Origin of the sequence: Pseudoalteromonas sp. SR43-3, assembly GCF_014163875.1 — a bacterium.
GTDB lineage: Bacteria > Pseudomonadota > Gammaproteobacteria > Enterobacterales > Alteromonadaceae > Pseudoalteromonas > Pseudoalteromonas distincta.
Window position 1 is genome coordinate 284,950 of record NZ_JACJEC010000003.1, and the last position, 57,671, is coordinate 342,620.

56 protein-coding genes (2 of these 56 only partly in view) are annotated in these 57,671 nt (G+C 40.0%); 35 read left to right on the top strand and 21 right to left on the bottom strand.

Translation table 11 applies throughout. The features are described from left to right. A protein-coding gene (locus tag H5088_RS05800; RefSeq protein ID WP_182752421.1) for a glutathione S-transferase family protein crosses the window boundary here: on the top strand, positions 1-828 show its 3' portion. The gene continues 147 nt to the left of window position 1, outside the view; only the last 828 of its 975 coding nucleotides appear in the window; the start codon falls outside the window, past its left edge; the stop codon is at positions 826-828. Positions 829-831: 3 nt separating this feature from the next. Here H5088_RS05800 and H5088_RS05805 read toward each other — a convergent pair whose 3' ends face one another. From H5088_RS05805 to H5088_RS05815, 3 genes are read right to left on the bottom strand one after another with little or no spacing between them, the layout of a single operon-like run. Beyond that, positions 832-1,074 (bottom strand): hypothetical protein, encoded by a 243-nt coding sequence (locus tag H5088_RS05805; protein ID WP_024596383.1) that lies wholly within the window; start codon positions 1,072-1,074, stop codon positions 832-834. Between the two features lies 1 nt (position 1,075). Continuing rightward, positions 1,076-1,531 carry a hypothetical protein gene (locus H5088_RS05810; RefSeq protein ID WP_024596382.1) on the bottom strand — a complete coding sequence of 152 codons (456 nt, stop codon included), beginning with the start codon at positions 1,529-1,531 and terminating at the stop codon, positions 1,076-1,078. A gap of 6 nt (positions 1,532-1,537) precedes the next feature. Further along, positions 1,538-1,876 carry a DUF883 domain-containing protein gene (locus H5088_RS05815; RefSeq protein ID WP_182752422.1) on the bottom strand — a complete coding sequence of 113 codons (339 nt, stop codon included), beginning with the start codon at positions 1,874-1,876 and terminating at the stop codon, positions 1,538-1,540. Between the two features lie 495 nt (positions 1,877-2,371). Between H5088_RS05815 and mraZ the strand changes: the two genes are divergently transcribed. The 16 genes from mraZ (at position 2,372) to lpxC (ending at position 20,115) form a co-directional block, all read left to right on the top strand. After that, a complete protein-coding gene (gene mraZ / locus H5088_RS05820; protein ID WP_007582904.1) occupies positions 2,372-2,830 on the top strand; it encodes a division/cell wall cluster transcriptional repressor MraZ in 459 nt (152 codons plus the stop codon). Positions 2,831-2,858: 28 nt separating this feature from the next. Then, complete coding sequence (gene rsmH, locus H5088_RS05825; protein ID WP_024606338.1) at positions 2,859-3,797, top strand: 16S rRNA (cytosine(1402)-N(4))-methyltransferase RsmH; 939 nt, start codon at positions 2,859-2,861, stop codon at positions 3,795-3,797. Then, entirely contained in the window at positions 3,794-4,120 is a 327-nt protein-coding gene (ftsL, locus tag H5088_RS05830) for a cell division protein FtsL (RefSeq protein ID WP_002957986.1), read from the top strand. The genes rsmH and ftsL overlap by 4 nt, the downstream gene beginning before the upstream one ends. Next, complete coding sequence (locus tag H5088_RS05835; protein ID WP_002957987.1) at positions 4,117-5,934, top strand: peptidoglycan glycosyltransferase FtsI; 1,818 nt, start codon at positions 4,117-4,119, stop codon at positions 5,932-5,934. Before ftsL ends, H5088_RS05835 begins: the two co-directional genes overlap by 4 nt. Further along, positions 5,927-7,405, top strand: a complete 1,479-nt coding sequence (murE, locus tag H5088_RS05840; protein ID WP_182752423.1) for a UDP-N-acetylmuramoyl-L-alanyl-D-glutamate--2,6-diaminopimelate ligase — start codon at positions 5,927-5,929, stop codon at positions 7,403-7,405. The genes H5088_RS05835 and murE overlap by 8 nt, the downstream gene beginning before the upstream one ends. Further along, a complete protein-coding gene (gene murF / locus H5088_RS05845; protein ID WP_182711435.1) occupies positions 7,402-8,784 on the top strand; it encodes a UDP-N-acetylmuramoyl-tripeptide--D-alanyl-D-alanine ligase in 1,383 nt (460 codons plus the stop codon). The genes murE and murF overlap by 4 nt, the downstream gene beginning before the upstream one ends. Further along, positions 8,784-9,866 (top strand): phospho-N-acetylmuramoyl-pentapeptide-transferase, encoded by a 1,083-nt coding sequence (gene mraY, locus H5088_RS05850; RefSeq protein WP_154903862.1) that lies wholly within the window; start codon positions 8,784-8,786, stop codon positions 9,864-9,866. Before murF ends, mraY begins: the two co-directional genes overlap by 1 nt. Then, entirely contained in the window at positions 9,867-11,201 is a 1,335-nt protein-coding gene (gene murD, locus H5088_RS05855; protein ID WP_182752424.1) for a UDP-N-acetylmuramoyl-L-alanine--D-glutamate ligase, read from the top strand. Further along, positions 11,198-12,373 (top strand): cell division protein FtsW, encoded by a 1,176-nt coding sequence (gene ftsW / locus H5088_RS05860; protein WP_182752425.1) that lies wholly within the window; start codon positions 11,198-11,200, stop codon positions 12,371-12,373. The genes murD and ftsW overlap by 4 nt, the downstream gene beginning before the upstream one ends. Then, entirely contained in the window at positions 12,370-13,446 is a 1,077-nt protein-coding gene (gene murG, locus H5088_RS05865) for an undecaprenyldiphospho-muramoylpentapeptide beta-N-acetylglucosaminyltransferase (RefSeq protein ID WP_165743108.1), read from the top strand. Before ftsW ends, murG begins: the two co-directional genes overlap by 4 nt. Beyond that, the gene (gene murC / locus H5088_RS05870; protein WP_039485322.1) at positions 13,447-14,898 is read left to right on the top strand and encodes a UDP-N-acetylmuramate--L-alanine ligase; all 1,452 of its coding nucleotides are present in this window, start codon (positions 13,447-13,449) and stop codon (positions 14,896-14,898) included. Beyond that, positions 14,895-15,815 carry a D-alanine--D-alanine ligase gene (locus H5088_RS05875; protein WP_058154153.1) on the top strand — a complete coding sequence of 307 codons (921 nt, stop codon included), beginning with the start codon at positions 14,895-14,897 and terminating at the stop codon, positions 15,813-15,815. The genes murC and H5088_RS05875 overlap by 4 nt, the downstream gene beginning before the upstream one ends. A gap of 1 nt (position 15,816) precedes the next feature. Further along, the gene (locus tag H5088_RS05880; protein WP_182723920.1) at positions 15,817-16,602 is read left to right on the top strand and encodes a cell division protein FtsQ/DivIB; all 786 of its coding nucleotides are present in this window, start codon (positions 15,817-15,819) and stop codon (positions 16,600-16,602) included. Beyond that, positions 16,599-17,831, top strand: a complete 1,233-nt coding sequence (ftsA, locus tag H5088_RS05885; protein ID WP_007582937.1) for a cell division protein FtsA — start codon at positions 16,599-16,601, stop codon at positions 17,829-17,831. The genes H5088_RS05880 and ftsA overlap by 4 nt, the downstream gene beginning before the upstream one ends. 21 nt (positions 17,832-17,852) lie before the next feature. Then, the gene (gene ftsZ, locus H5088_RS05890) at positions 17,853-19,097 is read left to right on the top strand and encodes a cell division protein FtsZ (protein ID WP_058154155.1); all 1,245 of its coding nucleotides are present in this window, start codon (positions 17,853-17,855) and stop codon (positions 19,095-19,097) included. A gap of 106 nt (positions 19,098-19,203) precedes the next feature. After that, positions 19,204-20,115 (top strand): UDP-3-O-acyl-N-acetylglucosamine deacetylase, encoded by a 912-nt coding sequence (gene lpxC, locus H5088_RS05895; protein WP_002957999.1) that lies wholly within the window; start codon positions 19,204-19,206, stop codon positions 20,113-20,115. Between the two features lie 81 nt (positions 20,116-20,196). Here the strand turns inward: lpxC and yjjG are convergent, their stop codons facing one another. The 3 genes from yjjG to H5088_RS05910 all read right to left on the bottom strand — a co-directional run bounded on the left by yjjG (position 20,197) and on the right by H5088_RS05910 (position 22,393). Beyond that, positions 20,197-20,871 (bottom strand): pyrimidine 5'-nucleotidase, encoded by a 675-nt coding sequence (yjjG, locus tag H5088_RS05900; RefSeq protein ID WP_182711439.1) that lies wholly within the window; start codon positions 20,869-20,871, stop codon positions 20,197-20,199. 13 nt (positions 20,872-20,884) lie between these two features. Beyond that, a complete protein-coding gene (gene yjjX / locus H5088_RS05905) occupies positions 20,885-21,430 on the bottom strand; it encodes an inosine/xanthosine triphosphatase (RefSeq protein WP_100218333.1) in 546 nt (181 codons plus the stop codon). A 63-nt stretch (positions 21,431-21,493) separates the two neighbouring features. Further along, positions 21,494-22,393, bottom strand: a complete 900-nt coding sequence (locus tag H5088_RS05910; protein WP_182752426.1) for a phosphoribulokinase — start codon at positions 22,391-22,393, stop codon at positions 21,494-21,496. A gap of 157 nt (positions 22,394-22,550) precedes the next feature. Between H5088_RS05910 and H5088_RS05915 the strand changes: the two genes are divergently transcribed. Further along, entirely contained in the window at positions 22,551-23,426 is an 876-nt protein-coding gene (locus H5088_RS05915) for a hypothetical protein (RefSeq protein ID WP_058154159.1), read from the top strand. Between the two features lie 75 nt (positions 23,427-23,501). Continuing rightward, a complete protein-coding gene (locus H5088_RS05920) occupies positions 23,502-23,867 on the top strand; it encodes a hypothetical protein (protein WP_007376965.1) in 366 nt (121 codons plus the stop codon). An 82-nt stretch (positions 23,868-23,949) separates the two neighbouring features. On the opposite strand, the gene H5088_RS05925 is transcribed toward H5088_RS05920, so the two are convergent. The 6 genes from H5088_RS05925 to H5088_RS05950 form a co-directional block, all read right to left on the bottom strand. Further along, positions 23,950-26,523 (bottom strand): M1 family metallopeptidase, encoded by a 2,574-nt coding sequence (locus tag H5088_RS05925; RefSeq protein ID WP_058154160.1) that lies wholly within the window; start codon positions 26,521-26,523, stop codon positions 23,950-23,952. Between the two features lie 148 nt (positions 26,524-26,671). Next, positions 26,672-27,352, bottom strand: a complete 681-nt coding sequence (locus H5088_RS05930; RefSeq protein WP_182752427.1) for a hypothetical protein — start codon at positions 27,350-27,352, stop codon at positions 26,672-26,674. Between the two features lie 99 nt (positions 27,353-27,451). Next, positions 27,452-27,802, bottom strand: coding sequence for a DUF2750 domain-containing protein (locus H5088_RS05935; protein ID WP_002958007.1), 351 nt, complete (start codon positions 27,800-27,802; stop codon positions 27,452-27,454). Positions 27,803-27,819: 17 nt separating this feature from the next. Continuing rightward, complete coding sequence (locus tag H5088_RS05940; RefSeq protein ID WP_024605976.1) at positions 27,820-28,398, bottom strand: glutathione S-transferase family protein; 579 nt, start codon at positions 28,396-28,398, stop codon at positions 27,820-27,822. 64 nt (positions 28,399-28,462) lie between these two features. Then, positions 28,463-28,744 carry a peptidylprolyl isomerase gene (locus H5088_RS05945; protein WP_002958009.1) on the bottom strand — a complete coding sequence of 94 codons (282 nt, stop codon included), beginning with the start codon at positions 28,742-28,744 and terminating at the stop codon, positions 28,463-28,465. 86 nt (positions 28,745-28,830) lie between these two features. Beyond that, positions 28,831-29,406 (bottom strand): glutathione peroxidase, encoded by a 576-nt coding sequence (locus H5088_RS05950; protein WP_182752428.1) that lies wholly within the window; start codon positions 29,404-29,406, stop codon positions 28,831-28,833. Between the two features lie 81 nt (positions 29,407-29,487). Here H5088_RS05950 and H5088_RS05955 point away from each other — a divergent pair, with 81 nt between their 5' ends. From H5088_RS05955 to H5088_RS05965, 3 genes are all read left to right on the top strand, one after another. After that, entirely contained in the window at positions 29,488-29,976 is a 489-nt protein-coding gene (locus H5088_RS05955; RefSeq protein ID WP_182752429.1) for a GNAT family N-acetyltransferase, read from the top strand. Positions 29,977-30,095: 119 nt separating this feature from the next. Continuing rightward, positions 30,096-32,090, top strand: coding sequence for an ATP-binding protein (locus H5088_RS05960; protein WP_182752430.1), 1,995 nt, complete (start codon positions 30,096-30,098; stop codon positions 32,088-32,090). Positions 32,091-32,144: 54 nt separating this feature from the next. Continuing rightward, a complete protein-coding gene (locus H5088_RS05965) occupies positions 32,145-33,272 on the top strand; it encodes a PleD family two-component system response regulator (protein WP_058154163.1) in 1,128 nt (375 codons plus the stop codon). A 34-nt stretch (positions 33,273-33,306) separates the two neighbouring features. Here the strand turns inward: H5088_RS05965 and queG are convergent, their stop codons facing one another. The 4 genes from queG to H5088_RS05985 all read right to left on the bottom strand — a co-directional run bounded on the left by queG (position 33,307) and on the right by H5088_RS05985 (position 37,340). Further along, positions 33,307-34,440: a tRNA epoxyqueuosine(34) reductase QueG gene (gene queG, locus H5088_RS05970; RefSeq protein ID WP_182752431.1), complete on the bottom strand. Its 1,134-nt coding sequence runs from the start codon at positions 34,438-34,440 to the stop codon at positions 33,307-33,309. A gap of 66 nt (positions 34,441-34,506) precedes the next feature. Further along, positions 34,507-35,727, bottom strand: a complete 1,221-nt coding sequence (locus tag H5088_RS05975) for a methyl-accepting chemotaxis protein (RefSeq protein WP_182752432.1) — start codon at positions 35,725-35,727, stop codon at positions 34,507-34,509. A 45-nt stretch (positions 35,728-35,772) separates the two neighbouring features. Next, positions 35,773-36,477 (bottom strand): glycerophosphodiester phosphodiesterase family protein, encoded by a 705-nt coding sequence (locus tag H5088_RS05980; protein ID WP_024599309.1) that lies wholly within the window; start codon positions 36,475-36,477, stop codon positions 35,773-35,775. Further along, the gene (locus H5088_RS05985) at positions 36,474-37,340 is read right to left on the bottom strand and encodes a DMT family transporter (RefSeq protein WP_024594632.1); all 867 of its coding nucleotides are present in this window, start codon (positions 37,338-37,340) and stop codon (positions 36,474-36,476) included. Before H5088_RS05985 ends, H5088_RS05980 begins: the two co-directional genes overlap by 4 nt. Positions 37,341-37,499: 159 nt before the next feature. Between H5088_RS05985 and H5088_RS05990 the strand changes: the two genes are divergently transcribed. The 6 genes from H5088_RS05990 to rlmB all read left to right on the top strand — a co-directional run bounded on the left by H5088_RS05990 (position 37,500) and on the right by rlmB (position 43,651). Continuing rightward, on the top strand, positions 37,500-37,670 hold the full coding sequence (locus H5088_RS05990) for a hypothetical protein (RefSeq protein ID WP_164487629.1): 171 nt from the start codon (positions 37,500-37,502) through the stop codon (positions 37,668-37,670). Then, entirely contained in the window at positions 37,667-38,767 is a 1,101-nt protein-coding gene (locus tag H5088_RS05995; protein ID WP_182752433.1) for a sensor histidine kinase, read from the top strand. Before H5088_RS05990 ends, H5088_RS05995 begins: the two co-directional genes overlap by 4 nt. Further along, complete coding sequence (locus H5088_RS06000; RefSeq protein ID WP_138488568.1) at positions 38,767-39,381, top strand: DNA-binding response regulator; 615 nt, start codon at positions 38,767-38,769, stop codon at positions 39,379-39,381. The genes H5088_RS05995 and H5088_RS06000 overlap by 1 nt, the downstream gene beginning before the upstream one ends. Before the next feature lie 98 nt (positions 39,382-39,479). Then, positions 39,480-40,214, top strand: coding sequence for an enoyl-CoA hydratase/isomerase family protein (locus H5088_RS06005; RefSeq protein ID WP_182752434.1), 735 nt, complete (start codon positions 39,480-39,482; stop codon positions 40,212-40,214). Positions 40,215-40,415: 201 nt separating this feature from the next. Beyond that, a complete protein-coding gene (gene rnr, locus H5088_RS06010) occupies positions 40,416-42,911 on the top strand; it encodes a ribonuclease R (RefSeq protein WP_182752435.1) in 2,496 nt (831 codons plus the stop codon). Next, entirely contained in the window at positions 42,908-43,651 is a 744-nt protein-coding gene (gene rlmB, locus H5088_RS06015; RefSeq protein ID WP_002958023.1) for a 23S rRNA (guanosine(2251)-2'-O)-methyltransferase RlmB, read from the top strand. The genes rnr and rlmB overlap by 4 nt, the downstream gene beginning before the upstream one ends. Before the next feature lie 219 nt (positions 43,652-43,870). Here the strand turns inward: rlmB and H5088_RS06020 are convergent, their stop codons facing one another. Both H5088_RS06020 and H5088_RS06025 read right to left on the bottom strand, forming a co-directional pair. Then, positions 43,871-46,027 carry a TonB-dependent receptor domain-containing protein gene (locus H5088_RS06020; RefSeq protein ID WP_182752436.1) on the bottom strand — a complete coding sequence of 719 codons (2,157 nt, stop codon included), beginning with the start codon at positions 46,025-46,027 and terminating at the stop codon, positions 43,871-43,873. Between the two features lie 212 nt (positions 46,028-46,239). Further along, entirely contained in the window at positions 46,240-47,085 is an 846-nt protein-coding gene (locus H5088_RS06025) for a LysR family transcriptional regulator (RefSeq protein WP_002958025.1), read from the bottom strand. Between the two features lie 126 nt (positions 47,086-47,211). Here H5088_RS06025 and H5088_RS06030 point away from each other — a divergent pair, with 126 nt between their 5' ends. The 5 genes from H5088_RS06030 (at position 47,212) to H5088_RS06050 (ending at position 52,994) form a co-directional block, all read left to right on the top strand. Then, positions 47,212-47,811: a hypothetical protein gene (locus H5088_RS06030; protein WP_182752437.1), complete on the top strand. Its 600-nt coding sequence runs from the start codon at positions 47,212-47,214 to the stop codon at positions 47,809-47,811. A 98-nt stretch (positions 47,812-47,909) separates the two neighbouring features. Beyond that, the gene (gene gcvT / locus H5088_RS06035; protein WP_024590230.1) at positions 47,910-48,992 is read left to right on the top strand and encodes a glycine cleavage system aminomethyltransferase GcvT; all 1,083 of its coding nucleotides are present in this window, start codon (positions 47,910-47,912) and stop codon (positions 48,990-48,992) included. A 73-nt stretch (positions 48,993-49,065) separates the two neighbouring features. After that, positions 49,066-49,455, top strand: coding sequence for a glycine cleavage system protein GcvH (gcvH, locus tag H5088_RS06040; RefSeq protein WP_002958029.1), 390 nt, complete (start codon positions 49,066-49,068; stop codon positions 49,453-49,455). Positions 49,456-49,630: 175 nt separating this feature from the next. Beyond that, positions 49,631-52,522 carry an aminomethyl-transferring glycine dehydrogenase gene (gene gcvP / locus H5088_RS06045; protein ID WP_182752438.1) on the top strand — a complete coding sequence of 964 codons (2,892 nt, stop codon included), beginning with the start codon at positions 49,631-49,633 and terminating at the stop codon, positions 52,520-52,522. A 337-nt stretch (positions 52,523-52,859) separates the two neighbouring features. Next, entirely contained in the window at positions 52,860-52,994 is a 135-nt protein-coding gene (locus tag H5088_RS06050; RefSeq protein ID WP_259398089.1) for a hypothetical protein, read from the top strand. Between the two features lie 235 nt (positions 52,995-53,229). Here the strand turns inward: H5088_RS06050 and H5088_RS06055 are convergent, their stop codons facing one another. From H5088_RS06055 to H5088_RS06065, 3 genes are all read right to left on the bottom strand, one after another. Further along, positions 53,230-54,378, bottom strand: coding sequence for a hypothetical protein (locus H5088_RS06055; protein ID WP_182752439.1), 1,149 nt, complete (start codon positions 54,376-54,378; stop codon positions 53,230-53,232). Positions 54,379-54,680: 302 nt separating this feature from the next. Continuing rightward, positions 54,681-54,989, bottom strand: coding sequence for a hypothetical protein (locus tag H5088_RS06060; protein WP_024596321.1), 309 nt, complete (start codon positions 54,987-54,989; stop codon positions 54,681-54,683). Between the two features lie 379 nt (positions 54,990-55,368). Continuing rightward, on the bottom strand, positions 55,369-55,614 hold the full coding sequence (locus H5088_RS06065; protein ID WP_002958040.1) for a DUF4235 domain-containing protein: 246 nt from the start codon (positions 55,612-55,614) through the stop codon (positions 55,369-55,371). A 350-nt stretch (positions 55,615-55,964) separates the two neighbouring features. Between H5088_RS06065 and H5088_RS06070 the strand changes: the two genes are divergently transcribed. Both H5088_RS06070 and H5088_RS06075 read left to right on the top strand, forming a co-directional pair. Continuing rightward, positions 55,965-57,197: a cytochrome C gene (locus H5088_RS06070; RefSeq protein ID WP_182752440.1), complete on the top strand. Its 1,233-nt coding sequence runs from the start codon at positions 55,965-55,967 to the stop codon at positions 57,195-57,197. A gap of 212 nt (positions 57,198-57,409) precedes the next feature. After that, positions 57,410-57,671, top strand: partial view of a general stress protein gene (locus H5088_RS06075; protein ID WP_002958042.1) — the 5' portion only. 233 nt of this gene lie beyond the right edge of the window; only the first 262 of its 495 coding nucleotides appear in the window; it begins with the start codon at positions 57,410-57,412; its stop codon lies beyond the right edge, outside the window.

Genomic DNA, 57,671 nt, shown 5'->3' on the forward strand with positions numbered 1-57,671 from the left:
GCACAAGCGAACAGGTATCATTTATATGTATCACTTGCGTGTCCTTGGGCGCATCGAACGCTTATATTTAGAGCGTTAAAAGGGTTGCAAGATTTAATTACGGTGTCGGTTGTTAGCCCTGATATGCTTGATAGTGGTTGGGCTTTTGATACGAAAAACCACAGTACTGGTGATGCTTTATTTAATAGTAACTACTTACATCAAGTGTATACAAAAAATAATCCTAAGTATTCCGGGCGAGTTACAGTACCCGTATTGTGGGATAAAAAGCTAAATAAAATTGTCAGTAATGAGTCTGCCGATATTATACGTATGTTCAATAGTGCGTTTAATGAGTTAACAGGTAATAACGATGACTACTATCCGGAGGCGCTGCAACCAAAAATTGATGAATTAAATGCGTTGATTTATCCAAATATAAATAATGGTGTTTATCGTACGGGATTCGCAACAACTCAAGATGCATACGAAGAGGCGTTTAACGATTTATTCAAAGCACTCGATAAAGTAGAAGGGATACTGAGCAAGCAGCGTTATTTAACAGGTAATAGGCTCACCGAGGCAGATTGGCGATTATTCACTACACTCATTCGGTTTGATAGTGTGTACGTTGGCCATTTTAAATGTAATTTACGCACAATTGAAAGCTATCCTTCATTAAGTGGATACCTTAGGGAGCTATATCAAGTTAAAGGAGTGGCTGAAACAGTTGATTTTTATCATATTAAGCGTCACTACTATTTTAGTCACACAATGATCAACCCAACACAAGTTGTGCCAAGTGGTCCAAGTATTGATTACTTATCTGATCACGGTAGAAATGTTTAGCGCTTAAGCTATCAAGTTCACTAGCCAGCCGTATTTTCTTACGAAGCTGGTTTCGCTTTTACCCGCTTGTACTGCTGCACCTGCGATAAAGGCACTTGAAAGCCCAACTTTGGTTACGGCAAAACGCTTTAGTCTATATTGGAACGCTGCATGATGTTGGCGTTTCAATTCACTGCGCGTATCCATTTGCTTACTTAGAGCATCAACGTTTTCATTAGGTGCTTTAATTAAGTAGTTAACTAACATACTAATTTCCTTGTAAGTTAAATAGCTGCTTTAAACTTTTAAGTGTTTTACTAAAGCCAATTTTATTGCTTAAGTAAACTGTATTTTTCCAAAGCCATATTAAACAAGCAACTTGTAGTAAAGTAGCTGTTGCTATACTTAGCCATACCGACCCAAAAACATCGTATACACCGTATCCAACAGCACCTAGAAATCCTGCCCACAACAAAACCAAACCACTGGCAAAGCATCCTAAAAATATAGTGATCAATGCAAGCGATCTAAGCGATAACCGCCATTCAGCTTTAGCAAGCTGGTGGGTGATCTTTCCTTGAGTTTGGTAATCATCCTTGAGCTGCTTAGAATACTCTAAAAGCATTGCAACATGATCTTGCCAATCATCCTTTTGGCTATGTTGCTCAGTAGTTTGGTCTTGCGCATTACCATCCTTGGTTGCTGTTGTTTGTGGGTTATTCATCACTAATTACTTACGACGAAGTAGTGATGTGATTAACATACCCGCAGCAAAAGCAATACCCGCAGTTGCTAATGGATTTTCAGAAGCAAAAGCACGAGTTTTTGCAGTACATTCGCTTAGTTTTTTACGTGCAATAAGTTGTTTTTCGCTCAATGCATCTGCTGAGCTAGAAGCTCCTTTACGCACACTGCTTTCAGCTGTTGCAGCTTTGCTAGAAAGTGCATCTACAGCATCGTGCGCCGCTGATGTTGCTTTCTCTGTAAGAGGAGACTCAGTATTTGTTAGTTTAACGTCAGGCTTAAGATCTGAAGTTGTATTTGGTTTCGTATTCGTTGCAGTAGCCATAATCAATCCTTAATAAGTTAAAATTTTAAATAGTGATTTAGATGATGCAATGATTAAACCAAACTTTTTATTTATTTTAACTGCCTGAATTTAATAGGTTTTGTTTTTATTTTTTAATTTTTGATAATTAGTATTTTAAAATAAACAGTAACTATTGCTACACGGCTAGGTAAATTTTACAAAGAGGATAAAAACGCCTTAAAAATTGTAAATATTCATTGGTTATTCAGTAAGCAATGCATGTAAACAGAAAGTTATAAAAGCAAAGCTGATATTTTTCTTTACCTCAATCCCACTTTTCCCACGTAATTCAAACGCTTCGCTTGAGCCCTTATTTTTTCTAGCTTTGAGACTCACTAAAGCTGGTCAGCTTACTTGACAAAATGGCTTGTCAAGCCCTAAACTGGAGCACTGTGGTAAAAAGTGGTTTTTAGTGGATCTCATTGGATAAAATAAACAAAAAATTGAATAAAACAATTTCAAAGTAGGTTTTTTATGTTTCGTGGCGCGAGTTCACTGAGTTTGGATGATAAGGGGCGTTTTGCGGTACCGACAAAGTACCGAGAATCTCTGTTGTCTGAAGATCAGGGGACAGTTATTTGTACCGTCGCGTTAAATGAACCGTGTTTATGGTTATATCCATTGGCTGAGTGGCTCGAAATAGAAAGCCGTTTAGCGAAAATATCTAATATGAATCCACGAGCTCGACGAATGCAACGTATGTTGCTAGGTAACGCTACAGAGTATCAACTTGATAAAAATGGTCGAATTTTGCTTGCGCCGTCATTACGTGCCCATGCATCTCTTGGCAAAAAAATCATGCTGGTTGGTTTGATGAATAAGTTTGAAATTTGGGACGAGGCGCGTTGGCACGAGCAAATGCAGCAAGATACTGAGCTTGAAAGGCTTGGTGATTTTGAACCTAACCAAGATTTAGATAATTTTACACTCTAACGGCACAAAAAAAGGCACACAATAGCTAATGACAGCGCAATTTGAACACGTATCCGTATTAATGGATGAGACCATCGATGCCCTTGCAATTAAGCCAGACGGTATATACATGGATGGTACATTTGGACGTGGTGGCCACTCTGGGCAAATTTTAGCACGCCTTGGTGATGAAGGTCGCCTGCAAGCAATTGACCAAGATCCACAAGCAATACAATCAGCTGAAAAATTTGCTGATGACCCACGTTTTGCAATTGCACATACTCGCTTTTCAAACCTATACGAAGTAGCACAGCAAAACGATCTAATTGGTAAAGTCGATGGCATTTTATTAGACATTGGTGTTTCGTCACCACAATTAGATGACGCTGAGCGTGGCTTTAGTTTTATGAAAGACGGCCCACTCGATATGCGTATGGACCCTACAACAGGTCGCAGTGCAGCACAGTGGTTAGCAGAGGCTGAGTTGGATGATATTACCCACGTAATTAAAAAATTGGGCGAAGAAAAGTTTGGTAAACGCATTGCACACAAAGTACTTGAAGTTCGTGAGCACACGCCAATCACAACTACCAAGCAGCTTGCTGACCTTGTTGATGAAGCTGTACCGGTAAAAGATAAGTTTAAACACCCAGCTACCCGTACTTTTCAGGCTATTCGTATTTACATTAATAGTGAGCTTGAAGAAATTCAAACTGCGCTTCAGTCTGCAGTTAAAGTGCTAAAGCCAGGCGGACGTTTAGTGGTGATTTCGTTTCATTCTTTAGAAGACCGTATTGTAAAACAGTTTATTAGAAAACAGAGTAAGGGAGAAGCATTACCCAGAGGTCTGCCTTTAACTGATGCACAAATAAATAAAAATCTGACGTTAAAAGCAGTGGGTAAAGCTATTAAGCCAAGTGCTGCAGAAGTAGAGCGTAATCCACGTTCTCGTAGTTCTGTACTTAGGATTGCACAGAGGTTGGGATGAGTAAAAAAGCGAGCTATCGGCAACCTAATTTATTCTTTGAAATATTAAAAGGCCTAGGAGCTAATAAGCTAACCTCGGCCTTGTTGGTTGTGATATTCGCTTCTAGTTTAGCTGTTGTGCAAACAACCCACTTAGCTCGTGGCCAACTTATACAGCAAGATCAATTATTACAAGAACGCGATGAGCTCGATTTAGAGTGGCGCTACTTACTTGTTGAAGAAGAATTTTATTCGCAACATGCACGCATTGAAGAAGTAGCTACATCACAATTGAAAATGAAAAGACCTACGAGTCAAGATGAGCAGGTAATAATAGTACAATGAGAAATAGAGGCAAAAAACCAGTCACTAATTTAATCACATGGCGCTTTATGCTGGTGTGTGCAGTTGTGTTTATGGTGTTTGTAACACTCGTATCTCGCGCTGCTTATTTACAAGTAATAGAACCTGATAAAGCACGTTCAGAAAGCGACAAACGTACCGTGCGCGTTGAAAAACTACATGTGCAACGCGGGATGATTTTTGACCGTAATGGTAAAGAGTTAGCGGTAAGTGTGCCTGTTGTAAGTGTATATGCTGATCCTAAAGCATTGCACAAGTCGCTTGTCTCTAAAGTAATTAAACAAGCACGTAAAAGCGGCGAAGATCATTTATCTTTAGCTGAAAATACCGCCGAGCTTGATAAGCGTACTGCACTTTATTATAAAAACGATTTACGCTGGCGTGAGCTTGCAGATGTATTGCGCATTGATCCTAAGAAGATTAACTCTCGACTTTTAAACGATCCCTCGCGTCGCTTTGTTTATTTAAAGCGCCAAGTTACTCCTGCTGTAGCAAATTATATTGGCGATTTACGCCTACCAGGTATTCATTTACTAGATGAATCTAAACGCTATTACCCCGCCGGTGAGGTTACCGCGCATGTTATTGGTTTTACTAATATAGACGGTAAAGGCATTGAAGGCATTGAAAAGCTATACGAAAACGCTTTAACGGGCGAGGAAGGCCGCCGCACTATACGTAAAGACGCACAAGGGCGTGAAGTAGAAGTGCTTGACGAGCGTGAGCGCGTAGAGCCAGAAAGTATAGAACTAAGTATTGACCAGCGAATTCAAGCTATTGCCTACAAAGCTGTAAAATCAGCTGTACTGACTTACAAAGCCACATCGGGCTCAGCTATGGTAGTTGATGTTAAAACCGGTGAAGTGCTGGCAATGGTAAATAGTCCTTCATTTAATCCAAATAACTTAAGCGATGCTGCACCTCATAAGCGTCGTAATCGCGCAATTACAGATTTGTTTGAACCAGGCTCAACTGTTAAGCCTCTAGCCATTTTAGCTGGGCTAGACTACGGCGCCATTCAGGCAGATGACACGATTGATACCTACCCAGGTTGGATGCGTTTAGGTGGTAGTTTAGTTAGAGATACTCGTAATCACGGCGAACTAACACTGCGCGAAATACTAAAGTACTCCTCAAATATGGGGGTTGCGAAGGTTACTCAGTTAGTGCCTAAAGATTACCTTGTTGGCTTATATCAAAAAGTAGGCTTTGGCAGTGACACCGGTACTGGAATGGTAGGTGAAAGCAGCGGTTTGTTTTATCCAAATCGTCGTTGGTCTGACTTTGAAATTGCCACTTTATCATTTGGTTATGCAATTTCGGTAAGTACTGCGCAAATGGCGCGCTTTTATACCATGTTAGGCGCTGGTGGAGTTAATCGACCACTGACTATTTTAAAGCAAGATAATATACCTGAAGGCGAACGTATTTTTAAACAAAAAGACGTAGAAGCCGTAGTCCACATGATGGAAAGTGTATTTGAAAAAGACGGTACTGCTCGCAACATAAAAGTCGATGGGTATCGTGCTGCCGGTAAAACAGGTACATCTAAAAAAGCCGTAGCAGGTGGTTATGGTGATGAATATGTAGGTTACTTTGCAGGTGTAGCACCGGCAAGTAATCCTCGTTTAGCCGTGGTAGTTATGATTAATGAACCAGGTGGTGATGTGTACTATGGAGGTGCCACCGCTGGCCCTGCATTTGCAGAAATCATCTCTAACGCATTAAGAATATTAAACGTAGCGCCTGACAAGGAAGAGGTTGCGTACGTACAAGGTAAAGATAACGATGCGTGATTTAAAGGATATTTTAAAATACATCGAAATAGATGCGCCCTCGCAACTGGTTAAGCATTTACGCCTTGATAGCCGTGAAGTAACGCCAGGTGATGTATTTGTTGCTATTAAAGGCCATACACTTGATGGCGGACAATTTATTAATAAAGCAATTGAAAATGGCGCAATAGCTATCATTGCTGACAGATTATGTGAATTTGAAAGCAGTTTTGAGCCACTGTATTTAGTCTCAGAGCTTGATAAAAAGCTTCCAGAATTAGCTAGTCGCTTTTATAGCCAACCAAGTCAGACTCTTGATTTAATTGGTGTGACAGGTACAAATGGTAAATCGACCACCACAGCAATGATTGCCCACTTAGCACAGTTTTGTAGTACTGAGTCGGCTATTATAGGTACTTTAGGTTATGGCCATCCGGATAACTTAATTCCACTGATAAACACAACGCCTTCAACAGTTGATTTACAGCATATTTTGAGCGATTTAAATTCGCAGCATAAAAAGCTGGTAGCCATGGAAGTATCATCTCATGGGTTAGTGCAACAACGCGTTGCTAAATGTCAGTTTAAAGCGGCTGTGTTTACTAATCTTTCGCGCGATCACTTAGATTACCATGGTGATATGGCAAGTTACGGTGATGCGAAATTAATGCTTTTCCGTGATTTTGAGCCGCAAGTTGTAGTGCTCAATCAAGATGACTTTCAAGCTGAGCAATGGCTTGAAAAGTATGATTTTAATAACCTAATTTGTTATGGCCGCAAAAACTTAGCTCCTAAGAATGCCCGATACGTTTATTTTTCTGATGTTGAATATTCAAGTGAAGGTATTTCGGCGCAGTTGTCGACAAGTTGGGGTGATATTTCTATTAAATCGCCTCTGTTTGGCGAATTCAACTTATATAACTTAACGGCAGCGCTCGCTACATTACTAGGGCTAGGTTATCCGCTTGAGCAATTAGTTGCTGGTTGTGCGCAGTTACAGCCAGTCGCTGGTCGAATGCAAGCTTTTAGTCAAGCTGGCATGCCAACGTGTGTTGTTGATTACGCCCATACACCCGATGCACTTGCACTTGCATTACAAGCATTGCAGTTGCATGTGCCAGGTGGTGTAAGTTGTGTATTTGGTTGCGGTGGCGACAGAGACAAAGGTAAGCGCGCATTAATGGCGCAAGCTGCAGAGCAAAACGCTAATAAAGTGATTATTACCAGCGATAACCCTCGAACAGAAAATCCTGATGACATTATTGCAGATGTAGCAGGCGGTCTAACCCATCCTCAAAATGCACATTTAGAGGCTGATAGAGCAACTGCAATTCGTTTTGCTATAGAAAATGCTACAGCTGATGATGTTATTTTGATTGCAGGTAAAGGCCACGAAGATTATCAAATTATAGGCGATAAGCGCATCGACTTTTGCGATCGCCGTTATGTACAAGAACAACTAAAAAAAGCAGTAAGAGGGATAACACAATGATCCCAATGGATTTTGATTGGTTAGCTAATGTGCTAACAGCCGATTATCAAGGTGATAATCAACACGTGCTAAATATAAATACTGATACTCGCACAGTGTGCGATGGCGAAGTGTTTTTAGCACTTAAAGGGCCAAATTTTGATGGCCATAAATTTATAGCTGAGGCTAAACAAAAAGGCGCTATAGGCGTTATTGTTCAGCACAAAGTTGATGTAGATATTCCACAATTTATAGTAAGCGATACACGTATTGCACTAGGTACAATTGGCACCGCTGTTATGGCCCAAGTGGCGCCTAAAACAATTGCAATTACAGGGAGTGTAGGCAAAACCACCGTAAAAGAAATGTGTGCGGCAATATTGTCGGTTCACGGTGATGTATTAGCTACTAAAGGTAATTTTAACAACGATATTGGCGTCCCTCTTACGTTATTGCGCTTAGAGCCTCAACATCGTTTTGCTGTTATTGAGCTAGGTGCAAATCACTTAGGTGAAATTGCTTACACAACGGCAATGACAAAACCAGATGTGGCCGTTGTATGTAATGTTGCAGCAGCTCACTTGGAAGGTTTTGGTAGCTTAATGGGCGTTGCAAAAGCTAAAGGTGAGATTTTTGATGGCCTAAAAGATGACGGCGTTGCCATTGTTAATTGCGATAGTGAATTTAGCCAGTATTGGTTAGATAAACTTGAAGGGCGTAATGTTAAGCGCTTTTCTACAACCGAAAAACTCGATATTTGGGCAGAGAACATCACGCTTGATGCCAATGCACGTGCAAGCTTTACGCTTTGCACTAAAAACAAGCAAGTGCCTGTTACTTTGGCACTACCTGGTAAGCATAATATTAGTAATGCACTTATCGCTGCGGCGCTGACCAGTGAATTTGATGTAACCCTTGAAGAAATAGCCAATGCACTTGCCACAATGGGTGATGTAAAAGGGCGCGTTAATTTAATTGAAGTGTCTGATTTACTTACCGTGGTTGATGACACCTATAATGCCAATGTTAAGTCGGTAAAGGCTGCGATTGACTTGTTAAGTGATATGCAAGGTCACCGCATTTTAGCACTCGGAGATATGGGTGAGCTTGGTGAAGATGCACGTAAGTACCATCAAGAAGTTGGCGAGTATGCACTTGAACAAGGGATTGATGAGTTATTTACATTAGGCGTGTTAAGTAAATACGCAAGTGATGTGTTTGAACTCCCTAATCGTCACTTTTCGAGCCGCGAACAGATGCAGCAAAAAATTCAAGAAAGTATTAATAAAGTGAATAAAAAAACAACAATAGTAGTGAAAGGATCGCGCAGTTCTCGCATGGAATTATTAGTAACCGATTTAGTTAATGGCCAGCAACAAGCCATCAATGGAGTATCATAATGTTAGTTTGGCTGGCAGAGTATTTAACACAGTATTTTAGTGGTTTTCATGTTTTTTCGTATTTAACGCTACGTGCCATTTTAGGTATTTTAACTGCGCTAATTATGTCTCTTTATTTGGGGCCTAAGTTAATTCGTGGTTTGCAACGTATGCAAATAGGTCAAACAGTTCGCGACGATGGCCCGCAATCGCATTTGTCTAAATCGGGTACACCGACTATGGGTGGCTTACTTATTTTAGCGGCTATTTTTACCAGCACGCTACTTTGGGCCGATTTATCAAATAAATATGTGTGGGCAACACTGTTTGTAATTGGCTCATTAGGTATTGTTGGCTTTATTGATGATTACCGTAAAGTTATTCGTAAAGACCCAAAAGGTTTAATTGCTAAGTGGAAGTACTTTTGGCAATCGGTCATTGCATTAGTTGTAGCTACTGCTTTGTACTTTACCAGTGCTCAAGCATCTGAGACATCTCTTGTTGTTCCATTTTTTAAAGACGTATTACCGCAATTAGGTTTGTTTTATATTGTGCTCACGTACTTTGCGATAGTAGGTACATCAAACGCGGTAAACCTGACAGATGGTCTAGATGGCTTGGCGATTGTGCCAATTATTTTGGTGGCTGCAGCATTGGCAATTATTGCTTACTTAACAGGTAATATTAACTTTTCGGCTTACTTACATATTCCACATTTACCGCTGGCGAGTGAGCTTGTAGTTGTGTGTACTGCCATTGTGGGCGCAGGGCTTGGCTTTTTATGGTTTAACACTTACCCAGCACAAGTATTTATGGGCGATGTTGGCTCATTAGCACTTGGTGGCGCATTAGGTATTATTGCTGTTTTAGTACGCCAAGAGTTACTACTTATTATTATGGGCGGTGTATTTGTAATGGAAGCACTATCGGTAATATTACAAGTGGGGTCGTATAAGTTACGCGGACAACGCATTTTTAGAATGGCGCCGATTCATCATCATTATGAATTAAAAGGTTGGCCAGAGCCTCGCGTTATTGTGCGCTTTTGGATTATTTCTGTTGTGCTAGTGCTTGCTGGCTTAGCTACTTTAAAGATTCGATAAATGCAGTATTTAAACGAGATAAAAAACAAACAAATAACAGTGCTCGGACTCGGTGTAACCGGTCTGGGCATTGTGCGTTTTCTATTATCTCATGGCCTCGCCCCCAAGGTCGTTGATAGCCGAGTAACCCCGCCAGGGATTGATTGGTTAAAAGAGCATGCGCCAAATCTAGATACCCACTTTGGTTATTTAGATGACGCTGAGCTTTGTTCAAGCAATATGATTATTATAAGCCCTGGGCTTAGCTTAAAAATACCAGCTGTTGCAAATGCAATTAACGCAGGTGTTGAAGTGATTGGCGACGTTGAGTTGTTTGCACGTATTAATACAAAACCGGTTGTTGCTGTTACGGGCTCTAACGGTAAATCAACCGTGGTTACGCTCGCTTATGAAGTATTAAAAGAAGCCGGCTATAAAGTTGCTTTGGGTGGGAATATTGGCACAGCGGTACTTGATTTACTCAACGATGATTTTGATGTGTATGTACTTGAGTTATCTAGTTTTCAGCTAGATACCACAACGAGTTTAAAACCTGTAAGTGCAACGGTATTAAATGTGTCAGAAGATCACCTTGACCGATACGACAGTTACCAAGCTTATATAGACTCAAAGCTAAGTATTTATGACGGTGCAGAGCTTATTGTTGTCAATGCAGACGATATTCAAACACATCCAGTTGAGCGCAGTACAACCCCCCTAATCAGCTTTGGTGCTCAACAAGGTGATTACCATTTAACGCAGCATAATGGCGAAACTCATTTTATGCTTAAAGGCGATGCCTTTTTACCTGTTGATACGCTTGCGGTAGTGGGTAAACACAATTATTTAAATACGCTTGCAGTAATGGCGCTTTTAAGTCCGTTTGAAGTAAGTAAAGCGCAATATAAGAACGCGTTAGGTCAATTTAATGGGTTGGCTCATCGCTGCCAATTTGTAGCTGAGCTTAACGGTGTAAAGTATTTTAACGATTCAAAGGCAACGAATGTTGGAGCGACCATTTCTGCAATAGATAGTTTAGCTAGTGACGGTGAAAATCTGATTGTTATTGCAGGTGGCGATGCTAAAGGCGCTGATTTAAACGCACTTAAACCCTACATAGAACAGCATGTAAAAGCATTAATTTGTTTTGGTAAAGATGCAAGTGACTTAGCTGCGATTACCAATAAGAGCTATTTAACTAACAACATGGAAGAAGCCGTTGCTTTGGCCAACGTACTTAGTAGTACAGGCAATATTGTTTTGTTAGCACCTGCATGTGCCAGCATTGATATGTATAACAACTATATGCAACGTGGTGATGACTTTATTCAATGTGTTATGGCAGGGCAACTATGATTGCTTTTGCCGATATAAAAGATGCATTAACACCAAAACCTTCAGGTCAGTTGTATGATGTACCGCTGTTGTACTGCGTAATTATGTTAATTGGTGTTGGTTTTATCATGGTAACCAGCGCTTCAATGCCGACCGCTGAGCGGTTATTTGATGACCCATACCATATTACTATTCGCCACAGCATGTTTTTGGCAATGTCTTTTGTGCTTTTTTGGATAAGTGTTTGTGTGCCAATGGATTGGTGGAAACGATCCAACCCTTATTTATTAATACTAGGCATGGTGCTGTTAATAGCGGTATTGATTGTTGGGCGTGAAGTGAATGGTGCTAAACGATGGATACCTATTGGACCTGTTGGTTTTCAGGTGGCTGAGGCCGCTAAATTATACTTTTTTAGTTATATTGCGGGTTATTTGGTAAGAAAACGCGAGGAAGTACAAGAAAATATTAAAGGCTTTGCAAAGCCAATAGCTGTATTTGCAGTGTATGCGCTGCTTATTTTGCTGCAACCTGATTTAGGCACAGTGGTTGTTATGTTTGTAACAACGGTTGGTTTACTGTTTTTAGCTGGCGCTAAATTATGGCAGTTCTTTGTACTTATTCTAACTGGCGTCGGTTTGGTTGTATTACTGATTATTGTTGAACCATATCGTATGGCGCGTGTTGTCGGCTTTTTAGACCCTTGGGATGATCCTTTTGGTAAAGGTTATCAGTTGGTTCAATCGCTAATGGCTTATAGCCAAGGTGGTTGGTTTGGCCAAGGCTTAGGTAACAGTGTACAAAAACTGCAATATTTACCTGAAGCGCATAACGATTTTATTTTTGCTGTAATAGGTGAAGAACTTGGTTTAATAGGCGTTGTAAGTATTTTAATGGTATTAGCTACTTTAGTATTTAGAGCGTTATTAATAGGTCAACAAGCGCTTAAGTGTGGCAAAGAATACGAAGGCTATTTTTCGTTTGCCATTGGTATTTGGTTTGCATTTCAAACCATGGTGAATGTAGGTGCGAGCGCAGGTATTTTGCCAACTAAGGGTTTAACCCTGCCATTTATTTCTTATGGTGGTTCAAGCTTGTTAATTATGACCATTGCCACGGGCATTTTATTGCGCGTTGATTTTGAAACCAAAATGGCAACCAAACAAGCCACCTCACGTGGAGGCAAGCGATGAGTAAAAAATTAGTAGTAGTGGCTGGTGGAACTGGCGGACACATTTTTCCTGGTATTGCAGTGGCTGATTATTTAAAACAGCAAGGCTGGCAAGTTAGCTGGATTGGCACACCAGATCGAATGGAAGCAAGCGTTGTACCTAAGCATAATATAGATATTGATTTTATTAATGTAAAAGGTGTTCGTGGTAACGGATTAAAACGTCTTATTAAAGCCCCATTCATGGTAGTTAATGCAGTATTGCAAGCGCGTAAGGTATTGAAAGAACAGCGCCCTGATGTAGTACTCGCAATGGGCGGTTATGTTACGGGACCCACGGGAATTGCCGCAAAGAGTTTAGGTATTCCGTTAATTATTCACGAGCAAAACGCTGTAGCGGGTATGAGCAATAAACTGCTAGCTAAGGTGGCTACACGTGTATTAGCAGCATTTCCAAGTGCTTTTGCACAGGGTCAAGCCGAGCTAGTAGGTAACCCAGTTCGCCAAAGCGTTATGAATATAGCCAAACGCGATGTATCAAGCCCTATTAATATTTTAGTAGTGGGCGGCTCGCTCGGTGCACAAGTGCTTAATCAAACATTACCAGAAGCATTTAAAGTACTAAATAATACAGCTCCTATAAGCGTATGGCATCAAACAGGTAAAGGTCATTTATCTACTGTAGAAACAGCTTATAAAATGCATGGCTTTGCGGATGGTAATACAAAAATAGCTGAATTTATTGATGATATGGACGCGGCGTATAGCTGGGCTGATATTGTTGTTTGCCGCGCTGGTGCATTAACTGTTAGCGAAATTGCAGCAGCAGGTAAAATGGCTGTTTTTGTTCCTTTTCCACATGCCGTGGACGACCATCAAACAGCAAACGCACAATATTTAGTGATGGCTAATGGCGCATTATTAATGCCACAAGGGCAGTTTAATAAACAATCAATTGTTGAACTATTAAGCCCATATTTAGCCCAACCTTCATTAATTACTGAAATGGCTACAAATGCAAAAAAACAAGCCATTTTAGATGCCACAGCAAGCGTAGCAACGCACTGTGAGCAAGTAACAAATAAGAGAAAATAAGTGAAAGAAACGTCAGTACAAGAAAAACACACGCGCCCAGCAATGCGCCGAATAGAAACCATTCACTTTATTGGTATTGGTGGAGCCGGTATGGGCGGTATTGCTGAAGTACTCGCTTTTGAAGGCTACCGTATTACAGGTTCTGACATTGCTCATAGCGCTATGACAGATCGCTTAATTAAAGCCGGTGCTGAGGTATTTATTGGCCATCATGAAAATAACGTGAAAGATGCCAATGTAGTGGTTGTTTCAAGCGCGATTGATGAAACAAATCCTGAAATTATTGCAGCTAAAGCCGCAAGAATCCCTGTTGTGCGCCGCGCAGAAATGCTCGCAGAGCTAATGCGTTTTCGCCACGGTATAGCGATTGCGGGAACGCATGGTAAAACAACGACAACAAGCCTAATTGCAAGTATTTATGGACAAGCAGGGCTCGATCCAACTTTTATTATTGGTGGCTTGTTAAATAGCGCAGGTAGTAACGCAAAAGTAGGTAAAAGTGATTTTTTAATAGCAGAAGCTGATGAAAGCGATGCGTCGTTTTTACACTTGCAGCCAATGGTCTCGGTCATCACAAATATTGAAGAAGATCACATGGATACTTATGGCGGCAGTCTTGAAAAAATGAAAGACACGTATGTCGATTTCATTCATAACTTGCCGTTTTATGGTTTAGCTGTTGTATGTATTGACTCTGAAGTTGCAGCTGAGCTTATCCCGCGCTTTGGTCGCCCAGTTATTACGTATGGCGAATCGAAGGATGCTGATTATCGCATGAGCGACTTTAGCCAATCAGCTAATACGTGCACATTTACAGTAACTAACAAGCAAGGTGAGTGTTTAACTGCCACGTTGAATATGCCAGGTAGACACAACGCACTTAATGCAACCGCTGCGATTGCTGTGGCAAAAGATCAAAACATTGCGAATCATGCAATTTTAGAAGCGCTGCAGAAGTTTGAAGGCATTGGCCGTCGTTTTCAGCACTATGGTGAATTTGAAAACGAGCGGGGCAATGTGATGTTAGTTGATGACTACGGGCATCACCCTTCAGAGGTTGCAGCAACAATTGCAGCAGTACGTGAAGGTTGGCCTGATAAGCGTTTAGTAATGGTATATCAACCTCATAGATTTTCTCGTACACGCGACTTATACGAAGATTTTGTAAAAGTACTTGCTGATGTAGATCAGTTGCTATTGCTTGATGTGTATAGCGCTGGTGAAGATCCTATTGTAGGGGCCGACAGCAAAAGCTTATGTCGTAGCCTTCGTCAACGTGGCAAAGAGCCGCTACACGTAGCAACAAATGCTGAGCTTGCAGGTGTTTTGGCCGCAAATTTACAAAACAATGATTTAGTATTAACCCAAGGCGCTGGTAATATAGGTCAGTTAGTTAAAACATTAGCTGCAACGGGTATGTCGATAGAAAAACTTAAGCAAGGTGAAGTATGACTCAGGTAAACACACAATTTGGTAAAGTAGCGGTACTGCTAGGTGGTAACTCAGCAGAGCGTGAAGTGTCTTTACGATCGGGTCAGGCTGTTTTAAATGCGCTGCAAAATAGTGGTATTGATGCAATTGCATTTGACCCACAAAGTCGTTCTTTGTGGGAGTTAAAAGAATTAAATGTAGATCGCGTTTTTATCGCTTTGCATGGCCGTGGTGGCGAAGACGGCACAGTGCAGGGAGCACTTGAATTTATGGACTTGCCTTACACGGGCAGTAATGTACTAGGTTCAGCACTTGCTATGGATAAAGTACGTTGTAAGCACTTATTTAAATCAGCGGGTTTAAGCACTGCACCTTATACCGTAGTTGATGCTAAAAAAGGCTTTGATGCTGCAGCCATTATGGATGAATTTAAAAAGGTCATGGTTAAGCCATCGCATGAAGGTTCAAGCATAGGTATGGCGCAAGCAAGTACAACACAAGAGCTTGAAGATGCACTAGCTAATGCATTTAAGTTTGATAACCAAGTACTTGTAGAGCAGTGGATCACTGGTCGTGAATTTACAATCACGGTGCTTGGCGACGATGTACAACCAGTCATTGAGATGACGACACCTAATGGCTTTTACGATTACCAAGCTAAGTATCAATCAAATACAACCCAGTATCATTGCCCTGCAGATTTATCAGAGCAAGATACTAAGTACTTACAAGCCATATCGCTAGATGCGTTTGATTTAGTGGGTGCAAGTGGTTGGGGTCGTGTTGATGCTATGCAAGACGAGCAAGGGAATTTTTACCTGCTTGAAGTAAATACAGTACCAGGCATGACTGAAAAGTCACTAGTACCGATGGCTGCAAAAGCGAACGGGGCAACTTTTGAGCAATTAGTTGTTCGCATTTTAGAGCAAACGCTTTAATATGCATCCCCTTTTAGAAAAAGCTCAACAACTAAAACAGCAACTTAACTTTAATTGGTCGCTGATTTTTGGAGTGAGTTTTTTTCTGATTGTGGTTATAGGCTTAGTACAAATAACCACAGGTGTATCTGATTGGTTAGTTGAAAATAAAGATGCTCAAATTAAGCACCTTACAGTGCAAGGGCATCCCAAATACACAGATGAAACGGCAATTATAAAAGCAATTAAAAAAGCCGATTTAAGTAGTTTTTTTGAACTTGATGTTAAGCACGTGCAGCAGCTAGTTCAAGACTTGCCTTGGGTTGCTACCGCTTCGGTACGTAAACAATGGCCTGATACTATACAGGTGTATGTAGTTGAACATGAAGTAGTTGCTCACTGGAATAGCGACTTGTTGCTCAACCAAAGTGGCCAAGCATTTCAAGCCAGCAGCGATAAGTTAGATGATAACTTACCGCAGTTATATGGCCCAGAAGGTAGCGAAGAAGAGGCGTGGGTTGCTTTTAAGCAATTTGATGAAATGCTCAGAGTTAATGGTTTAACATTAACAAGTTTGGCATTATCGGAGCGTTTTTCGTGGCAACTTTGGCTAGATAACGGAATTCGCTTAAATTTAGGGCGTAAAGATAAAGCCAAGCGTGTACAACGTTTTATAGACGTTTATCCACGAATGGAACAACGTGCAGATGCACAAGTAGATACAATCGATTTACGGTATGATACCGGCCTTGCAGTAAGCTTTAAGCCAATGCAAGAAGAACAATTACAAAATAAGAGTAAGGCATGACTAAGTCAGCAGAAAGAAACCTAGTAATAGGATTAGACGTTGGCACCTCGAAAGTGGTTGCCACGGTAGGTGAAATCACCGCAGATAACAAGCTCAGCATTGTTGGTGTGGGCAGCCAAGTATCTCATGGTATGGATAAAGGCGGCGTTAACGATTTAAACTTAGTGTCTGAGTCTATTCGACGAGCAATAGACGAGGCCGAGTTAATGGCTGATTGTCGTATAAGCTCTGTGTATTTGGGTATTTCTGGCAAACATATACAGTGTCAAAACGAAAGTGGTGTGGTGGCAATTAATAACACCGAAGTCACTGACGAAGACATTGAAAACGTAATACATATTGCGCGTTCTGTGCCTATTTCAGCAGAGCGTAAAATGCTACATGCATTGCCACAAGAATACAGCATTGATATGCAAGAGGGCATTAAAAACCCACTAGGCATGAGCGGCGTTCGTATGGAAGCGCGTGCACATATCATTACGTGCTCAAACGACATGGCAAAAAATATCGAAAAATGTGTAGAGCGCTGTGGTCTTGAAGTCGATCAACTTATCTTTACTGCCCTTGCGTCTTGCTATTCTGTACTAACAGATGACGAAAAAGAGCTAGGTGTTGCAGTACTTGATATTGGTGGCGGTACTATGGATATCACCATTTATATTAATGGCGCACTTCGTCACTCTGCCGTTATACCTGTAGCGGGTAACCAAGTTACTGGTGATATTGCAAAAATATTTCGCACACCTATATCACATGCAGAGTCACTCAAAGTACAATACGCATGTGCTAGTAGCCAAATGGCAAGTAGCGAAGACACAATTGAAGTACCAAGTGTAGGCGGGCGACCAGCAAGGTTGATGTCGCGCCATACATTATCTGAGGTGGTAGAGCCTCGTTTTAGAGAATTATTTGAGCTTGCGATGGAAGAAATTCGTCGTTCAGGCTTAGAAGACCAAATTGCGGCAGGTCTCGTTATAACAGGCGGAACTGCTAAAATGACTGGCGCTATGGAAGTGGCAGAAGACATCTTCCAAATGCCAGTAAGAATAGGCAAACCAATCGGGATGGTTGGTTTGACAGACTATGTAGATGATCCTTCGTACGCAACCGCTGTTGGTTTGTTACAATACGGGCGTACCATGCAATCGATGAATGCACAAAAGTCGAAAGCAGAGGATAACAATAATTGGTGGAACCGCATTACTAAATGGTTCCAAGGCGAGTTTTAAGACTCAAGTCGGAGAGTAAACATGTTTGATATAATGGAACAACACAGCGAAGAAGCTGTAATAAAAGTAATCGGCGTGGGCGGTGGTGGCGGTAACGCTGTTGAGCACATGGTAAAACAACAAATAGAAGGCGTGCGTTTTATAGCCGCTAATACGGATGCGCAAGCATTACGTAACTCTGCTGCCGATATTACAGTTCAACTAGGCACGCAAATAACCTCTGGGTTAGGTGCGGGCGCAAACCCTGAAGTAGGCCGTAAGTCGGCTGAAGAAGATGCAGATACAATTCGTGCCAGCCTTGAAGGCGCCGATATGGTATTTATTGCAGCCGGTATGGGCGGTGGTACAGGTACTGGTGCAGCACCGGTAGTTGCTAAAATTGCTAAAGAACTCGGTATTTTAACCGTTGCAGTTGTAACACGTCCTTTTGATTTTGAAGGTAAAAAACGTGCAGCAGCCGCTGAACAAGGCATTAATGAATTGTCAGAAATTGTAGATTCACTTATTACAATTCCTAACAATAAATTGCTTAAAGTTTTAGGGAAAGGGACTACACTTCTAGATGCCTTCGCTAAAGCTAATGACGTATTATTTGGTGCGGTACAAGGTATAGCAGAGCTAATTACACGTTCTGGTTTAATTAACGTGGATTTCGCCGATGTTAGAACAGTAATGTCTGCAATGGGTACTGCAATGATGGGAACGGCGTCTGCGTCAGGTCCTGATCGTGCACAAGAAGCTGCAGAAGCCGCTATCTCAAGCCCACTACTAGAAGACGTTGATTTAACAGGTGCTAAAGGTATCTTAGTTAATATTACCGCTGGTATGGACATTGCGATTGAAGAATTTGAAATTGTTGGTAATCACGTTAAAGCACTTGCGTCAGAAAACGCAACGGTTGTTGTTGGTGCGGTAATCGACCCAGAGATGACTGATGAGCTACGTGTAACGGTTGTTGCAACTGGTTTAGGCGGCGATCGCCGTCCACAGTTTGGTATTGTTGATAACGGCTTTAAAAAAGCATCAGGTTCTGATGTTGCAAGCACATCAAACCAAACGAGCAGCATGTACGTGCCAAGCTTTGCAAGCCAAGATACAAACGCTGAAGAAAACACGACTAAAGAGCAAGCGCAAAGTAAAGAGAAAGCGCCTTCAACGAGTTCAAGTAGTTCAAGTTCTTCAGCGCAAAATAGTAAAAAAGCAGATAAATCAGAAGGTGGTGATTATTTTGATATTCCCGCTTTTTTACGTAAGCAGGCAGATTAACATTTAATAATACTTTTGTTTGAAATATGTACAAATATTGAAAGGCAAAAGGATTTATGTTAAACTCCGCCGTCTAACTGTAACTGATTTAAAAGTGAGCATACCTATGATTAAACAGCGTACGATTGCACAAGTAGTCAAAGCCATAGGAATTGGACTTCATAAAGGTGAGAAGGTCACAATAACTCTCCGACCTGCGAGCGCAAATACTGGGATTGTATTTCGTCGTGTCGACCTTGATCCGGTTGTTGATTTTGAAACAACACCTGAAGCCGTTGGTGATACGCAGTTGTGTACCTGTTTAATTAACAAAGATGGTGTTCGCTTATCAACTACTGAGCATCTTATTGCAGCTGTTGCTGCAATGGGCATTGATAATCTAATTGTAGAATTGGACAGCTCAGAAGTACCGATTATGGATGGTAGTGCATTACCATTCATATATCTGTTACAAAAAGGCGGAATTGAAGAACAAAACGTTGCTAAACGCTTTATCCGTATTAAAGAAAAAGTACGCATTGAAGAAGATGGTAAGTGGGCTGAAGTTGAACCATATGATGGTTTTCATATCGACTTTGAGATTGCATTTAACCACCCAGCTATCAATGAAAGTCGCCAACGTATTGGGTTGGATATAACAACGCAAAGCTTTATTGAAGAAATTAGCCGTGCGCGTACTTTTGGATTTATGAAAGATATTGAATACATGCATGCAAACAACCTAGCGCTAGGTGGTAGCATGGATAGTGCTGTGGTACTTGATGAATTCAAAGTTTTAAATCCTAATGGCTTACGTTATAGCGATGAGTTTGTTAAGCACAAGATATTAGACTGTGTTGGTGACATGTTTATGACAGGTCATAACCTTTTGGGTAAAGTAACTGCATTTAAATCGGGTCATGATTTAAATAATAAATTACTACGTAAAATTATGGCTACAGAGTCAGCATGGGAGTGGGCAACATTTGAAACGCCTGTGACGATGCCTGCACCCGGTCTTGAGTTAGCTCCAGCCTAAAAGCAGTAAAAGAACAGCTCACAAACAGTTATAAAAAATGACGCTAATTAGCGTCATTTTTTTTGCGTAAAATTTACTCTATTATAACTCTAAAAGAGCTTGTAACTGATTTAAATGAGTTACTGTATAGGTTGGTTTTATTCCATCGGCTAATTGCTCACCAGGGTGTTGTAACCAGCAAGTATCAATACCTGCATTGTTGCCGCCAAGTATGTCACTTGCAGCAGTATCACCCACCATAAGTATCTCGCTTTTATCTGGGTTACCCATTAGCTCAAATGTGTGCTCAAAAATCGCTTTATTTGGTTTTGCTATACCCACAAGTTCAGATATTACTAACCATTCAAACATATCTTTTAAGCCAGTATGCTCAAGGCGTACGGTTTGTAAGCGGGCAAATCCGTTAGTAATAATACCTAATCGAGCATTTGGCTTAAGTTTATTTAAAAGCTCAATAGCACCAGGTAATGGCTCGCAAATTTGCGCCATAGCATCTAAAAAAGCATCGTTTAGCTCTTTTGCGGGCACATTAAGTTTTGAAGCCCATTCATTAAAGCGTGTTACTTGTAAGTAATCTGCGCTAATAGTGCCATTTTGATAATCAACCCACAGCTGCTTATTGGTTTTTTGATAATGAATATAGTCGTCTTGGCTAAAATCTACGTTGTAAGCTTTAAACATGCGAGTCATGCCCGCTAAAATATCAAACCTAAATAAGGTTTCGTCTGCATCAAACAATACATAGTTGTATTTCATTAAACTTCCTAAATTAATTTGTTTGGCTGTAGAGATCTACGTGTAGAAAGGGCGCCATAGCTAAAGTGAGTGCTTGTGTATAGGTGCTTTCGCGCGTGGCATGATTGTTTGTAAGTAACCCAATAGCGCCCCCTTTTTGTTTAACGTTGGTGGTATTAAATGCTTTGTCCATTACATCGCCAAGCTCTTCGCCATTAAGTAATGCGTTATAAAGCACTTGAGGCAAGGGGAGGTTGCTGCTGCGCCCTACAACCTGATTTAAGGCATTATCAATAACAACGTAAGCAAAGGTTGCTGCACCATAGCTAAATTGCTCTGCACCGCCTTCCATTGCCACGTAGTAGTGAGCTTGGTAATGCTCTTTGCAATAATTAACACGGTTTTGTGCGCCAACACGTGTTTCTTCTTCGCCAATAGGTTGATCTGGCACATTGGATGGAGCATCAACACCTTGGCAATCAATTTCATGTTCAGGGAAATACATTGCAAAAATATGTTTAGCAGCGTTAATTTTTACAGGGTTTTTAGAACCCACAATAATTTTTAATGAGTACAACACAATGTCCCTTATTGTTACTAAAATCAGCAGTGTACGTGAGAGAGCTCAATCTTAGAAGAAGAGTTAAATAGGTATATCCAAAGGTGCTAAGTTTTCCAGTGCACGCTTTTTCAAAATAATATCTTTAATAAGTGGAGTAAGAACCAGCTCCATAGCTAAGCCCATTTTGCCCCCTGGTACTACAAGCGTATTAATACGAGACATAAAACTGCCTTCGATCATCCGTAAATAATAAGGAAAATCAACATCATCAATACCCCTAAAGCGAATAACTACAAAGCTTTCATCAAGAGATGGAATATCTTTGGCGCTAAATGGGTTTGATGTATCAACGGTCGGTACGCGTTGAAAATTAATATGGGTACGAGAAAACTGCGGGGTAATATGATTTATATAGTCATCCATACTGCGCACAATAGAGCCCATAACCGCTTCGCGAGAATGGCCTCGTTCGGATGTATCGCGTATTAATTTTTGAATCCATTCAAGGTTAATAATTGGAACCATGCCTATTAATAAATCGACATGCTTTGCAACGTCTACATCTTGATCAACTACACCACCGTGTAACCCTTCATAAAACAAAATGTCAGTATTATGGTCAAGATCTTGCCAAGGTGTAAATGTACCTGGTAATTGATTGTACGGAACGGCTTCATCAAAGGTATGTAAGTAGCGGCGTAACTTTCCTTGACCTGTTTGGCTATAGTTTTCGAACAGCGTTTTTAAAGCGCCAAAGTCATTGGCCTCTCGGCCAAAGTAACTAATATGTTTACCTTCTTGTTGTGCTTCTCGAACTTTTTTATCCATTTCGGGGCGAGTGTAACGATGAAAGCTATCTCCTTCGACAAAAGCCGCTTGAATATTAAGGCTACGGAAAATATGTTTAATTGCATTCGTTGTGGTGGTTGTACCCGCACCAGATGAACCCGTAATCGCAATAATAGGATTTTTAGCTGACATGTTAATTCTCTTTTTTAGGACCAGGTTTTATAACCAGACTAAACTTAACATTATTTTAAGTCGTTTGGGTATCTTAAGAGTTGACTGACTTAGCTCAAGTGACGCCATCAGCAAATAACGTTATCATGAGGTGCTTAAAATTAAAACGAGAGAAAGCATGAAACTTATTAAACCATTACTTGGATTATTTTCTATAGCAGCGCTGAGCCCAATAGTGGTGCAGGCTAGCATGCCAAAAAGCCAAGTATTACTTGCTGATTTAAATACACCTTTCGGGGTACAAGTTAGTATTGTGAGCGATAAAAATAGTTATAACAACCAACCGCACTTAACAAGTACAGGTTTATACTTTACTCATGAAGTAATTAATAAAGGGCAAAGCCAAACTGATATTGCTTATTATGATTTCACGTCAAAAAAAGTTACCAATATAACTAACTCACCCGTAAGCGAATACTCACCAACAGTTATGCCAAGTGGTGATGCGATATCAGCGATTGTTGTAGAAGCTGACGGTAAGCAAAAATTGTGGCAATACCCACTCAAAAATGAAGATGCGCCACGTCGTATTTTTGATTGGATTGAACCTGTTGGATACCATGCATGGGGTGTCCAAAATGATTTAGTGATGTTTATTTTAGGAAAGCCTCACACGCTTCAATATACTTCTGTTGCACAAGCGAAGGGGGAAATAGCTGCCAGTAATATTGGCCGAACGCTTATTTATAACAACTCAATGGCTGCATTTTTATTTAGTTACACTAAAAACGAGCAACACATTTTAGCGAGTTTTAATCCACAAGATAAACAAGTTGAAGACCTATTAAGGTTACCGGCTCAAGTTCAAGATTTTATTTTAAAAGATAATGCGACCATTGCTTATGCTATTAAAAACCGCGTTTATCAGCGTAAACTTGATGGAAGTGATGAAGTATCGCAATGGCTTAATTTAAGCACCTACTGCGAAACAAATATAACAAGAATGAGTTACAACAATGAAAAACTCGCTTTTGTATGTGATATAACAAAGTGAAGCAGACAAATAAATTCAGATTTTATTGTGTGTATGCGTTAATCTAATACGCAAATTAACTAATAGGGATTACACGTGGCTTATAGTGCAGACGAGCTGACAGAACAGCTCATTAAATTACAGTGCAGAAGTAATTTTAAGATTAAAAATATTGCAGAGTACATGTTAGTAAACTCTAAAGAAGCATTTTATACCCACAGCGAAAGCGGCAAGGGTAAAATAGTAATTCGCCCAGCATTTGAAGTGTTTAGCGATGATTTTAATGATATTGATGGCGTGACGCGTGCGCAAGGGTACTTCCATAGCAGTGAGATGACACGCTTTCCTACGCGCATTTTTAAAAGCGCTCAACCTATTCACTACGGTGTTGCGTTTAAAATAAATTCTGAGCAAGCTGCCAAAGATTTTATAGCCAAGCTAACTATGATTATTGGTAATTAATAAAGCAAAAATATAAACGTAAAAAGCCGCTGAATTTATTTTCAGCGGCTTTTGTATTTTTATAGCTCAATAAACCTAATAATTACTTACTTTTTAAAAAGCTATTAACCGATTCAAGTTCACGTGTTTTAAGCGCGATACAATCGTTTGTGCTTTCTTCAAGCTTACTTAATGTACGAGCGTAACCAGCTACATCAGCTACTTTTTCGTTAAAGAAGGTTTTTGTTGTCGCTAAACTTTCTGCATCACAGCTTGCAGTTGTAAAGTACGGCAAGTTAGGTATAAAGAACGGCGGTAAGCTTGCTGTTACTTTATCGTAGTTACTGTAAACCCAATCAATAAATAATGCTTGGCGCTCATCTGTGTAACTTTGACCTGACAAAATAGTACGCATGTCAGATGCCGTTACTTCATCCGTTAAGCTATAAGCTAATACCGCTTTTTGTAACTCAGGTTTACCAAAAAAGCCCATAGCTGCAAGCATGTTTGTGCGTACTTGCGGATCTTTAGTCGTTTTAAACGTTGTCATGAATTGATCAAGCAGCGCTTTGTCACCATGAAAAGCAGCAAGAGTTAAGTACGTACCCGCTAAGTATGGGTCTACCTTTTGTGGATCATTTAAATAAACCTGCGTTTGTTCTTTGGCTTTATTGATGACGTTTTGATCTTCACCATCAAAACCTAAGCGTGATACAACGGCTGCACGAAGTTGTGCAATAGCACCATCTTCACCCGCTTTTGCTTCTAAACCATATTTTTTAGCAGCAGGCGTTACTGCACCGCGAATAAATTCAGGCCATAGGTCTTTATTGCTATCGTCTTTAAAAGTGCGCTGTTGCGACACTAAGTAACCTAGTGCGGTATTTGCTACGCGAGGGTGGCTATCGCTTACGAACACTTCAAGTGTTTGCATTAACTTAGCAGCAGATATAACACCAGCATCAAGTAGCGCATCAGTAGCAGATAGTAACGCTAAGCGTTCACGGTCACTCAGTACGCTTGGCGCCTTTTTAACAAGTGCGCTAAATTGTGCATCATCCATTACCCAGCGGTAGTAGCCTAATGCACCTTGGTCGGGATAAATCCACTCTGGTTCAAAGTCTAAATCTAGTGTTTGGCTTTGTTTATTAAGTAATACGTTTGCTGTTTTCACTTTATCGCCAGCACCATATTTAATTGCCACCGGTACATTCCATAACTGCTCTGGCGCATCAACGCCTGCGTTTACAAAGCGGCTTTGTGAAATAGTTACTTTGCTACCTTGTTGAGTTACTTTAACTAGTGGGAAAGAAGATTGCTCAATAAACGATTTTAAAACACTCGCTACGTCTTTATTTGACGCTTTACCAAGTGCTTCCCATAAGTCGGCCGCTTCAGCATTTTTATATGAAAACTCTTTTAAGTAGCTTTGAATACCTTTTTGAAATGCATCTTCGCCAATCCAGTTTTCAACCATAGCAAGTACTGAGCTGCCTTTACTGTAAGCAAGACCTAAACCGTCCATAATGTCGGCTTCAGTTTTAATTGGCTTACGAATAGGCTTGGTGCTTAGGCGTGCATCAAGTGCCATTACGTTGTTTTGTGGCAGGTCTAAGTGCGATTCAAACTCAGGGTTAAGCTGTTTAGTAATTTTTGCAGCCATCCAGCTAGCAAATGCTTCGTTTAACCATAAGTCGTTCCACCATTTCATGGTTACTAAATTACCGTACCATTGGTGAGCAAGTTCATGAGCAATAATTGATACATTACGCTGTTTTTTACTGCGTGTTGCTGCAGCTAAATCAACTAATAAAATATCTTCTCGGTAGGTTACTAAGCCTGAATTTTCCATTGCGCCAAATGGAAACTCTGGTACCGCTACTGAGTCTAATTTTTTGTAAACGTAAGGAATACCAAAATACGCTTCAAGTGCGCCCAGTACTTTTGGCATGTTTTCTTTTGCGTATTGGGCTAAGTGAATTTTACCTTGAGGGGTAATTACACGACCAGGAATTGGCATGCCTTTAATATCTAATTCTTCAAATGGGCCAACAGCCATCGCGACTAAGTATGAAGGAATTGGCGGCGTTTTATCAAAAAAGTGTGTGGTCATATCGCCATCAACCGTTGTTTTAAGCTCAGGCGTATTTGAATATACTTTTTGTGATGTAGGCGCGGTAATCGTTAACTGAAATGGAATTTTGTAACTTGGCTCATCAAAAACAGGAAATGCACGGCGTGCATCACTCATTTCAAATTGAGTAAATAAGTAAGGTGTGCCTTGGTCTAACGTTTTGTATAAACCAACACTTTGACGGTTATATGGCGCTGAAAAATCAACTTTAAGGGTGTATTTACCTGGTTGAATTTGCTCATCACAGCTAAATTTAACTTTACCTGTTTTAAGCATTTCGTTGTTTAAGTCACAGTTTTCGTCGCCAAGCAGTTGCGCCATTTTAACAGCGTAAGCTACGCCATTTAATTCAATGTATTTTGTTGGTTTTAGTACTTCTAGGGAAATCTCAGTCATCCCTGTGAATGTATCTTGGCTCGGATCGAGTGTTAACGATACCTGTTGTGAACTTGGTTTTGCGAGTTTTTCAATAACGAATTCGTTAGCGTTTGCAGCACCCATTGCCAAAGCAACGCTCACTGTTAAGAGGCTTTTAAGAAACATAGTGATCCCTAGATTGTTGTTGTTAGAAACTACCCTAAATAGGCTTTTTTATGCTCATATTATTAGGGGGTTAGATATCCTAACAGTTTTTTTTAATAGAGTAATTGATTATAACGATGACTTTAAGGGGAAATAGTAACAAAGTTTGTCAGTGGCTTTCGCGTCTTATAAAACGATGCCAATGCAGGTGTGAGTTAATAATACGTATTTTTTGGATCACGTTATTTAATAAAAGCACGTCCTTAAATTCATTATGTGGGTATTCGTTAAATCCCATGAGATAATTAAAGGCGTCTTTAGAGTTGGCTTGCAGAGCATGTATACGCACTTGTTGCTCAAAGTTAAGACGAAGACTGCTTATGGCTGTTTTCATACCGAGTTGATCAACGTTTGGTATATCACACTTTTGTAAATAGCCGGCTCGCTCACCTTCACCTGAAAACCAAATACGGACTTTTTCACTGTATCTGCCAGTTTTAGCGGGTAAGTCGAACATTAATCGTTGTTGATTTTGTGATTTTATGAATGCTAAATATTCATTAAACCCGGCATCTATAAGTGCCTGATGCACTGGAACTAAGCGAGGTTTTATCTTACCGTGAGTATGAAAATTAAAACATAAGACATCTTTTTCAAGAGACAGATCATCAAGCGTTAGATAGCCAATTTCATCGCTATATGCACCACTGTAATATGCAATTAGAGGAAGCCAAAAATGCCAGTGTTTTGGTTGCTCACGTGCAACTTTAAAATCACCGTATATATATCCATTATAAAGAGTGTGCAGTTCCATGGCTGAAAAGGGCCGGCGACCAAGATGGGTTTTCAACGTAATACCTTGAAAATAATGATGTGTTTTATTTTATACCCAACTAGCAGTAGATGCTAGTCGGGTTTTATCCGCTCTTAATATAAAGCGTATAAAGTATTATTCACTTAATGCGCGAGCTAAACCAGTAGGTTCAATCTCTGTACATACTTGGTCATCATTCCAGTTAATGCCAACAAGTGCGTTATCTTCATTTAAATCTTCAACCCATGCATCTAAAAATTCATCAAGATTTATTTCTACAGGGCTGTAGTCTTTCCACTCTTCTTTACATTGCGCTTTAGCTGCTTCTTCACTTTCCCAAAGCAGTAGTACGTCAGTTTCGTCAAATTGGTTAGAATCGCACACTACAAAGCCATTATCTTCTGCACCAAGTGCCCAAATTACTTCGCTAACACGTACTTTTTCTACAAAGTTAACTAGTTGTGATTCAATTTCGATATCGCTCATGTGTTTACCTTTTTAAATTAGTGACGAGGATTAGTATCTATTGCTGCTTGACGCTTGCCATATTGCTTATGAAAAGCAACAAGCTCTGAATACTGACTAAAGTCAGTTAATTCACGAAAGCAAATCCAATCAAGCAGGCAGTATAAACTGATGTTGAGGTATTCACAGCTTTTAAATTCTTCATCGCTTAAATGGGTATTTAAAAAGCTTAATGTTTGTTCAATTCGTTCGTTTTGCAAATTAAAAAAGAGTTTATCGCTTTTGGTGTCAAATCCAGAGCGTTCACATAGCAACATTTCTACTAGCGAATCGTTACAGGCATTTATAGTCGTAAGTAAGTGCTCTTGCGGCCACGTTAGTTTTGGTTGACCTGTTTTTTCAAGTAAATAGCGCAATATAGAATTAGAGTCACTAAGTGTTAAGTCGCCATCTACCAGAATAGGAATCTTTCGAGCTGGATTTTTACTGGCCATAGTAGGGCGATCTTGCTCAGAAAATATATCAAGACTCACAAGCTCTAGTTTACAGTTGTTTTGTTGTGCCCAAATTCTAATTCGGCGCACGTAAGGTGAAGGTACAGAACCAATTAATTGCATAATTACTCCATAAAAAAGCCGCATAAGCGGCTTTTATAAAACGTTACTCACGATACAGTTAAATTTATTCTGAACGGCTAGTAACTTCAAGTAAATGATAACCAAATTGAGTTTGCACAGGGCCTTGTACTTGGTTAATTGGAGCTGAAAACACAACTTTATCAAACTCTGGAACCATCATACCAGGACCAAACTCACCAAGAGCACCGCCATCTTGACCTGATGGGCAGTTTGAATGCGCTTTGGCTAATTCAGCAAAGTCTTCGCCTTGCTCAATTTTTGTTTTTAAGTCTAAGCATTGTGCTTCACTGTCTACAAGTATATGTCGTGCGCTTGCTACTGTCATAAAATCTCCCGAGTATAGTGTGGTGTTTTTTTAACCGAATTAAAATATCATTCTAGTTAGTTTCAACTAATTGTACCAGTATAAACTTATTTATCAGCAAGCACAGTTTCAATTGCAGCAATCATTTGTTCTGAATCAGGTGCTGCTTTGCTGTTAAACCGTAAAACCGTCTCACGATCAGCAGACACTAAATACTTATAAAAGTTCCAATTTGGAGAGCTAGTTTGCTCATTCAAATATTTAAAAATTGGGTTCGCTTTACTACCACGCACTTCGCTTGTAGCAAACATAGGGAAGGTTACACCATAATTTACAAAGCATACTTTTGCAGTTTCTTTTTCACTATCCTCTTCTTGAAAAAAATCATCAGAAGGGAACCCTAATACGACTAAGCCTTGTTCTTTGTATCGTTGATATAGCGCTTCAAGGCCTTTAAATTGGGGTGTAAAACCACAGTTGCTTGCCGTGTTTACTATTAATAAAGGCTTATTTTTAAATTGGCATAAATTAATAGATTCTTTTGAGCGCAGCTTTCGAATATCGACATTGGTAAAATCTTGACAGTCTTGGGTAGAGGTTTGGTTTATAGTTGATGATGTTTCAGCGTGGAGTGGGGCATTAATAAATAAAGCCATTAATCCTATTATAATTTTTTTTAGCATTACATTACCTAAACTTTTCAATTGTTTGATTGGATAATCATACGCTAATATGAAACAAATTGATCAACCTTTGAATGACCTATGACAACCCGTTTAGCAACTATTGATGATCTTAGTGAAATTGTAGCCATTTATAACGAAACCATTGCAGGGCGAATGGTAACTGCAGATACCGAAGAAGTTACTGTTGAAGAAAAGCGTGACTGGTTTAATAGCCATAACGATAAAAGGCCTATTTATGTTTACTGCGAAAATAACCAAGTACTTGCTTGGGTAAGTTATAAGTCGTTTTATGGGCGCCCTGCTTACGATGGCACAGTAGAGATGAGCATTTACATTACCCGTAAAGCACAAGGTAAAGGGCTTGGTAAAAAGCTAATGATATTTGCTCAAACACAAGCTAAGCAATTAAATATTAAAGTATTGCTTGGTTTTATTTTTAGTCATAATTTACCCAGTGTTAAATTGTTTAAGCATTTTGATTTTGAAATATGGGGCGAGCTACCAAGCGTTGCCATAATGGATAACAAGCCCTACAGCCTGACTATTTTTGGAAAGCATCTTAGATAAACTGTTTTATGAAACCTTGTAATATTTTTTTACAAAAAAACGATAGGGCTTTGTGCCAATTAAATAAAAATAGACTACGCTATTAGGATATTAAGTTTATTAATTTGAAGTGTGGCTTGATGATTCGAAAAATATTAATTATTGATAGTAGTAGTGTCATCGCGATGCGTGTGAAAGTGCTTTTAGAATTAATAGGGTGTGAAGTCGAATTAATTCATTTCAGCATGCTAGACATGTATACCAATATAGGCGATTACGACTTAGTTGTTGTTGCCCATGGTGTGCCTGTTGATTCTATAAAACCGCTTGTAAGCCAAGTAGCGCAAGAGCGTTTTATGCTGCTTTCTCCAAAAGCACAAAGTGGTGAGCAACTAACTGCGTTTAGTGAGCTAAATCATGTTGCGCCTGACGCAACCGTGATATATCCATTTTTTTCTAATAAAGAAATTACTTCTCTTTTAGAGAGCTTACTAGAATTAGGCTCTAATCATATTTTGCAATTACCTACTATTTTACTCGTCGATCATGTTCCTGAACGTCTCGAAAAAATGAAAAATAGCTTAATCGGTGCTCATATCGAGACTCATACTGCAACAACCTCCGCAGAAGCTTTAGAAATTAGTAAAGAAAAGCAAATAGATATACTGATAAGCGATTTTATTTTAGATGACGGAACAGGTTTAGGAATTTTTTCAAATTTAAAAGTAACCCAACCGCATTGTCGTTGTTTGTTATTTACCTCACGCCCTGATCAAGTTTCAATGATCGACGCAATTCGTCAAGGCGTAGAAGATGTACTCATTAAACCTTTAAACGATAGCTCATTATTACAATCAATACATAAACTGTGGCAAACAGAGCTATTAAAACGCCATAACGCAGAACTTGTCGAAAGGCTACAAGATACAGTTGATGCCCTGATTGAAAAAGACAGCCTACTTCAGGTTATTTATAAGCATACGCCCGATGCAATTATGTTGTTTGAGAAATGCGGTAGAGTGATAGAAGCTAATGATGCCTGTTTAAAACTATTTAACTTACCGTTTAACGAACTCGAAGGGAAATCAGTATTTAGCTTTTTAGATGATGATTCAACATTAGGTATTAAAAATAAAATATCGACATTAAATAGTAATCGCCAATTTAGCTGCGACTTACGTTTATCTAAAACAGCAGGAGGTTATATACCCTTAGTTGGCTCTTTTAATGAGATAGATCACCATGGCGAAATAGCACTTGCGGTCATATTTAAAAATGTAACTCATCTTAAGCAAAAAGAGGATTTATTACTTGAAGCAAAAGATGTTCTTGAAGAGCAAGTAAGAGCGCGTACTTCACAACTCGAGCATGCTAAAAATGTGGCTGAGGCTGCAAACTTAAGTAAATCAGAATTTTTAGCAAACATGTCGCATGAACTTCGAACACCTATGCACTCTATTTTAAGTTTTTCGCGTTTTGGTTTAACTAAATTAGAAGCTGGAGATTTTGCAAAAGAAAAACTCATTAAGTATCTATCGCGAATAGAGAGTAGTGGTGAGCGTTTACTGTCGTTACTAAATAATTTACTTGACCTATCTAAGCTAGATGTAGGTAAGTTTCCATTTAACCCTCGTCCCTATAATTTAGCGAATATTATTAAAACAAGTATTGACGATGTGTCTGGTACGGCAATGGAAAAAGAAATTGAGATTATATTTACCGCGCAGCAGCTACCTGTAATTTCGCAGTGTGATGAAGAGCAAATAAACCAGTTACTTCGAAACGTATTAGGTAATGCACTCAAATTTAGTGAACCAAAAAGTAAAATACAGATAAATTTAGAGTCAGATAGTCGATTTGCTACCATAGAGGTTACCGATAGTGGGGTCGGCATCCCAGAAGATGAGCTGGAGCATATTTTTACTAAGTTTGTGCAAAGCAGTAAAACAAATAGCGGTGCCGGTGGTACAGGATTGGGCCTTGCATTGTGTAGAGAGTTTGTATCTTTACACCAAGGAGAGATCACTGCACGTAACAACGAAAATGGTGGCGCAACTATATCTATACAGGTGCCATTAGAAATAAATCTAGATGATCATTTGGCTGAAGATCAATTAATACAACACAGTAATTAATTGTTTTTTGGCAAGCCAAGTAACTTTTTTGAGAATTTGAATGGATGATAAATTATGGCCTTAACTAAAATACTAGCCGTTGATGACGAACCCTTTAACCTTGAAATTATTGAGGAAATTTTAGAGGATCTTGATTTTGAATTACAAGTAGCAACGAATGGTCCTGAGTGTTTAAACATGGTTGAAGGTTATATGCCTCAGGTTATATTGCTCGACGTAAGTATGCCGCAAATGAACGGCTATGAAGTATGTAAGGCACTTAAAGCAAATCCAAATACCGCACACATTATTGTTATGTTTGTTTCTGCTCGCGGCACTGTTGAAGAACGCATGGAAGGCTATTCTGTTGGCGCAGAAGATTATATTGTAAAACCTTTTGGCCATGACGAACTTAAATCTAAGCTTAAAAATTTAAATCAAGTACTCGTTGAAAAACAAAGCCTAGAAAAGCAAGTTGAAGATGCAACATCAACTGCATTTAATGCAATGGCCAATAGCAGTGAAATGGGGCAAATAGTTAACTACGTTGAAAACATAGGCTTTATTAACGATCCTCAAGAGCTAGGTAAAGCGCTTGTAGATTGCCTGCAGTCTTTTGATTTACAAAGCAATGTAGAATTTAGAGAAAATAATGAAATTAGCCACTTTGCGCTAAACGGCGTGTGTTCACCTATTGTGGTGGAGCTATTTGAAATGCTGAAAAACAAAGGGCGCTTACATGAGTTTTCGCACCGAATTTTAGTTAACTATGAATTGATTAGCTTACTCATTTTAAATATGCCCGATCATGACCCTGATAAGCATGGTCGTATACGCGACCACGTATGTTTTATTGTCAGTGTTACCGAGCAGCAGTTACGCGCCATCATGACCAAGAAAATGCTTGAATCACAACGAGCGAAACTTAATGCCGTAGCAAGTACTGTTCATAGTAAGTTTCATAGCTTAATTAGCTTGTTGAATGAAAACCGTCAAAACAACGAAAAAGTGTTTAAACAGTTACAAGAAGAGCTCGAAGAACGTATCCCATCAATGGGACTGGATGAAGATCAGGAGGTGTTTATTTATAAAAAAGTAGATGAAACTATCCAAAACTCAGTAGCAAGAGAAGAGTCTGTTAAACAAGTCAAAGCAGCCTTTACAGAGATAGAACAAGATCTATCGTTACTTTTGAAAAACTAGTTACTTCGCAATATAAAGGTTTACTTAAGCGGTGCTATGCATCCCTTGGTAAGCCTTTTTCTACAATTCTAATTAACCTAGCTGTTTTACGAATTTGTAATCGTTGTTTATCGTTTTGCTGAGCAAGTGCCCATTCAATATGCTCTAAAACAAGTTCGCTGCATATTTGGCTTTTATCTTGTAGGGCATTAATAATAGCGGGGCTGAACTCTGCATTACCTAAACCAACTGCTAAATTACGTAACCAACGTTCGTGGCCAATGCGACGAATAGGGCTGCCTTCGGTGTTTTTTAAAAATGTAGGCTCATCCCAAGCAAACAGCTCAAGTAAATCTTTATCTTTTAATTGAGTGCGAGGATGAAAGTCATTTTCGTCAGTTATTTGTCCATAACGATTCCAAGGACATACCAACTGGCAATCATCACAACCATAAACACGATTGCCTAATAAAGTTCGGTACTGCTCTGGTATTGTCCCTTGGTGTTCTATGGTTAAATACGATATACATTTACGTGCATCAACAACGTAGGGCTCTACAATTGCACCTGTTGGGCAAAGAGTAATACAAGCAACGCATTTACCGCAGCCTTCAAAGGTGTTTTCTGCATCAATTGGTAGAGGTAAATCAATAAATAGCTCGCCTAAAAAAAACCACGACCCAGCTTCTTGGTTAATTAATAACGAATGCTTACCACGCCACCCTAAGCCGGCTTTTTCGGCAAGTTGACGCTCAAGTACAGGGGCTGAATCTACAAAGGGTCTAAAGCCATACTCGCCAATTTCTTGCTCTATTTTTTGGCCGAGTTTTTTTAAACGATTACGCATTAATTTATGGTAATCACGACCTAATGCATAGCGGCTTATATATGCTTTTTCTTTATTTTTTAAGGTTTTTGCAAAGCCAGCATCGGGAGGCAGATAATTCATTTTTACGGATATAACACGTTGTGTACCAGGCACTAATTCAGCAGGGCGGGCGCGTTTCATACCGTGGGCAGCCATATAATCCATCGAGCCGTGGTAGCCTGCATCAAGCCAACGTTGCAATTGGGCTTCGTGCTTAGATAAGTCAATATCAGTAATGCCCACTTCGCTAAAGCCAAGCTCTTGCCCCCAGGTTTTTATTTGCAGGGCTAATTTTTCATAGTCTGGAGTAGGGTTGCTCACACGCTTTACACACTTAAATTAATAGCTGCGTAATTTACCATATTTCTCTGAGCCCGAAAACGCTTCTTAGTGCACAAAGCGCTTTAACTGTTGTTGGGTTTGTAAGCTAAGCTGTTGAGATTGCTCGCTATCGGCTAATGCCGTATCTATTTGTTGTTTAGCTTGCTCCCCTAAAGCTACGATTTGCTCTACCGATTGGTGAGTCGTACTTTGGGTGTCCTCAAGCAAATGTACAGCACTGGCTATTTGTTGCAGCTGCTGCTGGTTGTGCTCAAACTCACTAAGCATTTTAGTAAAGCCATCACAGGTTGCACTAATTGAGCTTTGTGCGTTATTAGAGTGAGTCATTAATTGCTCTGACTCTTTATTTGTCTCGTTTACCAAATCATTCATCTGACTTATAAAGTCGCTAACCTGCCTAGTTGCGCCACTTACCTTTATTGAAAGCGTGCGTACTTCGTCTGCAACTACGGCAAATCCTCTGCCAGCTTCACCCGCTCTAGCTGCTTCTATTGCGGCGTTGAGGGCTAACAAATTAGTTTGATCAGAAAACTCTTCAACCATTTTTAAAATACTACGAATGTTTTCACTGTTCTCTTTTAGTCCCGCAATTGTATTTGAAAAGCTACCTAGCATATTAGTAATAAGTTTTACCTGCTCTACTAAAGCAGCGAGTTCTGACGCAGATAGTTTTACAAAGTTAAGGTGTTCATTATTAACGTTATGTACGCTATCTGTATTATTTACTATGTCTTGTAAGCTTTGGGTTATTTGCATACTGGCATTAATAATACTGTGGCTTAACTGTATTTGTTGCTCACTTGATTGCTCAGTATTTTTCATTGATTCAGTGACTTGTGTATTGCTGCGTGCACTCGCTTGAGCACTGTTATATGTTGTGCTGAGTAACTCACTTAAATGGGCAGTAAATATATTGTATTGTGAACTTAAATCTTTAAATTCGTCATACGAAAAGTGGGGAAGTTTTGCTGCTAAATTTGCATCTTGTTGGTTTATTTCTATCAAAGTATCGCGCATAGCAGTAACAGGGCGAACAATTAAAAAACGCATATAAAAAAGAGTAAAAATAAAACCAGATATAATCACAAGCGTAAGCAGCCAAAATAGCCCTGTACTTTGCTGTTGTTCGCTTAAACTCTGATGCAGCCAAAATAACGTAATTGCTTGGAACAATAATACAAAACTTAAATTACCGACTATTTTACGGGTTAACGTAAAAAAGAATGTTTGCTCTATATAGTTATAAATTTTCATGAAACCACTCATTATGCTCAAGCCCTACGATTGTTATTTAAGTGAGGGGAATGTAAGTTAGCCTTTTTGTAACGACAACAAGTAAGCTTTGGTTCGCGCTGGGTAATTTGTAAAAATTCCGTCTATGCCATACTCAAGCATTAGCGCTATATCTTCTTCCCTATCGACTGTATAAGCATAAATCTTTAGGCCTCTTTTTTTTGCATCCTCTGCAAAGGCCTTATTTATAAAGGTTTTATCTGCATGTACGCTATAAGCGTTTAAATCACTAGCAAACTTTGCATAGTTAATTGGAATAGAAGAAGTAAGGGCGCCTATTTTAAGCCATGGTAGCTTGTTTTTAAGCCACTGTAGTTGATGATGATCAAACGATGATACTAAAATATTGGTTTTCGATATTTTTTTAGCTTCAATGTTTTGTTCTAATTGAGCCACAAACCTTTCTAGTGCAAACGTGTGTTTAAGCTCAATATTTAATAAAGATTTATTGTTATTCCAATCAAACAGCTGCTGAAGAGTAGGAATTTTTTCACCATTTCCAGCATCAAGCTTAGAGAGCTCATGAGCGGTAAAGTTACTCACCCTGCCTTTACCGCTGGTGGTTCTATCAAGCCATGAATCGTGTATTACCATGTAATCATCGAAGGAACTTTGAATATCTACTTCAATACCATCAACACCTACTTTTAACGCTTCTAAAATAGCGCTTTTGGTGTTTTCAGGAAAGTCCCCACTGGCACCACGGTGTGCAAATACTTTCATTGTCGAGCCTTTTTAGTGATTGACCACGTTTCAAAACAAGCGGCACTCACTATGAGTGCTCCACCAACTAACGTCATAACAGTAGGACGTTCATGAATAATTACTATAGCCAGTATGGTGCCATAAAGTGGCTGCAAGCAAGAAATTAACCCCGCAGTTGCCGCTGATAGATGCTTTAAACTTGCTGCAAATAACGAGTGCGGTGTAGCTGTAAATATAACACCCGCTACAGCAATTAAAATCAGGTCATGATTACTAACCTCATACACTGGTACTTCTATAAATGCACACAACATAATGCTTGCCACTAAGGTTTGATAAAACATCGTTTGCGGCCCGCCATATTGGCTAAAGTAGCGCTTATGAGTAATGTTTCTTATTGAAAAAAACAATGCTGATATCACACCTGTTATTACACCTAGGGTTACATCATCGCCCAAGTTTGCACTTGGTACTAATAAGTAAATACCTAAAACAACCACCGCTGCACTTATTATATCTTTTGCTTTTGGCCTGCTTTTATTAAATAAGGGTTCTAAAAACACCGTCATTACGGGGTAGCTAAAAAATGCCAGCATTCCAATAGTTATACCGGCCATTTGCATACCAGCAAAATAGGTAACCCAGTGAATACCCACCGCAACACCTAAAAATAACGCAATAAGATAGTCTTTAGGTTTGTTGAGTTTAATTTGTTTTTTTTGAAAATAAAGCATGGCTAAAATAGCCATTCCTGCAATTGCAGTTCTGTAAACGGTAATATCTAAAGCATTTAAACCAATAAGTTTGGCAAATAGAGCGGTCCCGCCAAAAAGTAATACCGCTATGTGTAAATAAATTAAACTTTGTTGCTGAGGCTGCATTTAGTTTCCTTGTTGTACTTTTTGAATATATTAACATTGCTTAAAAATTCTTAAGATGAATTTTTTACCGCATGACAAAAGTCATTAAAGTTGATGACACTTCACACTCTTATTATTTTTGTACGTGGGCATAGTTACCTTACTCAACAGGAGGTAATTATGAATTCTTTAATTTTAATCAGCTTAACTATTAATGAAGTGCTAGAGGCGTTAAGTTTTACTATTACGTACGCAGATTGCTTTATGCTGGTATGCATTTTTATGTTATTTATATTTATTAATAAAAATAGTGCTATAAGTAAAAATAATATGCCAGAGGTATTAGTATGAGCTCGTTAAGCAGCTTTTCTCAACAAAGCGATAAAGGTTTTTGGAAATATGGACATTTAATTTTTACCGGCTTTTATTTACTCCCGCTAATAATTAATTTTTCGAGCTTTACAGTTAACCAAATTGTTATGTCTTTAGCCTTCTATATTGCTTTTATTCTTTTGTATGTAAAAGCAATAAACTGTAAAAGCGCAGGGGTGACTAAGTTATTTGTAGCCATGCTCTTAATTTGTTTTTGCGCTACTTTTTACACCACAGGTACGCCTACTTTATTTGGTTTCGTAGCCTATATAGCAGGCTACTCTTACAGCTACCGTCAAAGAATTTATGCTGCGATCGCAATTATATTCACGGTTTTATTAAGCACATATATTGGAGATATAGGTAAGGTTCAATACTTTTTAGGCGTTGCTTTGATTCTATGCGCCACATTATTTAGTTACGGTATTGCAGCAAAAAGAGAAAGCTTATACAAAAAGCGCGAACAAGAAAGCGCTAACCAACTAGAGCAATTAGCAGCTATTGCAGAGCGAGAACGAATAGCTCGCGACTTGCATGATATTTTAGGTCATTCACTTTCATCTATTGCTTTAAAAGCTGAGCTTGCTAATAAATTAAACCAAGGAGAGCGCTACGCTCAAGCAAATAGCGAAATTGCACAAGTGGCCGATTTGGCAAGGCAGTTACTTAGCGATGTAAGAAGCGCCGTAAGTGATTTAAAACAGCTTAATCTTGTCAGCCAAGTAGCACAGTTAAAGCTAAGGTTAATAGAGCAAGGATTTAACGTTTCATTTAATGTGGTTTTAAATGCTCTGCCCGCTAAAGTAGAGGGTATAGCAGGCCTTGTAATTAAAGAGGCAGTTACTAACTTATTACGCCATAGCAATACAAAAAATTGCGAAATAAATATAGAACAAACAGCGCAGCAGTTACTTATAACCGTAATTGACCATGGTCCGTGCAGTACATTGAATTCGGGCAATGGCCTAAATGGTATTAAAGAGCGAGCAGAGCAACTAAATGGCAGTGCAGCATTTACCTGTGGCGATAATTTTACTTTAAAAGTAGTGCTGCCAATTACAGCTAAGGATTTATAATGATCAGAGTATATTTAGTGGAAGATCAGGCGCTTGTGCGCGACGCAGTAGCAGCATTGTTAGGGCTTGATTTTAATATTGAGATTATTGGGCAAGCAAGTAACGGGCAAGATGCACTTAATGCAATTGAGGCGCTTGATAGTGATTTACATCCCGATATAATTTTAACCGATATAGAAATGCCAACCATGAATGGTATAGAGCTTAGCGAAAAAATAGCTGTTAAATTTCCTACTATAAAAATGGTTATTATGACTACATTTTCTCGTGCGGGTTATATTAGGCGAGCGCTTACGACAGGCGTTAAAGGTTTTATTTTAAAAGAAGCACCAAGTGAAGAGTTAATAAATGCGCTTAAAAAAGTAATGCAGGGACAAAAGGTAATTGACCCAGAGCTTGCTATTAATGCATTAGACGACGCAGATCCACTTACCGATAAAGAACGCAAAGCCCTTAAACTTGCAAGCGATGGCCTTAAAACAAGCGACATAGCCAAGCAGCTATTTATTAGCGAAGGGACTACGCGTAACTACCTATCGGACGCCATTGCAAAATTAAACGCCACTAACCGCATAGATGCTGCGCGTATAGCTAAACAAAAAGGATGGCTTTAATTAGTGGGTTTATAAATTATAAGCAAAGTATTACTATGATATGTAAAAGTAACGAACAGCGCTTAAAATTGGCTTAAAAAGCGCTAAAAGAGGTTTTAATGGCAAATTTAATAGAACTAACAACTAAAAATAATATCGCTATACTCACCATGAATACTGCTGAAAACCGCCACAACCCAGCGTTTTTGGCTGAGTTTAATTTACACCTAGACCACATTGAAGCTGAACAAAATATTAAGTCAGTTATTTTAACGTCTTCAAGTGATAAAAACTGGTCATTGGGTATCGACCTTCAATGGATGTCTAATCCAAGTATTTTACCTGCAGCAATTTCAGACTTTATGATTCAAATAAGTGACTTATTTAAACGCATAGTTACTTTTCCTATGCCTATTATTGCTGCGTTAAACGGGCATACCTATGGTAATGGTTCTGTACTTGCGTGTGCGTGCGACTTTAGATTTATGAAATCAGACAAAGGCTTTTTTTGTTTTCCTGAAGTGGATGTAATGGTGCCGTTTGTTCCGTCGATGTTTCCTATAATTAATAAGGCTATTTCGCAAACTTTCTTTAATCGTCTAGCTATGTCAGGAGAGCGGGTTGGTGCACAGCTGTTGCTAGAGAACAAAGTAGTTGAAGCTGTGTTTGCAAATAACGACGAACTACAAGCGGGTGCACTTGAGTTTGCCCAGCAGTTTAATAAAAATCGTTGGATTTACGCTCAAAATAAAACACAAATGAATAAGCAGATTTTACTTACGATGAAAGAAGAAGATCCAAGCTTTATTGATAATATAAGTAAACTGCTGTGGAAAAACCTACAAAAAAAATAGTATAGATTTTAGCATTGCTATGAGATGACTAAACACTTTGCAGTTAAGGGGTCGTTAAGCCCCATTGCGCTAGATTTTTAAACTATACAGCAAGGTAAACAGCAAGGTAAAAGTGCTTTCTTAAAAGTTTAATAGCTTTTACCTGTCTCATTATAACTATATGGGTTAAAATACCTACATAACCAACTAACAAGATAGTGAATGTCAAACCAAGATCCAAATCTCAGTCGAGAACAAGAAAAGTACGAAAACCCAGTCCCTAGTCGTGAGTTTATACTTACTCACCTTCAAGAGCGTTCAAAGCCTGCTAACTACGCGCAATTATGTGAAGAACTAGCAGTAAACGATGACGAACGCCAAATAGCATTTAAACGCCGCCTTCGCGCTATGGAGCGTGACGGACAGCTGTATTTCAATAAATTTAAATGCTACGCCCTAATTGACGAAGCCGGTTTAACCAAAGGCAAAGTAATAGGCCACAGAGACGGTTTCGGCTTTTTAGAAGTTGAAGGCGAGAGTAAAGATTGGTTTATTGCTAAGCACCAAATGAATATGGTGTTACATGGCGACATTGTACTAGCTAAAGGCACTAAACGTGGTTCTGGCTCAAAATGCGATGCACGTATTATAAAAGTGCTTACTAACGAGCGCGCGCCAATTGTTGGCCGTTACTTTGTTGAGCACGGTGTTGCTGTTGTAGTCGCTGAAGACCCGCGCATAACGCAAGATATAATGATTTTACCAGGCAACGAAAACGGTGCCCGCCATAACCAAATGGTGCAGGTTAAAATTACGCAAAACCCAAGCCGTAACATGAACGCGGTAGGTAAAGTTATAGATGTACTTGGTGAGCATTTAGCCCCAGGTATGGAAATTGAAGTTGCACTGCGCAATCACGATATTCCACATGTATGGCCAGAAGAAGTTGAAGCACAAGTTGCTCATCTAGGTGAATTTGTTGAAGAAGCTGACAAACAAGGTCGCGTAGATTTACGTGATTTACCACTTGTAACTATTGATGGCGAAGATGCACGCGACTTTGATGACGCAGTATATTGTGAACCTAAAAAATCAGGTGGCTGGCGCTTATGGGTTGCCATTGCCGATGTATCGCATTACGTAGGAATGAACACGCCGCTTAACAAAGAAGCAATTTTGCGTGGTAACTCAGTGTATTTTCCTGAGCAAGTAATTCCGATGCTACCAAAAGTGCTTTCTAATGGATTATGTTCGCTTAATCCAAAAGTAGATCGCTTATGTATGGTTGCCGAAATGACCGTGTCGAGCGCGGGTAAACTTTCGGGTTATAAGTTTTACGAAGCGATAATGAACTCGCATGCACGTTTAACTTACACCAAAGTAAATGCCATTTTACAAAACGACGAAAAACTACGCGAAGAATACTCAGCCGTTGTGCCACATTTAACTGATTTACAGCAAATGTACATGGCACTTAAAGCAGCACGCCAAGACCGTGGTGCCATAGAGTTTGAAACCCTAGAAACACGTTTTGTATTTAACGCTCAGCGTAAAATAGAATCAATAGTGCCTGTTATTCGTAACGACGCGCACAAACTCATTGAAGAATGTATGATTTTAGCCAACGTATCAGCGGCTAAAATTCTTGAAAAGCACGAAGCAAGCGCGCTTTATCGTGTGCATGACGAACCAGACCAAGAAAAACTAGGTAACTTTACTAAGTTTTTAGGCGAGTTAGGTATTGAAAGCACATTAAGCGACGAGCCAACACCAAAAGAAATAACGCAAGTATTAGCGCGACTAGGTGACCGCCCAGAAGCTGAACTTATTCAAACTATGTTACTGCGTTCAATGAAACAAGCTGTATATCAGCCAGATAACATTGGTCACTTTGGTTTAGCGTTATCGGCTTACGCGCATTTTACATCGCCAATACGCCGTTACCCAGATTTAGTAGTGCATCGTGCTATTAAAGCAGTAATAAAAGCACAAGGTCAGCAAACGTCTGGCGAATATGCTTACACCGACGATGAAGTTGATCAACTAGGTGAGCAGTGTTCTACAACAGAGCGCCGCGCCGATGATGCAACTCGCGAAGTAGCTGATTGGCTTAAATGTGAGTTTATGCAAGACCATGTAGGTGAAGAGTTTGATGGTGTTATTTCATCGGTTACCAATTTTGGTTTGTTTATTCGTTTAGACGATTTACAAATTGATGGGCTTATACACGTTACTAATTTAGGCGACGAGTTTTTTGCGCATGATGCTGCAAAACACACCCTAATAGGTGAGCACTCTCACAAAGTTTATCGCCTTGGCGATAAAGTAACAGTAAAAGTTGCGTCGGTTAGTTTAGACGATCGCCGTATAAACTTAACGCTTAAAGGCGATGTTGCACAAGACAGGTACTCACGTCGTCGTGCACCAAAAAAAGGTTCAGGTAAGTCTGAGCATGCGCCAGCAAGTGTGCGTTCGCAATTAAAAGCAGGCAAAGTACCAGGTAAAAAGTCGCACAGCGATGACAAACCAAAAGGTAAAAAAAAGCCAGCAAATAAAGATAAAGGCAAGCCTGCAAATAAGTCTGCAAAAAAACCTGCAGATAAAAAAGCAGCAGACTCTGCCGTAAAGAAAAAACCAAAGAAGAAGGCCGTTAAAAAGCCTAAAAGAGCAGGCAAAAATGCCCGCAAACGTACTAGCCCAGGAGCAGACAATACGTGAGTAATGAATTAATTTTTGGCTTTCATTCTGTTGAAGCAATTTTAGAAAGCGAACCAGAGCGCTTTGTAGAAATTTACGCCCTTAAAGGTCGTGACGACAAACGCTCAACTCCGATTATTGATGAAGCACGTAAATTTGGTATTTCAGTACAGTTTATGCAGCGTAAAGCCCTTGATAGCAAATCAAAAGGTGAGCAGCATCAAGGTATTATTGCTAACGTAAAAGCAGCGCCAACGTTCAATGAAAAAGATCTTGATGCGATAATCGCTCGTGAAGACACACCGTTTTTACTTGTGCTTGATGGTATTACCGATCCGCATAACTTAGGCGCATGCCTACGTAGTGCAGACGCGGCAGGTGTTCACGCTGTGATTGTACCTAAAGATAAGTCGGCTAAGCTTAACGGTACCGCACGTAAAGTTGCATGTGGCGCAGCCGAAACAGTACCGCTTATTCAAGTGACTAACCTTGCACGTACGCTTCGCGAAATTAAAGATGCAGGCGTATGGGTTGTAGGCACCGCTGGCGAAACTGATAACCATGTATTTGACGCAAGCTTAACGGGGCCAATGGCTATTGTTATGGGCGCAGAAGGCGAGGGCATGCGACGCTTAACGCGTGAGCATTGCGATATGCTCGTTAAAATCCCAATGGCGGGTACTGTTTCAAGCTTAAACGTATCGGTAGCCACGGGTATTTGTTTGTTTGAAGTATTACGCCAACGTAACGCAAATAACTAATATATAAAACGATAAGTTTTATGTATTAAAAAGCCGAGATTGAAATTCAATCTCGGCTTTTTTGTGTCTGTAATTTACGCTTTAACTTTGCACCAATTGTACTGAATTGATGCTCTATTATAGCGATAGGAAAATAACTCTATAGCAAGGCAAAAATAACGAAATATAGTTGTTCTTATATGAGTTATTTTTAACGCAGCTAGAGAGCTATTTAACTCGTTAGAATGAGTATGTGTAGCCCATCTGTACCGTACGCGGCTTACCTGGCTGAATGCCACCGTTTGAACGGTTAGCAACGTATGTTTTATCAAACAAGTTATCAACGTTTAGGTATACTTTTTGATTTTCATCGATTAAGTATTTAGCGGCTAAATCCCATACTACGCGGCTATCAATTGCGTTTAAGCCCGACTGCGTTAAGTTAGCATGCGCTTCAGATACGTAACGTATTTGGCTGTTAACTACAAACGCAGAAAACTCAGCACCTAACGATAACGCTACTTGGTTTTCTGGTACGTAAGGCATTGCATCGCCTTTTTCTACCGCGCCCCAAATTTCTGAATCAAAATCGTTTTTAAACTCAGAGTCTGTGTAGGTGTACGTTAATTTAACTGGGAACATAGCTGTATCAGTTGCAAACGTACGTGCTGCACTAAATTCAAAGCCCGCTACTTCTACTTCACCGTAGTTGTATTGGTCGCCAATGTTGTCGTCGCTACAACCAACCGCTGCAGTACAGTTACCGTGCATGTTGTCGTAGTCTGAGTAAAAGGCAATTACTTCACCGCTAAAGCCATCCATATTAAAGCGAGAGCCAAACTCAATGTTTACACTTTCTTCTTCTTCTTGGTCAGCATTACCAGGTGCTGCTGGTGCATACCCTTTTTGAATGCCCGCAAGTAGCGTTACGCTTTCGTTAAGTGTGTAAGTAGCACCTAGTGACGGCACTAAAATTTCAGTGTCGTTCGACACATCTTTAGTTAAACCGTTGCTGCGTGTTGGATCTGATTTAGACCACTCTTCACGAGTAATAGTAATGTCTTCATAACGAAGACCTGCACTTACTACTAAAGCGTCAATTGTCCACTCGTCTTGAATAAACAAGGTGCTTGCTTCTGCACTATCTACGCGGTTGCTATCAGAGCCCGGAACGCCTTGCTCTGTAAGCGTTAAGCTTAGGTCTTGATTAAGTGTGTATTTGTCTTCCCACTGAAAACGATCCATTTCGTCTTCGTGGTAACGTACGCCAACAGTCACATAGTGATCGCCTGCAGGAATATGTAATTCAGACTGAATACCTTTAGCTTGGTAGTCGCGGTTATTAGCTTTAACACCAATACCTTCAATGCCTTCGCTTGTTGGGTTTGCTTCAAAATCGCTGTACTGCTCAAGAGTACTTAAACCTACGCTGCTGGCTTTATACCAGTTACGATGAAAATCGTTTAAGTAAGCCGTTGCTAAAAATTCATAGCCATCACCAAAACGGTACGCGTAGTTAAGTTGGTATGCGTTATGGCGAGTATTCATTTCATCGTTTTGCGATGCAGCATAACGACGGTAAGGACTTTCTTGATAGTCTTCGTCAGTTAAGCCCATGTATGTTTCGTCTGATGTTTCGTCAGAGTACTTAATTTTTAGCTCAAGATTATGCGCATCGTTTTGACCAAACGTATGGCCAAACTTTAATAGTAAATCTGTTTTTTCAAAGCCGGTGTTGTCATTGCCTACTGGCAGCTCTTTAAAGCCGTCTGCGCCGTAAGTAAATACTTCAATTAAACCCGCTGTGTTATTTTTTTCTTTACCAAAGTAAGCGTGGCCTTTGTAGTAACCGTCGCTACCAAGGGCTGCATCTACCATACCTTTTGAGCTATTTGGCTCAGTTGGTAAGCTGCGCGAAAGTAAGTTTAAAACACCACCTGTAGTACGCGGGCCGTACTTAACTGAGGCTGCGCCTTTTAATACTTCAATAGATTCCATACGACCCATAGTAGGGAAGTAGTATGCAGAAGGTGCTGAATATGGTGCTGGTGCAACTAATACACCGTCTTCCATTACTGATATTTTATCGTTACGGCCAGTACCTGTACCGCGCATACCAATATTAGGACGAAGGCCATAACCGTCTTCTTCTTGCACGTAAACGCCCGGAACAGACGCTAAAACGCGAGAAATATCGGTAAACTGGAATTTTTGCAGATCTTCTTCAGAAATAAACGTAGCTGAACCAGGAATATCGTTAATTGCCTGCTGAGAGCCAATAACAGTAATTTGTTCAAAGCGTTGTTCTTTATTGCTGGTGTCTTTTGCTATTGCAGTAGCACTAAAAGACAAAGCAACCGCAGTTGCCAAAGTAGATACTAAAAACTTAGGGTTCATTGTGTTCCTAATCATGTCAATTATCTTAATTGGCGCAATTTGAACACGTTAACGAATACGAATCAATGTTATTAACTATTTAATTATTCAGTTTAATAGAACTAAAAATACCTGCTTATGCAACTTAATTAACTAAATTGTTTCTTTTGTATTGTTTTGTAATTGTTTTACTAACTATAAAGGCTGAACGAATTATATGTGCTACGTAAGCGCTAGCCCAAGCGTAGAGCTATAAATTCAGCGAGTTTATCTACCGCATTTTCCGACTCACCCGAACTTTTAACCAAGCTAATACCAATATTACCAAGAGCTGGTAAATGCTTGGTTTGAACCTGATAGTTAAGCTCACTCGGTACTGTACTTTTGGCAAGTACCGTAATACCTAAGCCTTCTTTTAATGCAGCAATAAGGCCGGTTAAATCGGCGTTGCTATAAACTATTCGGTATTTAATGCCTGCACTTTTTAATGCATCAGTAGCACGGCGACGATAAATACATCCCTCTGGTGCGGTAACTAGGGTAACCACCTCATTATGCGCAAGTGACAGGTCGCCCACCCACACTAGTTCGTCTTGCATAAAAATAGGAAACTTATCAGAGTTGAGTCGCTCATTTAGCGCAAGTACTAAATCAAACTGATCTTGGCGAGAAGCCGAAAGCAAATGCTTACTTAAACGCGACTTAACCTCTAACGACACCTCAGGGTAGAGCGCCACAAAGTCGCCAATAATTGAGGGTAAAATACGCGCTGCAAATTCGCTCGGAATACCCAAGCGCACTTTACCTGCAATGTTTTCTGAGGTGAACTGCTGCAAAATAGCATCGTTGTGTTGCATCATTTGTTTTGCCATAGGCAATAATAGCTCGCCGTACTGGTTTAATACTTGGCGCTGCCCTTGTTTTTTAAATAGTTTATAGCCAAGCACGTCTTCTAAGCGCTTGATTTGCAAACTTACAGCAGGTTGCGACAGGCCAAGTAAATCGCCTGCTTTAGCAAAGCCACCTATTTCAACTACCATTACAAAAGTACGTAAACCGTCTGTTGATATGTTTTTCATATTTAAAATTACAATTTATATAGCCATATATATAAGTATTATTTATCAATTGATAAATAATTACAATTTGTTGTTGATAGACGTGGGCAATATACTTTTGTAATCGAAAATACACAGGTGTTTGTTATGACTTTTAACCCAATAATGTTTGCCCGCCACAGCAACGCAAGTAGTGCGGTTACTAACGCTTTGCAAACTAACAACAATCACGTTGTAATGGATTTTAGCGGAACCGAAACCAGTGTATTTTTAAGCACTATTTTAGGCCTTGATTTAACTAAGCTTACCGCCAGCGGTTTAGGCTTAAAAGGCACGCTTGATGGCGACTATAATTCTGACTACAGTTTTGCAGTTTATTACTTTAGCGAAACCGCCTTTAGATTCGTACTACCACACAACGCAAGCCTTCAACTACAAGCGCTTATAAACGAGCAGCAATTACGTTTTGATATTGATTATGTAGTACGCACCGACCTAGCAAGCTTTATTTTAAGTGGCGACAGCGCATTTGATACCCTAGTTAATGCTTTTAAATTAACACCAGGTTTGCGCCTTTCTGACGCGCAACTTTGCTACGGTGCACAAAGCGGTGATGTATTTATTACCGCCATTGATAAAAACGACGAACAACACTTTGTATTAGTAGCTAAACAACAAGAATTACAAAAATGGCAAAGCTACATGCAAGCGCAAGGCTTTGCACTTATGCATAGTGAAGCCGCATAACGAATAAAAACAACAGGCGAGCATAACAATGTTTACCTGTTTTTATATCTATTTAAGCCACGCCCTAAACAGGGTTAATTTAAACGTGAAGGAATGTTATGACTTCTAAAACTGTACTACATGCTAAGCACCTAGAAGCGGGCGCAAAAATGGTTGATTTTCATGGCTGGGAAATGCCAATCAACTACGGCTCACAAATAGAAGAACACAATAGCGTACGTACCGACGCAGGTATGTTTGACGTATCACACATGACTATTGTTGATATTGAAGGGCCTCAAGCAAAAGCATTTTTACGTAAGCTAGTAGCTAACGACGTTGCAAAATTAACCGTACCAGGCAAAGCGCTTTACACAGGCATGCTTAACGAGCAAGGCGGTGTAATAGACGACTTAATTATTTATTTCTTTAGTGAAACGTTTTACCGCCTAGTTGTTAACTCAGCAACGCGCGAAAAAGACCTAGCGCATTTAGCTAACGTATCGAGCGACTTTGACGTAACTGTTACAGAGCGCCCAGAGTTTGCAATGATTGCAGTACAAGGCCCTAACGCTAAAGCAAAAACAGCTACTCTTTTAAATGCTGAGCAACAAGCCGCTGTTGAAGGTATGAAGCCATTTTTTGGTGTTCAAGTAGGTGATTTATTTATTGCCACAACGGGTTATACTGGCGAAGACGGTTACGAAATAGTAGTACCGAACGACCAAGCAGCCGATTTATGGCAACAACTGCTAGACGCAGGTGTTAAACCTGCTGGTTTAGGTGCACGCGACACGCTACGTTTAGAAGCAGGTATGAACCTTTACGGCCTAGATATGGACGAAAGCGTATCACCACTTGCAGCTAACATGGCATGGACCATTGCATGGGAACCAGAAGATCGTGACTTTATTGGTCGTGACGTACTTGTTAAGCAACGCGCAGAAAAAAGCACTGACAAACTAGTTGGCTTAGTGTTTGAAGAAAAAGGCGTTTTGCGTAGCGGTTCTAAAGTAATTGTTGATGGTGGTGAAGGTATTATTACTTCTGGTACTTTCTCCCCAACACTTGGTTTTAGTGTAGCCCTTGCACGTGTACCACGTTCAACAGGCGATACAGCTCAAGTAGAAATGCGTAAAAAATTAGTAAACGTTAAAGTAGTAAAGCCTAGCTTTGTACGTAACGGTAAATCAATAATTTAAATAATTTGGTTATATCAATCAGTGTAATTACAGTGATTGATATCCTCCCAATATAAACCAAAGGACAAATAAAATGAGCAACATTCCTAGCGAGTTAAAATACGCACCTTCACACGAGTGGGTTCGTAACGAAGGCGACGGTACATTTACTGTTGGTATTTCTGAGCATGCGCAAGAGCTTCTTGGCGACATGGTATTTGTTGAATTACCAGAGGTTGGCGACGAAGTAGACGCTGGCGAAGACTGTGCAGTAGCAGAGTCAGTTAAAGCAGCATCAGACATTTACGCACCTATCAGTGGCGAAATTGTTGCTATTAACGAAGAACTTGAAGACTCACCTGAAACAGTAAACAACGACGCTTACGGCGACGGTTGGTTATTCCGTATTAAAGCATCTGACGAGTCTGAGCTAGACAACTTATTAGACGCTGAAGGTTACTCGCACACTATCGACGAAGAATAATTATTCTTTGTAGATAACTAAAAGCCCCGTGTGTTTTATTTAGATATCGGGGCTTTTATGATTTTACAGTTAACTTTTCCATACAAAGTAAGCTGTTAAATTATAAGAATTTTAAGTTATTGCTGTTTACCCATCAGCAGTAGCCACATTTTTTGGATCATAGGAATCTGGACACATGTCAAACGCCAAATCTCTTGAAGAACTAGAGCAAAAGCAAGATTTTATTCGCCGCCATATTGGGCCAAGCCCAGCACAAGTAAGCGATATGCTAAGTGCTTTAGAAGTATCGAGTGTGCAAGAGCTCATTGACCAAACTGTACCGGCTAGCATTCGTCTAGAGCAACCGTTAACAGTTGGACAAAGCCGTACTGAAGTTGAAACACTAAGCTACTTAAAATCAGTAGCAAGCAAAAATAAAGTTTTCAAATCGTACATTGGCCAAGGCTACCACCCAACTAACGTACCGCACGTAATTTTACGTAACGTACTAGAAAATCCAGGTTGGTATACAGCGTACACACCGTATCAGCCAGAGATTGCTCAAGGGCGTTTAGAATCATTATTAAACTTCCAAACTATGACCCTAGATTTAACCGGTCTTGATTTAGCAAGCGCATCACTACTTGACGAATCAACAGCCGCTGCAGAGGCTATGGGCCTTGCAAAACGCGTATCAAAAGCTAAAAAAGCCAATGCATTTTTTATTGCCGACGACGTACACACACAAACAATCGACGTAGTAACAACGCGTGCCGAGCAGTTTGGTTTTGAAATAATTGTAGGTAAAGCAGAAGATGCCGTAAACCACGACATATTTGGCGCATTGTTCCAATACCCAACTACATCAGGCGAAGTGGTAGACATAACTGACCTAATTGCTGGCGTACAAAGCAAAAAGGCGATTGCCTGTGTTGCTGCCGACATAATGAGTTTATTACTGTTAAAAGCGCCGGGTAAACTAGGTGCAGACGTAGTTCTTGGTTCGGCTCAACGTTTTGGCGTACCTATGGGTTACGGCGGTCCACACGCTGCATTTTTTGCAACACGTGACGCATACAAGCGTTCATTACCAGGTCGTATTATTGGTGTATCTAAAGACCGTTTAGGTAACGACGCACTACGTATGGCAATGCAAACGCGCGAACAACACATTCGCCGCGACAAAGCCAATTCAAACATTTGTACAGCACAAGTATTACTTGCCAACATGGCAGCGTTTTACGCGGTGTACCACGGCCCACAAGGCTTAAAAACTATCGCGCAGCGTATACATCGCTTTGCTGATATTTTAGCAAGTGGCCTTAAAGCTAAAGGCATCGCACTTAAGCACAGCACTTGGTTTGATACGCTAACAGTAGTAAGCGATAGCAAAGACGACGTAATAGCGCGTGCAATTGCAAAAGGCGTAAACTTTGCAACAAACCACGAAGGCGAGTATTCAATTTCGGTATCAGAGACTACAACACGTGCAGATATCGCTGAGTTATTCGATATTATTTTAGGCGAAGGCCATGGCCTAAGTGTTGACGCTATTGCAGCAGACGTTGAAGCAAATGGCAGCGAGTCTATCCCTGCAAGTTTAGTACGTGACGACGAAGTACTAACGCATCCAAACTTTAACAGCTACCACAGCGAAACAGACATGCTTCGCTACATTAAGCGACTAGAAAGCAAAGACTTATCGCTTAATCACTCAATGATCTCGTTAGGCTCATGTACCATGAAACTAAACGCGACTGCTGAGATGATCCCAATTACGTGGCCTGAGTTTGCAAACCTTCACCCATTCTGCCCGCTAGATCAAGCAGAGGGTTACCAAATAATGATTGGCGAGCTACACGACTGGTTAGTAAACATTACCGGTTACGATGCAGTATCACTACAGCCAAACTCTGGCGCGCAAGGTGAATACGCAGGCTTAATCGCGATTCGTAAATACCACGAATCACGAGGGGATGCACACCGTAATGTATGTTTAATCCCAAGCTCTGCGCACGGTACTAACCCTGCATCAGCGCAAATGGCGAGCATGAAAATTGTGGTAGTTAACTGCGATAAAAACGGTAACGTAGACATGGCAGACCTTAAAGCGAAAGCTGAGGAAGTGTCTGAAAACTTATCGTGTATTATGATCACATACCCGTCTACGCACGGTGTTTACGAAGAAACAATTCGCGAAATTTGTGACATTATTCATGAGCACGGCGGCCAAGTTTACATGGACGGCGCTAACATGAACGCGCAAGTTGGTGTAACAAGCCCTGGCTTTATTGGCTCAGACGTATCGCACTTAAACTTGCATAAAACGTTTTGTATTCCACACGGCGGCGGTGGTCCAGGTGTTGGCCCAATTGGTGTTAAATCGCACCTTGCGCCATTTATGCCAAACCACAGCGTAATTAACGTACCAGGTACTAACATTGGTAACGGTGCGGTATCGGCAGCGCCTTACGGCTCAGCCGCTATTTTACCTATTTCATGGGCTTACATCACCATGATGGGTTCAGAGGGCTTAAAACAAGCCACTGAAATGGCCATTGTGAACGCTAACTACTTAACGCATGAGCTAAGCAAGCACTTCCCAATTTTATACCGTGGTCGTAACAACCGTGTTGCTCACGAATGTATTGTTGACTTACGCCCGCTTAAAGAGCAATCAGGCATTACTGAAATGGACGTAGCTAAGCGCTTGCAAGATTACGGCTTCCATTCACCAACTATGTCGTTCCCAGTAGCTGGCACATTAATGATTGAGCCAACTGAGTCTGAATCAAAAGGTGAGATTGACCGCTTTATCGAAGCAATGGTGTCAATTAAAGGCGAAATCGAAAAAGTAATTTCTGGCGAATGGTCAATCGAAAATAACCCGCTAGTGTTTGCACCGCATACACAAGGCGACGTGTTAGGTAACGAATGGGATCGCGCATACGACCGTTTTTACGCTGCATTCCCAGTACCTGCAGTGGCTAAAAACAAGTTCTGGCCAACCGTTACACGTATAGATGATGTATACGGTGACCGTAACTTAGTATGTTCATGCCCAGCGGTTGAGACTTATCGCGACTAAGAACCGCGACTGTTCATGATAAATAAGTTTGCGAACACGTATAAATAAGTTTGCGAATGAACAAAGAAGGTGAGCTTTTATAGCTCACCTTTTTTATTGTTGAATGTAGCTCTCGTATAAAGAATGAAAATATCTGAATTAAGTTTGTCATTGGTACCTGTATTTCTTTATCTAAATAAAAACATTTAAATTTATAATTATTATTTAAACCGATAATTATTTATCTAAATTCACAGTTACAGTCGCAATTACTTATAGCTAAAGCTTGAGATAATACAGTGCTCCTGCAAAGCTCTTTTTTAAAGTTAATTCAATACTAGTTATGTGTGCTTACTTTATGGATTTAATTAGCCCTCATCACCATTGGAAGCAAAAGTTAGCTAGTTTAATTGATACTTATAATGTAGACGTAACAGAAATGGGCTTTCCAGATAATTGGCAAGAGTTACCTATCTGGAATAGCATTAAATAAATTAAGAGCTAATTAAGCCCTCAGTTAACTGTAAAACCAAAGGCACTAAATTTTTATTACACATCAAATATCTAGCTTTTTAGTTTATTGCTCATCGAGTCAATTACTCTGTCTAGACCACGACGAATAGAGTTTAAGAATGTGTTTACCATGTGATTAACCGTGGGAGAGTGCGTGAGAAAATAAAGGGCAATGTTATTGCCCTTTTTTATGCGCTTAAATTGGTTGTTATAAACTATAGCGCTACTAAGCTCTGCTCTAGCATTGCTTTTATTTGTTTTACTATTTTAGCTTCTGTTTCAGGTTCGAATTGTTGTATACGTGGGGTATGAATATGCCCTGTAGGTATACTTGAATTAAGTGCGTCACGCAGGCGAATACTTCGGTACGATATTTCGTTAGACAAGTAACCACCGCCGCCGCCATTTACCGCAATACTATTCTTAAGCTCGCCGTACGAACCTGCTTTATAGGTTTTTTCAAGCGTGGTGACTTCGTGATTGTCGATAACTTTATAAGGGCCTTTGGCTTGTTGCATGTAACTTACAGGCAAGCTAAATTTTACAAACTCGTTGCCCGGGAGTGGTCGGCCATTAAGTTTTGGTATTACTGGGCTTGTTTGCGTTCCACCATACACAATATTGGCATTATCTGGGGCGGTTACGCTGCGGCGTTTACCCGGAAAGTGCTCTAAATCAAATTCTGTTCTGCCCATACTTACGGTTACTACCATGTCTACATTATTAAGTGCGTAGTAGGGGGCAAGTAGCGATTCTATTATACCTTGATCAAAATCTTCGTAGCGTACAGGCACCATAACGGTGTTAATTTCTGCGCTTATGCCGTTGTAATTAATAACTTGGCCGTCGAGTAATAACGCCGCAACACCTGAGGGGTTACTTTGGTTTATGTTTCTATCGAGTAAAAATGGGTCAAAGCCTGTAAGTAATATTTTTTTAGTGCTGCCTGATGAAAAAGCAAGGTCGGTACGGCCTCTGCTGCCTTCCTCAAGTAGGGTTAGCAAAGTATTTAGTTGAGCCTGCGTAATTGAAAATTTAGGTGATGTTGTACGTATTACTTTGCTTGAAAGCAGGCGTGCCCAGTAGAGCTCTCGGTCGTCGTAGTTACTGGTTTTTATTATGCGTTGCTTGGCGTTTTCCCACAGTTCAAAGCTAAAGTTTTGTACTAATGCTTTTGCACTTTTAAAGTCGTTTAATTCTTTAAATTGTTGCTCAAAACTTGATACTTGTGAGGTAAATGCATTTAAAACATTTGGCATTGCCGATTGGGCTTTGTTGATGCGCTGTTCTTCAACAGTTAAAGGATTACTTAAAGCAGCGAATGAAGAGGCAATTAAGCTGGTCGCTAATAATACTTTGATCATAATATTCCTAATATAAGGCTATTTTTTATGTGTAATTTACTATCCTATTATTACTAACTTAGGGCAACCGATTAACGTTGAATCGACTGAAATTTGCTTTTGCCGTGCATTAGTATTGTTTAACGGCCAATTAGTATCATCGGCTAATAAAAATCCCTGAGTCAAAAATTGATCTTTATAGGTTCTACTTTAAGTTCTAATAAAAGTAAAAAGCCGTTACAGCAATGCAACGGCTTTTCATTATGGTTTTATGCGCTTCGACGATACGAGCGAAAGGCTTTATAGTCCTTTAAAACCCTCTATTAATCATCTGGCCCTTTTAAGGTAAACACTAAATGTTTACGCATATCCTTTAAAATCACGCCTTTTTTAAGCATTGCGCCGCTTAAGCGTTTTTGCCATTTTAATAAATCTGGCTCTGCGGCTGCTAAGGCTTGCTCGTTTTCAAACTGAAAACACAGCAGTAGTGAACTTGGAAATAAGTGATATTCCACATCAAACCAGCATTGCAGCATGCCTGGGAGCTCAGCGCGGCCTTGCTCTTCTAATTTTTCAGCAGTATTAAGTACAAGCGCTTGCTGTTTTATTTGCACTGCAGAGAGTTTTTTCATTATTAAAATCCAAGTTAGCGGCTAAAAAATGCAGCCGGAATGTGGGCATTATACGCAAGCTTGTAGGCAGGCAACAACTTTGAAAGGGAGTTAATGTCCAATAGAGTGTATCTGCTTAAAATAAAGGGTCATGTTGCAAGGCACCTCCAGTTTTTCAACCTATGTAGGTCGGATAAGTGGCGCAGCCGCGCCATCCGACTTTTTAAGTTTCATCACTGAACTCCGATTTGGGTATTAATATATTTTTTAGCTCAATAGTTAAGTAACCTTAACCTAAGCTTTTGCCAAGTTGCTTGCGACAACTGGGGAGTGGTTGTCGCAAGGCGCCTTTAGCGCCTCACCACACTTAATACTTATAAGAGGTATTAATTGGGTAGGCTTATTTGGATCGGCGCTTGTCTAGCACATAACGTACGGCCATTCTTGCAACACCCGCACCAATACCTGAGACTACTGCCCATGTAACGGCCTCTTTAAGATCGGTTTCTTCGCTTGGTCTATCTTTTGGAGCTGGTTCGTTGGTAACCTTTTCCCACGATTTTTGTAAAGTTTTCCTTGTTAACATACCTGCAGATGCAGCGGCGAGACCTATACCTATAGTCGTAATTAGTTGTTTATTACTCATAATGTTCTCCTTTTTATAAATAACGGCAGCGTTATTTATGTATAACTCTTTAAGTAAGAATATTAATAACAGCAATTTATGTACCGATAGGCTGAGGCGCTTTTAAATTAGGGCGTTCTTGTTTTATGCAAATTAGTCGTTTAAAACCACACTCACATCACACTTTCACCACATTTGTACACAAGCTAAATAACCATTGTAGAGCGTGCGCAACTCTGCTCAAAATCTTCTTTTTAGATATTAACTCTGCAATTTAACTTACCTTCTAGGCGGCTTATCGCACTCATTGCTGTACAGATAGTAAACACTTCCACCCTATGCTTTAATATTAAAAAACAAGGGAGGGCGTTATGAGTAAAAATCGATTTTTATTTAATAAATACGTTTTGGTAATGGCTGTGTCGGGCACTTTGTTTGCACCGCTATCTGTTTATGGCAAGGATAAGGGACCAGTAGTTGAGCAGCTTTGTGCTAGTTGCCATAGCTTAACTAATCTTGAGCGCAGCGCGGGTTATAGCCAGCAGGACTGGCAAACATTAATAAGCTATATGGTTGATACGGGCGCAGATACCGCGCTTAATAAAGATATAAGTGCTTATTTAGCTGAGCATTATCCTGTTAACACTAAGCGCGAGTCTAAGGTTGTTACCGGCGATTTAAAGCTTAGCTTTAAGTACTGGCAAGTGCCAACGCTTGGGCAGCGCGCTCGCGATCCGGTGCAAGGTAAAAATGGCATTATTTGGTGGGTTGGCCAGTGGGGTAATATTTTAGGCAGGTTAGACCCTCAAACCGGCGATATGAAAGAGTATACACTGCCAAGTGGCACCTATGCGCACAGTGTGTCGCTTGATAAAAATCAAACCCCTTGGTTTTTAGGCAATAAAAATGGCACGGTTGGATATTTAGACTTAAAAACCGAAAAATTTAAAGTGTATAAAATGCCAAATAAAAATGCCCGCGACCCGCATACTGGTGTATTTGATGAAGCCGGAATATTTTGGTTTACCCTCCAGCATAGCAATATGATTGGCAAGCTAGACCCTACAACTGGCGATATTCAATTAGCTACTTTACCCACTAAAGGCTCACGGCCATATGGTATTAAGCTTGATTCAAAAGGCACGCCGTGGGTGTCGTGTAATGGTAGTAACTGTTTGGTTAAAGTTGATAAAAGTACCATGGAGCTTAGTGAGATTAAACTCCCAGGCGCTAAAACGCATACTAGGCGATTAGCCATTACGCCTGACGATATAGTTTTTTATGTTAACTCTGGTATGGGTAAACTTGGCCGCTATAACCCCAAAAACGGTAAAATAACGCAGTGGGATAATCCCAGTGGTGAAAACAGTCATCCGTATGCAATTGAATATGCCGATAACGCCATTTGGTTTAACGAGTCAGCCAAGCGTCCTGAAACCTTAGTAAGGTTCGACCCTAATACCGAAACTATGCAGAGCTGGCAAATTCCGAGTAAAGAAGGAGTTTACTCTGGCTTAATTAGGCATATGCGCATGGGGAATAATGGGCTGATCATTCATCAAACAGCGACCAACCAATTAGCTGAAATTACGTGGAGTAAGTAATAATTTATTTTGTGTTAAAGCTGCGTACTGCTTATTAGTAAGTTTTCTTATATTAGGTAGGAGTTTTTTACAAAGCTTAGCAATTTTTACCTTTTAAATAAGTAAATTGATACAATTATTTATGTAAGGGTTTGATTTTTATTGGTTAAATTTGTGGTTTAGGTTTTGCTTAGTAGTAAGTGTATTTTCTTAAATAAAATAAAGGAGTTATTATGAGTACCGTTATTACTGGGTTATTCGAAAGTGCATCACAAGCAACACTCGCAATTTATAGATTAGAAGCTTTAGGTATTAATGAAGCTGACATAAGCATTGTAGCCAACGACTCATACGCAAAGGAAGATTTTGCTGTAGACGAAGGTACAAAAGCCGCTGAAGGTGGCCTGGTAGGCGCGGCTTCAGGTGGTATTCTTGCTGCAATTATTGGCGGTTTTACTGCAGTAGGTACTGTAGCAACAGGTGGTACGGGCTTAT

Coding starts and splice junctions, on each gene's coding strand:
- H5088_RS05805 (WP_024596383.1), bottom strand. CDS start 1,074: ATGTTAGTTAACTACTTAATTAAAGCACCTAATGAAAACGTTGATGCT.
- H5088_RS05810 (WP_024596382.1), bottom strand. CDS start 1,531: ATGAATAACCCACAAACAACAGCAACCAAGGATGGTAATGCGCAAGAC.
- H5088_RS05815 (WP_182752422.1), bottom strand. CDS start 1,876: ATGGCTACTGCAACGAATACGAAACCAAATACAACTTCAGATCTTAAG.
- mraZ (WP_007582904.1), top strand. CDS start 2,372: ATGTTTCGTGGCGCGAGTTCACTGAGTTTGGATGATAAGGGGCGTTTT.
- rsmH (WP_024606338.1), top strand. CDS start 2,859: ATGACAGCGCAATTTGAACACGTATCCGTATTAATGGATGAGACCATC.
- ftsL (WP_002957986.1), top strand. CDS start 3,794: ATGAGTAAAAAAGCGAGCTATCGGCAACCTAATTTATTCTTTGAAATA.
- H5088_RS05835 (WP_002957987.1), top strand. CDS start 4,117: ATGAGAAATAGAGGCAAAAAACCAGTCACTAATTTAATCACATGGCGC.
- murE (WP_182752423.1), top strand. CDS start 5,927: ATGCGTGATTTAAAGGATATTTTAAAATACATCGAAATAGATGCGCCC.
- murF (WP_182711435.1), top strand. CDS start 7,402: ATGATCCCAATGGATTTTGATTGGTTAGCTAATGTGCTAACAGCCGAT.
- mraY (WP_154903862.1), top strand. CDS start 8,784: ATGTTAGTTTGGCTGGCAGAGTATTTAACACAGTATTTTAGTGGTTTT.
- murD (WP_182752424.1), top strand. CDS start 9,867: ATGCAGTATTTAAACGAGATAAAAAACAAACAAATAACAGTGCTCGGA.
- ftsW (WP_182752425.1), top strand. CDS start 11,198: ATGATTGCTTTTGCCGATATAAAAGATGCATTAACACCAAAACCTTCA.
- murG (WP_165743108.1), top strand. CDS start 12,370: ATGAGTAAAAAATTAGTAGTAGTGGCTGGTGGAACTGGCGGACACATT.
- H5088_RS05875 (WP_058154153.1), top strand. CDS start 14,895: ATGACTCAGGTAAACACACAATTTGGTAAAGTAGCGGTACTGCTAGGT.
- H5088_RS05880 (WP_182723920.1), top strand. CDS start 15,817: ATGCATCCCCTTTTAGAAAAAGCTCAACAACTAAAACAGCAACTTAAC.
- ftsA (WP_007582937.1), top strand. CDS start 16,599: ATGACTAAGTCAGCAGAAAGAAACCTAGTAATAGGATTAGACGTTGGC.
- ftsZ (WP_058154155.1), top strand. CDS start 17,853: ATGTTTGATATAATGGAACAACACAGCGAAGAAGCTGTAATAAAAGTA.
- lpxC (WP_002957999.1), top strand. CDS start 19,204: ATGATTAAACAGCGTACGATTGCACAAGTAGTCAAAGCCATAGGAATT.
- yjjG (WP_182711439.1), bottom strand. CDS start 20,871: ATGAAATACAACTATGTATTGTTTGATGCAGACGAAACCTTATTTAGG.
- H5088_RS05910 (WP_182752426.1), bottom strand. CDS start 22,393: ATGTCAGCTAAAAATCCTATTATTGCGATTACGGGTTCATCTGGTGCG.
- H5088_RS05915 (WP_058154159.1), top strand. CDS start 22,551: ATGAAACTTATTAAACCATTACTTGGATTATTTTCTATAGCAGCGCTG.
- H5088_RS05925 (WP_058154160.1), bottom strand. CDS start 26,523: ATGTTTCTTAAAAGCCTCTTAACAGTGAGCGTTGCTTTGGCAATGGGT.
- H5088_RS05935 (WP_002958007.1), bottom strand. CDS start 27,802: ATGAGCGATATCGAAATTGAATCACAACTAGTTAACTTTGTAGAAAAA.
- H5088_RS05940 (WP_024605976.1), bottom strand. CDS start 28,398: ATGCAATTAATTGGTTCTGTACCTTCACCTTACGTGCGCCGAATTAGA.
- H5088_RS05945 (WP_002958009.1), bottom strand. CDS start 28,744: ATGACAGTAGCAAGCGCACGACATATACTTGTAGACAGTGAAGCACAA.
- H5088_RS05950 (WP_182752428.1), bottom strand. CDS start 29,406: ATGCTAAAAAAAATTATAATAGGATTAATGGCTTTATTTATTAATGCC.
- H5088_RS05955 (WP_182752429.1), top strand. CDS start 29,488: ATGACAACCCGTTTAGCAACTATTGATGATCTTAGTGAAATTGTAGCC.
- H5088_RS05960 (WP_182752430.1), top strand. CDS start 30,096: ATGATTCGAAAAATATTAATTATTGATAGTAGTAGTGTCATCGCGATG.
- H5088_RS05965 (WP_058154163.1), top strand. CDS start 32,145: ATGGCCTTAACTAAAATACTAGCCGTTGATGACGAACCCTTTAACCTT.
- H5088_RS05975 (WP_182752432.1), bottom strand. CDS start 35,727: ATGAGTGGTTTCATGAAAATTTATAACTATATAGAGCAAACATTCTTT.
- H5088_RS05980 (WP_024599309.1), bottom strand. CDS start 36,477: ATGAAAGTATTTGCACACCGTGGTGCCAGTGGGGACTTTCCTGAAAAC.
- H5088_RS05985 (WP_024594632.1), bottom strand. CDS start 37,340: ATGCAGCCTCAGCAACAAAGTTTAATTTATTTACACATAGCGGTATTA.
- H5088_RS05990 (WP_164487629.1), top strand. CDS start 37,500: ATGAATTCTTTAATTTTAATCAGCTTAACTATTAATGAAGTGCTAGAG.
- H5088_RS05995 (WP_182752433.1), top strand. CDS start 37,667: ATGAGCTCGTTAAGCAGCTTTTCTCAACAAAGCGATAAAGGTTTTTGG.
- H5088_RS06000 (WP_138488568.1), top strand. CDS start 38,767: ATGATCAGAGTATATTTAGTGGAAGATCAGGCGCTTGTGCGCGACGCA.
- H5088_RS06005 (WP_182752434.1), top strand. CDS start 39,480: ATGGCAAATTTAATAGAACTAACAACTAAAAATAATATCGCTATACTC.
- rnr (WP_182752435.1), top strand. CDS start 40,416: ATGTCAAACCAAGATCCAAATCTCAGTCGAGAACAAGAAAAGTACGAA.
- H5088_RS06020 (WP_182752436.1), bottom strand. CDS start 46,027: ATGAACCCTAAGTTTTTAGTATCTACTTTGGCAACTGCGGTTGCTTTG.
- H5088_RS06025 (WP_002958025.1), bottom strand. CDS start 47,085: ATGAAAAACATATCAACAGACGGTTTACGTACTTTTGTAATGGTAGTT.
- H5088_RS06030 (WP_182752437.1), top strand. CDS start 47,212: ATGACTTTTAACCCAATAATGTTTGCCCGCCACAGCAACGCAAGTAGT.
- gcvT (WP_024590230.1), top strand. CDS start 47,910: ATGACTTCTAAAACTGTACTACATGCTAAGCACCTAGAAGCGGGCGCA.
- gcvH (WP_002958029.1), top strand. CDS start 49,066: ATGAGCAACATTCCTAGCGAGTTAAAATACGCACCTTCACACGAGTGG.
- gcvP (WP_182752438.1), top strand. CDS start 49,631: ATGTCAAACGCCAAATCTCTTGAAGAACTAGAGCAAAAGCAAGATTTT.
- H5088_RS06050 (WP_259398089.1), top strand. CDS start 52,860: ATGGATTTAATTAGCCCTCATCACCATTGGAAGCAAAAGTTAGCTAGT.
- H5088_RS06055 (WP_182752439.1), bottom strand. CDS start 54,378: ATGATCAAAGTATTATTAGCGACCAGCTTAATTGCCTCTTCATTCGCT.
- H5088_RS06060 (WP_024596321.1), bottom strand. CDS start 54,989: ATGAAAAAACTCTCTGCAGTGCAAATAAAACAGCAAGCGCTTGTACTT.
- H5088_RS06065 (WP_002958040.1), bottom strand. CDS start 55,614: ATGAGTAATAAACAACTAATTACGACTATAGGTATAGGTCTCGCCGCT.
- H5088_RS06070 (WP_182752440.1), top strand. CDS start 55,965: ATGAGTAAAAATCGATTTTTATTTAATAAATACGTTTTGGTAATGGCT.